Annotated in this window: 33 protein-coding genes and 1 pseudogene (1 of these 34 running past the window's edge); 23 read left to right on the forward strand and 11 right to left on the reverse strand. The window is 71.4% G+C overall.

What is annotated here, in order from left to right:
* A protein-coding gene (locus AC068Z_RS27365) for an nSTAND1 domain-containing NTPase (RefSeq protein WP_478560888.1) crosses the window boundary here: on the forward strand, positions 1–3,021 show its 3' portion. It extends 330 nt beyond the left edge of the window; only the last 3,021 of its 3,351 coding nucleotides appear in the window; its start codon lies beyond the left edge, outside the window; the stop codon is at positions 3,019–3,021.
* 62 nt (positions 3,022–3,083) lie between these two features.
* The gene (locus AC068Z_RS27370) at positions 3,084–3,788 is read left to right on the forward strand and encodes an SDR family oxidoreductase (RefSeq protein WP_478560891.1); all 705 of its coding nucleotides are present in this window, start codon (positions 3,084–3,086) and stop codon (positions 3,786–3,788) included.
* Positions 3,789–3,839: 51 nt separating this feature from the next.
* On the opposite strand, the gene AC068Z_RS27375 is transcribed toward AC068Z_RS27370, so the two are convergent.
* On the reverse strand, positions 3,840–4,676 hold the full coding sequence (locus AC068Z_RS27375; RefSeq protein ID WP_478560894.1) for an aldo/keto reductase: 837 nt from the start codon (positions 4,674–4,676) through the stop codon (positions 3,840–3,842).
* A 208-nt stretch (positions 4,677–4,884) separates the two neighbouring features.
* Between AC068Z_RS27375 and AC068Z_RS27380 the strand changes: the two genes are divergently transcribed.
* Positions 4,885–5,670 carry a Tat pathway signal sequence domain protein gene (locus tag AC068Z_RS27380; RefSeq protein ID WP_478560896.1) on the forward strand — a complete coding sequence of 262 codons (786 nt, stop codon included), beginning with the start codon at positions 4,885–4,887 and terminating at the stop codon, positions 5,668–5,670.
* Positions 5,671–5,672: 2 nt separating this feature from the next.
* On the opposite strand, the gene AC068Z_RS27385 is transcribed toward AC068Z_RS27380, so the two are convergent.
* Together AC068Z_RS27385 and AC068Z_RS27390 are read right to left on the reverse strand one after the other, a co-directional pair.
* Positions 5,673–7,499: an AMP-dependent synthetase/ligase gene (locus tag AC068Z_RS27385; RefSeq protein WP_478560899.1), complete on the reverse strand. Its 1,827-nt coding sequence runs from the start codon at positions 7,497–7,499 to the stop codon at positions 5,673–5,675.
* A 356-nt stretch (positions 7,500–7,855) separates the two neighbouring features.
* Positions 7,856–8,719, reverse strand: coding sequence for a LysR substrate-binding domain-containing protein (locus AC068Z_RS27390; RefSeq protein WP_478561020.1), 864 nt, complete (start codon positions 8,717–8,719; stop codon positions 7,856–7,858).
* Positions 8,720–8,891: 172 nt separating this feature from the next.
* On the opposite strand from AC068Z_RS27390, the gene AC068Z_RS27395 reads away from it, so the two are divergent.
* Positions 8,892–9,905 carry a bile acid:sodium symporter family protein gene (locus AC068Z_RS27395; protein ID WP_478560902.1) on the forward strand — a complete coding sequence of 338 codons (1,014 nt, stop codon included), beginning with the start codon at positions 8,892–8,894 and terminating at the stop codon, positions 9,903–9,905.
* Here the strand turns inward: AC068Z_RS27395 and AC068Z_RS27400 are convergent.
* A complete protein-coding gene (locus AC068Z_RS27400) occupies positions 9,838–11,067 on the reverse strand; it encodes a DUF4185 domain-containing protein (protein WP_478560905.1) in 1,230 nt (409 codons plus the stop codon). The two genes, AC068Z_RS27395 and AC068Z_RS27400, sit on opposite strands and share 68 nt — an antisense overlap.
* A gap of 121 nt (positions 11,068–11,188) precedes the next feature.
* On the opposite strand from AC068Z_RS27400, the gene AC068Z_RS27405 reads away from it, so the two are divergent.
* Entirely contained in the window at positions 11,189–11,713 is a 525-nt protein-coding gene (locus tag AC068Z_RS27405) for an isochorismatase family protein (protein WP_478560908.1), read from the forward strand.
* Between the two features lie 77 nt (positions 11,714–11,790).
* On the opposite strand, the gene fdhD is transcribed toward AC068Z_RS27405, so the two are convergent.
* From fdhD to AC068Z_RS27430, 5 genes are read right to left on the reverse strand one after another with little or no spacing between them, the layout of a single operon-like run.
* The gene (gene fdhD, locus AC068Z_RS27410) at positions 11,791–12,639 is read right to left on the reverse strand and encodes a formate dehydrogenase accessory sulfurtransferase FdhD (RefSeq protein WP_478560911.1); all 849 of its coding nucleotides are present in this window, start codon (positions 12,637–12,639) and stop codon (positions 11,791–11,793) included.
* A 17-nt stretch (positions 12,640–12,656) separates the two neighbouring features.
* Complete coding sequence (locus AC068Z_RS27415; RefSeq protein WP_478560914.1) at positions 12,657–13,517, reverse strand: 2Fe-2S iron-sulfur cluster-binding protein; 861 nt, start codon at positions 13,515–13,517, stop codon at positions 12,657–12,659.
* Positions 13,514–15,340: an NADH-ubiquinone oxidoreductase-F iron-sulfur binding region domain-containing protein gene (locus AC068Z_RS27420; protein WP_478561023.1), complete on the reverse strand. Its 1,827-nt coding sequence runs from the start codon at positions 15,338–15,340 to the stop codon at positions 13,514–13,516. The genes AC068Z_RS27415 and AC068Z_RS27420 overlap by 4 nt, the downstream gene beginning before the upstream one ends.
* 5 nt (positions 15,341–15,345) lie before the next feature.
* Positions 15,346–17,265: a molybdopterin oxidoreductase family protein gene (locus tag AC068Z_RS27425; RefSeq protein WP_478560916.1), complete on the reverse strand. Its 1,920-nt coding sequence runs from the start codon at positions 17,263–17,265 to the stop codon at positions 15,346–15,348.
* A 10-nt stretch (positions 17,266–17,275) separates the two neighbouring features.
* Positions 17,276–18,247, reverse strand: a complete 972-nt coding sequence (locus tag AC068Z_RS27430) for a 2-dehydropantoate 2-reductase (protein ID WP_478560919.1) — start codon at positions 18,245–18,247, stop codon at positions 17,276–17,278.
* 211 nt (positions 18,248–18,458) lie between these two features.
* Here AC068Z_RS27430 and AC068Z_RS27435 point away from each other — a divergent pair, with 211 nt between their 5' ends.
* The 18 genes from AC068Z_RS27435 (at position 18,459) to AC068Z_RS27520 (ending at position 38,116) form a co-directional block, all read left to right on the forward strand.
* Positions 18,459–19,814 carry an OFA family MFS transporter gene (locus tag AC068Z_RS27435; protein ID WP_478560922.1) on the forward strand — a complete coding sequence of 452 codons (1,356 nt, stop codon included), beginning with the start codon at positions 18,459–18,461 and terminating at the stop codon, positions 19,812–19,814.
* A complete protein-coding gene (locus AC068Z_RS27440) occupies positions 19,783–19,917 on the forward strand; it encodes an MFS transporter small subunit (RefSeq protein WP_260859755.1) in 135 nt (44 codons plus the stop codon). Before AC068Z_RS27435 ends, AC068Z_RS27440 begins: the two co-directional genes overlap by 32 nt.
* Positions 19,918–20,066: 149 nt before the next feature.
* On the forward strand, positions 20,067–21,014 hold the full coding sequence (locus AC068Z_RS27445) for a beta-ketoacyl-ACP synthase III (RefSeq protein WP_478560926.1): 948 nt from the start codon (positions 20,067–20,069) through the stop codon (positions 21,012–21,014).
* Positions 21,015–21,135: 121 nt separating this feature from the next.
* Positions 21,136–21,813: a GntR family transcriptional regulator gene (locus tag AC068Z_RS27450; protein ID WP_478560929.1), complete on the forward strand. Its 678-nt coding sequence runs from the start codon at positions 21,136–21,138 to the stop codon at positions 21,811–21,813.
* Positions 21,814–22,000: 187 nt separating this feature from the next.
* Positions 22,001–23,182, forward strand: a complete 1,182-nt coding sequence (locus AC068Z_RS27455) for an ROK family transcriptional regulator (RefSeq protein ID WP_478560932.1) — start codon at positions 22,001–22,003, stop codon at positions 23,180–23,182.
* A 109-nt stretch (positions 23,183–23,291) separates the two neighbouring features.
* Positions 23,292–24,809: a sugar ABC transporter ATP-binding protein gene (locus AC068Z_RS27460; RefSeq protein ID WP_478560935.1), complete on the forward strand. Its 1,518-nt coding sequence runs from the start codon at positions 23,292–23,294 to the stop codon at positions 24,807–24,809.
* Positions 24,806–25,825, forward strand: coding sequence for an ABC transporter permease (locus AC068Z_RS27465; protein WP_478560938.1), 1,020 nt, complete (start codon positions 24,806–24,808; stop codon positions 25,823–25,825). The genes AC068Z_RS27460 and AC068Z_RS27465 overlap by 4 nt, the downstream gene beginning before the upstream one ends.
* Positions 25,826–25,842: 17 nt before the next feature.
* Positions 25,843–26,880 (forward strand): substrate-binding domain-containing protein, encoded by a 1,038-nt coding sequence (locus tag AC068Z_RS27470; RefSeq protein ID WP_451724902.1) that lies wholly within the window; start codon positions 25,843–25,845, stop codon positions 26,878–26,880.
* 88 nt (positions 26,881–26,968) lie between these two features.
* Positions 26,969–28,174, forward strand: coding sequence for a Gfo/Idh/MocA family protein (locus tag AC068Z_RS27475; protein WP_478560941.1), 1,206 nt, complete (start codon positions 26,969–26,971; stop codon positions 28,172–28,174).
* Between the two features lie 14 nt (positions 28,175–28,188).
* Positions 28,189–29,187 carry a sugar phosphate isomerase/epimerase family protein gene (locus AC068Z_RS27480; protein ID WP_478560944.1) on the forward strand — a complete coding sequence of 333 codons (999 nt, stop codon included), beginning with the start codon at positions 28,189–28,191 and terminating at the stop codon, positions 29,185–29,187.
* 53 nt (positions 29,188–29,240) lie between these two features.
* On the forward strand, positions 29,241–30,587 hold the full coding sequence (locus AC068Z_RS27485) for a ThuA domain-containing protein (RefSeq protein WP_478560946.1): 1,347 nt from the start codon (positions 29,241–29,243) through the stop codon (positions 30,585–30,587).
* 102 nt (positions 30,588–30,689) lie between these two features.
* Positions 30,690–31,856 carry an inositol-3-phosphate synthase gene (locus AC068Z_RS27490; protein ID WP_478560949.1) on the forward strand — a complete coding sequence of 389 codons (1,167 nt, stop codon included), beginning with the start codon at positions 30,690–30,692 and terminating at the stop codon, positions 31,854–31,856.
* Positions 31,853–32,851, forward strand: a complete 999-nt coding sequence (locus tag AC068Z_RS27495) for a sugar phosphate isomerase/epimerase family protein (RefSeq protein ID WP_478560952.1) — start codon at positions 31,853–31,855, stop codon at positions 32,849–32,851. The genes AC068Z_RS27490 and AC068Z_RS27495 overlap by 4 nt, the downstream gene beginning before the upstream one ends.
* Before the next feature lie 14 nt (positions 32,852–32,865).
* Positions 32,866–33,579: an EboA domain-containing protein gene (locus tag AC068Z_RS27500; protein WP_478560955.1), complete on the forward strand. Its 714-nt coding sequence runs from the start codon at positions 32,866–32,868 to the stop codon at positions 33,577–33,579.
* Positions 33,579–34,427: a TatD family hydrolase gene (locus AC068Z_RS27505; protein WP_478560958.1), complete on the forward strand. Its 849-nt coding sequence runs from the start codon at positions 33,579–33,581 to the stop codon at positions 34,425–34,427. Before AC068Z_RS27500 ends, AC068Z_RS27505 begins: the two co-directional genes overlap by 1 nt.
* A 3-nt stretch (positions 34,428–34,430) precedes the next feature.
* On the forward strand, positions 34,431–35,588 hold the full coding sequence (eboE, locus tag AC068Z_RS27510) for a metabolite traffic protein EboE (protein WP_478560961.1): 1,158 nt from the start codon (positions 34,431–34,433) through the stop codon (positions 35,586–35,588).
* The gene (locus AC068Z_RS27515; RefSeq protein ID WP_478560964.1) at positions 35,585–36,994 is read left to right on the forward strand and encodes an alkaline phosphatase family protein; all 1,410 of its coding nucleotides are present in this window, start codon (positions 35,585–35,587) and stop codon (positions 36,992–36,994) included. The genes eboE and AC068Z_RS27515 overlap by 4 nt, the downstream gene beginning before the upstream one ends.
* An 81-nt stretch (positions 36,995–37,075) precedes the next feature.
* A complete protein-coding gene (locus AC068Z_RS27520) occupies positions 37,076–38,116 on the forward strand; it encodes a sugar phosphate isomerase/epimerase family protein (protein ID WP_478560967.1) in 1,041 nt (346 codons plus the stop codon).
* A gap of 69 nt (positions 38,117–38,185) precedes the next feature.
* On the opposite strand, the pseudogene AC068Z_RS27525 reads toward AC068Z_RS27520, so the two are convergent.
* Both AC068Z_RS27525 and AC068Z_RS27530 read right to left on the reverse strand, forming a co-directional pair.
* Positions 38,186–39,076: pseudogene (locus AC068Z_RS27525) on the reverse strand (MFS transporter).
* Position 39,077: 1 nt separating this feature from the next.
* Complete coding sequence (locus AC068Z_RS27530; RefSeq protein WP_478560970.1) at positions 39,078–40,466, reverse strand: OFA family MFS transporter; 1,389 nt, start codon at positions 40,464–40,466, stop codon at positions 39,078–39,080.
* Positions 40,467–40,664 lie beyond the last annotated feature (198 nt).

The following is a 40,664-nucleotide window of genomic DNA, read 5'->3' on the forward strand; positions in this document are numbered from 1 at the left end:
GACGGGGACCACTTCCACGGCCGGGACGACCTGATCGGAGAACTGCTCCGGCGTACCGCCCGCGCCCGTTTCACGGCGGTCGTCGGAGCCTCGGGCAGCGGCAAGTCCTCGCTGTTGCGGGCCGGGTTGGTGCCCGCCCTGCGGGCGGCGGACGACCTGAAGCCCGCGGCGATACGGCTGCTCACGCCGGGCCCGCGTCCGGCCCGTACCCACGAGCCGCTGTTCACGCCGTACGACGCGCCCGGTGACACCCTCCTCGTCGTCGACCAGTTCGAGGAGCTGTTCACGCTCTGCGCCGACCCGGCCGAACGGGACCGGTTCCTCGGGCGGTTGCTCACCGCGACCGACCCCGCCTCCCGGCTGCGCGTGGTGATCGCCGTCCGCGCCGACTTCTACGGGCGCTGCGCCGAGCACGGTCCGCTCGCCGAGGCCCTGCGGGACGCGGCGCTGCTGGTCGGCCCGATGTCGCCGGGCGGGCTGCGCGAGGCCGTGGTCCGGCCCGCCGCCGCCCGCCGGCTGGTCGTCGAACGTGCCCTGACGGCCCGGATCGTCGCCGACGTGGCGGGCGAGCCGGGCGGACTGCCCCTGATGGCGCACGCCCTGCGCGAGGTCTGGCGCCGCCGCTCCGGCAAGGCCCTCACCCTCGCCGCCTACGAGGCCATCGGCGGTGTGCACGGCGCCGTCGCACACACCGCCGAGGCGGCCTACGCCACCTGCACCAACGCCGAAGCTGCCGTGGCCCGGGCGCTGTTACTGCGCCTGGTGCAGCCCGGCGACGGCACCGAGGACACCCGGCGGCCCGTCCCCCGCGCCGAGCTGGACGCCGACACGACCACCACCCGGGTGCTCGAACGCCTTGTGCGGGAACGCCTGTTGACCGTCGACGGGGACACGGTCGAGCTCGCCCACGAGGCCCTGATCGGCGCGTGGCCCCGGCTGCGCGGCTGGATCGAGGAGAACCGGCAACGGCTGCGCCTGCACCGCAGGCTCACGGAAGCCGCGCACGCCTGGGCGGAGTTGGACCGGGACGCGGGCGCGCTGTACCGGGGTATACGGCTGACCGAGGCACGGGAGGCCTTTGGGGACGGCGGCGACGGCACCGGACTGAGCCGCCTGGAACGGGACTTCCTCGTCGCGAGCGCCGACGCCCACGACGCCGGCCGGCGCGCCGCGTCCCGGGCGGCCCGCCGGCTGCGGGCCTTGGCCGGAGCCCTCGCGGTGCTGCTCTGTCTCGCGGTGGTCGCGGGGGTGGCGGCCTGGCGGCAGAGCGAGGTCAGTTCGCGGCAGCGCGACGAGGCCGAGGCCCGTCGGGTCGCCGAACTCGTCGACACCTTGCGGGACACCGAGCCACGCACCGCGATGCGGCTGGCCCTCGCCGCCTGGCGTACCGCCGACCTGCCCGAGACCCGCACCGCCCTGCGTTCGGCCGCGGCCCAGAGCGAACAAGACGCCTTCGTCCAGCCCGAGGAGGGCGGCCGCGTCCTCAACGCCCCCGCCTGGCTCAGCGGGGACGGCCGGATCCTGACAACGGTCGTGCGGGACAAGGCCCTTCAGTGGGACGTGCCGAACCACCGGCGGCTGCGGTCGGTGCCGCTCGACGGGCTCTCCGAAGGCGTGCGTGACGTCAGCGACGACGGCCGCCACGTCGCGTACCGCACCCCCGGCGACCGGAACGGCCTGGTGATCGCCGGACTCGCGGACGGCAGTACGCACCGCCTGCCGACCGGCTCCTGGACCGACACCGAAGTCGCCCTCGGCTCCGACGGTGAAACGCTCTTCCTGCGGCGGCTCAACCGCGACGCGGCCGATGGACGGGCCACCCTGGAGCTGTGGGACGTCCGTCGGGAGCGACTGCTCATGCGCTACGACCGGGGCCACGACGACGGCGCCCTGCCGGTGCTCAGCCACGACGACCGGTATCTCGCCTGGTGCGCGCGGGACGGAGCACTGCTGCGCGTACTCGACAGCGCGAAGGGACGGCTGGTCACCGGGGACATACCGGAGACGACCGAACGGGCGCTGTGTCGAGGGGAACCGACCTTCACGCCCGACGGCCGGGCCGTGGCCGCCGCCACCCCCGGAGGGATCGTCAGCTGGGACTTCCGCGCCGGTCGGGAACGCCCCCGGCTGCCGCTCGCGGGCGGCGCCCACGCTGTGGAGTTCGCCGGCCCCTACGCCCTGGCCTGGGGCTCGGGCGCCTTCACTCTGTGGCGTACCGACCTTCCGGACCCGGTGGACGACAGCCCGCGCGTGCCGCTGCTCACCTATCCCGTCGCCGGTCAGACGATCGGGGACATCAGCCTGGACCCCGCCATGGGCGTCCTGCGCTACCGGGAAGGCGGACGGACCAGCACCGTCCGCACCCTCTCGCTGCACGGGCTGATGGACGACACCTGGCGGGGCCGGGCGGCGCAGCGCCCACCGCGCACCGAGGTCGCCGGTGTCGAGGCACTCGCCCGTGACCCCGACGGGCGCACCGCGCTGACCTCCGAGGGAGTGCTGCTGGAGGCGTCAACGGGCAAGCCACGCAAGGGAGTCAAGGGGATTCAAGGGGAGGACTTCCTGCGCGCGGCGGCCTTCAGTCCCGACGGACGCTTCCTCGCCGTCAGTGACTTCCAGGGCCGGGTGACCCTGTGGGACAAGCGGACCTGGCGCCGGACAGGCGTCCTGAGACCGGTGGGCTCCACGGTGAGTGAGGACACTCTGGCGTTCTCCGCGGACGGCTCACTCCTCGCGGCCGGCGCGCCCGATGGATCCGTGCATGTCTGGGAGACGGCGACACCGACCCTCCCACCGGCCGTGCTCCCCGCCGGGGACGGTCCACCGCTCGCCCTGCGCTTCACCTCCCGCGCCGGCACGCTGCGCGTCAGCACCCCGCATCTCGCCGAACGCCTCCTGCCGTTGACCCCGGACCGGGCCGCGGCCACCGTGTGCGAACGGGCCGACGGCGGCCTGACGAAGGCGCAGTGGAACCGCTGGTTCCCCTCGGCCGGGTACCGCTCCACCTGCGCAGGCGCTTGACTTCGAGAGCGCTCCAACTGATGGACTCCCCCGTACACACCGACACACAGGGGGAACGCACCATGACCACCGACTCTCCGGTCGCGCTCATCACCGGCGGCGGCAGCGGCATCGGCGCCGCCGCGGCACGGCAGTTGCTCCAGGCCGGGCACCGGGTGGCCGTCACCGGCCGGGGCGAGGCCCGGCTGCGCGGCTTCGCCGAGGAACTCGGTGATCCCGAGGGGCTGTTGACGATCGTCGGCGATGCGGCGGACTACGCGCAGATCCAGGGCGCCGTGCAGGCCACGCTGAAGGAGTTCGGCCGGATCGACACGGTCGTCGCCAACGCGGGCATCGCGACGCACGACTCGGTCGCCGAGGGCGACCCGGCCGGGTGGACGGAGATGGTCCTCACCAACGTCCTCGGCCCGGCGCTGCTCATCAGGGCCTCGATCGACGCCCTGAAGGAGACCCGGGGCCGGATCGTGCTGGTCGGCAGCGTCGCCGGGTTCGTGCCCACGGCGGGCAACATCTACGGCGCCACCAAGTGGGCGGTGACCGGGCTCGCCGAGAACACCCGGCGCGAGGTCACCGAGTGGGGGGTCGGCGTGACGCTGATCGCGCCGGGGCGGGTGGAGACGCCGTTCTGGGACAGCTACGGCAGCCTGCCGCCCGGCCATCTGCTCACCGCGGAACAGCTCGCCGACTCGATCGTCTGGGCGATCCGCCAGCCGGCGGGAGTCGACGTCAACACGGTCGTCGTACGGCCGATCGGGCAGCCCAACTGACCTGCCGGTGGGCGGCCCGTGACACACGGACCGCCCACCCGCACAACCGGGTCAGACGACGTCGAAGGCCGCCGGGTCCGGGCCGATCCGCCGGTCCTCGTTCAGCGCGCTGATCGCGGCCAGGTCCTCGGTGTCCAGGCTGAAGTCGAACACGTCGATGTTCTCCCGGATCCGGGACGGCGTGACGGACTTCGGGATGACCACATTGCCGAGCTGGAGGTGCCAGCGCAGCACGACCTGGGCCGGGGTGCGGTCGTGCTTCCGGGCGATCGCCACGATCGCCGGGACCTCCAGCAGGCCCTTGCCCTGGCCCAGCGGCGACCAGGCCTCGGTGGCGATGCCCTGCTCCGCGTGGAACTCGCGCGAGGCGTGCTGCTGCAGATGCGGGTGCAGCTCGATCTGGTTGACGGCCGGGACGATTGACGTCTCGCCGATCAGCCGTTCCAGGTGCTCCGGCAGGAAGTTGGAGACGCCAATCGCCTTGATCCGGCCGTCGGCGTGGAGCTTCTCGAAGGCCTTGTAGCTGTCGACGTACTTGTCCTTCGACGGCAGTGGCCAGTGGATGAGGTAGAGGTCGACGTAGTCCAGGCCGAGCTTGGCCAGGGAGGTGTCGAAGGCGCGCAGGGTGGAGTCGTACCCCTGCTCGGCGTTCCAGAGCTTGGTGGTGACGAAGACGTCCTCGCGGGGGAGGCCGGCGGCGGCGATGGCCTTGCCGGTGCCCTTCTCGTTGCCGTAGATCGCCGCTGTGTCGATGCTGCGGTACCCGGCCTCGAGCGCCGTGCCGACCGCCTGCTCCGCCTCGTCGTCCGGCACCTGCCAGACGCCGAAGCCCAGCTGGGGCATCTCGACGCCGTTGTTGAGGATGATCGGGGGGACCTTGCTGCTCACGAGCTCTTGATCCTTACGGTTGTCGTCAGGTGGTACTCCCATCGTCAACGATCACGGGCCGTGGTGCATTCCTGATCGCGGAATCCGTCCGCAGTATTGACCGTGGCCTGTCATGCGGCGACCCTCTTGTCTTGCCGTCGAGCGCGATGGTGAACGTCGTACACGTACATGAACCCCCCACTCGTACGACCGTCTTGAGGGAGCAGCCATGACCCCCACCCGCAGGACCCTGCTCGGCGCGGCTCTCGGCGGCGCCACCGCCGCCGCCGTCGGACTGCCCGCCGGCCCCGCCCACGCGGCCTCCTGGCAGCTGAAGTGGTCGCCCTCGGCGAGCCGCGACGGCCTCGGCGCCTTCGAGACCGTCGAGGACGACCGCGCCGGCTCGCACCCCGCCGGACAGCCGCACATCCGCCCGGAGGGCGACAACTGGCGGTTCACCATGCACATGGTGGACCGGGACACCTCGACGGACCGCCAGCGCCAGGAGGTCACCGGCCTGCGCACGTCGTCGAGCGGCTATCTGCGCTGGCTTCCCGGCCAGACCTGGCGGATCACGTACGGGATGTACCTCCCGAGTTCGCTGAAGGCCACGACCAGCTTCACGCACATCATGCAGATGAAGCAGCCCGGCACCGGAACCCAGCCGATCGTGATGCAGTCCCTGCGCCGGGTCGACGGCGTGCAGACCATCGAACTGCGGCTGCACATCGCCGACCTCCTCATCGGCCGGACCGCGCTCGCCCCACTCCACGACTCCTGGACCGACGTCGACTTCCAGATCAAGGTCGGCGACGGTACGTCGGGTTCGGTGCGCTGGATCCTCAGGAACGGCGGCACCACGGTGATCGACAGGAGCAGGACCGGAGTCGACACCTTCCTGGCCGACCGGGTGCGCCCCAAGTGGGGCATCTACCGTTCCCTGGGCGACACCTCGGGCTCGCTGCAGGACTGCCACCTGCTGCTGCGGAACCTCAAGGGCTACCAGCTGGTCTGAGGTCAGGCCCGGTACAGGGCCTCCACCTCGCCGGAGTAGGCCTTTTCGATCGCCCTGCGCTTCAGCTTCAACGACGGGGTGAGCAGCCCGTGTTCCTCCGTGAACGGCTGGGCCAGGATGCGGAAGGTACGGATCGACTCGGCCTGCGAGACGAGCGTGTTGGCGGCCACCACGGCGCGCCGCACCTCCGTCTCCAGGTCGGCGTCGCGCACCAGCTCGACCGCGCTCAGCGGCGGTTTGCCGCGCATGCCGAGCCAGTGCTCCACGGCCTCCTGGTCGAGGGTGACCAGGGCCGCGATGTACGGCCGGTCGTTGCCGACGACGATGCACTGGGAGATGAGCGGATGGTCGCGGACCCGTTCCTCCAGCAGCCCCGGCGAGACGCTCTTGCCGCCGGAGGTCACCAGGATCTCCTTCTTGCGGCCGGTGATGGTGAGATAGCCGTCCTCGTCCAGCGCGCCGAGGTCGCCGGTGGCCAGCCAGCCGTCGTGCAGGGTCTCGTCGGTGGCCTTCGGGTTGTTGAGGTAGCCCTGGAAGACGTTGGCGCCGTTCAGCCAGATCTCGCCGTCGTCCGCGATGTGCACGGTCATCCCGGGGATGGGCTGCCCGACGGTGCCGTACCGGGTGCGCTCGGGCGGGTTGGCGGTGGCGGCGGCCGTGGACTCGGTCAGGCCGTACCCCTCGTAGATGTGGACCCCCGCGCCCGCGAAGAACAGGCCCAGCCGTCGGTCCATCGCCGAGCCGCCGGACATCGCGTGCCGGATCCGCCCGCCCATCGCGGCGCGCATCTTGCCGTAGACGAGCTTGTCGAAGAGCTGGTGCTGCATGCGCAGGCCCGCCGAGGGTCCGGGGCCGGTCCCCCAGGCCTTGGCCTCCATGGCGTCCGCGTACTTCACCGCGACCTCGACGGCCTTCTCGAAGGCGCCCGCCCGGCCCTCTTTCTCGGCCTTGCGGCGGGCGGCGTTGAAGACCTTCTCGAAGATGTACGGCACGGCGAGGAAGAAGGTCGGCCTGAACGCGGCGAGGTCGGGGAGCAGGGCGGCGGCGTTCATCTGCGGCTGGTGCCCGAACCGCACACCCCCGCGGATCGCGGCGACCTGCACCATCCGGCCGAACACATGGGCCAGCGGCAGGAAGAGCAGGGTCGCCGCCTCGTCGCCCTTCTTCGAGTGGAACACCGGTTCCCAGCGCTCGATGACCGTGTCCGCCTCGTACATGAAGTTGCCGTGCGAGATGACGCAGCCCTTGGGGCGGCCCGTGGTGCCCGAGGTGTAGATGACCGTGGCGACCGAGTCGGGGGTGACCGCCTGGCGGTGCCGGTGGACGACCTCGTCGTCGAGGTGGGCGCCCGCGTCGTACAGCTCCTGGACGCAGCCCGCGTCGAGCTGCCACAGCTCGCGCAGGCGCGGCAGCCGGTCGATGACCGTGGCGATGGTCATCGCGTGGTCCTCGTGCTCGACGATCGCCGCCGTCACTTCCGCGTCGTAGAGCATCCAGAAGCACTGCTCGGCGGAGGAGGTCGGATAGACGGGCACCACCTGGGCGCCGATCGTCCACAGGGCGAAGTCGAACAGCGTCCACTCGTAGCGGGTGGGGGAGACGATCGCGACCCGGTCGCCGAACCGGATGCCCCGGGCGAGCAGCCCCTTGGCGAGGGCGAGCACCTCGTCGCGGAACTCGGCGGCGGTCACGTCCCGCCAGTTGCCCGCCTCGTCCTTGCGGCCGAGTGCCACGTGGCCCGGATCCTCCTGGGCACGCTGGAACACGACGTCGGCCAGTCCGCCCACCGGCGGTGCCAACGCCGACGGAGGGTTGGTGAACTCGCGCAAACCCCGCTCCCGCTCCCTTGTGACGCTCCGCGCAGGCCGTGAAAGCTACCCCACGCTCCGGACGGGCGGGAGGGGGCGGAAAAGTGCCGCGCCCGGGATCGGCACTGGTCAGTCACAGAAAATGCGCTCACATGGGGAAGGGTCGGACAGAAAACCGACGGTTGAGTAAGTTTCGGCGCCGTAATCTCCACGGAATCTGTACGACCTCGCTGAGCGGCCTCTGCGAAGTCCGCTGAGGTTCGCCGACGCCCCCAAGGGGCGCGGGGCGGTGACATGAGCGGCGCCGCCGCGGGGCGCGACCAGCCATCACGGGCCCGGGACGATCGGCGGCCATCGCGGCACTTTCAGCGGAGCGCCTAGCGCCGGTGCAGTCGCTCCCCGCCCGCCAGGATCGACGCCGCCAGGGCCTCCGCCGCCCCGTGCGCCGCCGTCCGCCGCTGGCCGTGGACCAGGACGAAGTCCACGCGTCCGAGCGCCGGCAGGCCGGACCGGTCCGGCATCCGCACCAGCCCCGGCGGGATCAGGCCCCGGGAGTGCGCCATCACCCCGAGACCCGCCCGGGCCGCCGCGATCAGGCCGTTGAGACTCCCGCTCGTGCACACGATCCGCCACTGACGGCCCTGTCGCTCCAGCGCCTCCAGGGCCAGCGCGCGGGTGATGCCGGGCGGCGGATAGACGATCAGCGGCACCGGCCGCTCGGGATCCAGCCGCAGCCGCTCGGCCCCGATCCACACCAGGCGGTCGTGCCACACCGGCTCGCCCCGCGGATCCTCCGGCCGGCGCTTGGCCAGCACCAGATCGAGCTTGCCCGCGGCCAGCTGTTCGTGCAGCGTCCCCGACAGCTCGACCGTCAGCTCCAGATCGACCTCGGGATGCTCGTACCGGAAGCCCTCCAGGATCTCCGGCAGCCGCGTCAGGACGAAGTCCTCCGACGCCCCGAACCGCAGCCGCCCGCGCAGTCGCGTGCCGGTGAAGAAGGCGGCCGCCTGCTCATGGACCTCCAGGATCCGCCGGGCGAAGCCGAGCATCGCCTCGCCGTCCTCGGTCAGCTCCACGGAGTGCGTGTCCCGCGCGAACAGCTGCCGCCCGGTCGCGTCCTCCAGCCGCCGCACGTGCTGGCTCACCGTCGACTGCCGCAGCCCGAGCCGCCGGGCGGCCTGCGTGAAGCTCAGGGTCTGCGCCACGGCCAGAAACGTCCGCAGCTGAGAGGGGTCGTACACCCTGTCGTACACCCCCCAAGGCTATCGCGGAACGTGATGACAGTCAGAGTGGTATGCCGGATTCCCGATCGCGGCCCCTCGGAGGACGATGGAGAGGGCACGAGCGTGCCCGGGAACCGGACGTACAGCGAAGTAGTGGAGCACAGTGAAACGCCTGCGTTGGCCGCGTTGGATGCCGATCGACCCGTACATCGTCCTGCTCCTCGGGACGGTGGGTCTCGCCGCGCTGGTGCCGGCCCGCGGGACCGGCGCCGACGTGGCCTCCGGCGCCTCCACGGCCGCCATCGCCTTCCTCTTCTTCCTCTACGGCGCCCGGCTCTCCACCCGTGAGGCGCTGGACGGACTGCGCCACTGGCGCCTCCACGTCACCGTCCTGGCCTGCACCTTCGTCGTCTTCCCGCTGCTGGGCCTGGCGGCCCGCGGACTCGTGCCGGTGCTGCTGACCGACCCCCTCTACCAGGGCCTGCTCTTCCTCACCCTGGTCCCGTCCACGGTCCAGTCGTCGATCGCCTTCACCTCGATCGCCCGGGGCAACGTGCCCGCGGCGATCTGCGCGGGCTCCTTCTCCTCCCTCATCGGCATCGTCGCCACCCCGCTGCTCGCGGCGAGCCTGCTGGGCGGCAACGGCGGCGGCTTCTCCGCCTACTCCGTCGTGAAGATCGTGCTGCAGCTGCTGGTGCCGTTCGTGGCGGGGCAGCTGCTGCGCCGCTGGATCGGCGGGTTCGTCGCCCGGCACAAGAAGGTCCTGGGCCTGGTCGACCGGGGCTCGATCCTGCTGGTCGTCTACACCGCGTTCAGCGAGGGCATGGTCCAGGGCGTCTGGCACCAGGTCAGCCCCGCCAGGCTGGCCGGACTGCTGGCCGTCGAGGCCGTACTGCTGGCCGTGATGCTCCTGCTCACCTGGTACGGCGCGAAGGCCCTGCGCTTCGGCCGCGAGGACCGCATCGCCATCCAGTTCGCCGGCTCCAAGAAGTCCCTCGCCGCAGGGCTGCCCATGGCGAGCGTCCTGTTCGGCGCCCACGCGTCCCTCGCCGTGCTGCCGCTGATGCTCTTCCACCAGATGCAGCTCATGGTCTGCGCGGTGATCGCCAAGCGCCGCTCGCACGACAGGGAAGCGGTCAATCCTCAGGCGCGGCCAGCCGCAGAGTCAAGAATCGCGGTCGGTACAGGGAGACGTTCCGGCTGAGCTGGGCGGCGGCCCCGGTGGTCTCCAGCCAGTTGACGTCGTAACTGAGCACGAGCCGCCCCTCGTCGCTCAGCTCGGGATGGGTCTGCGGGTTGTACGCGGCCACCTGTCCGTCCGGCAGCGCGGGACTGAAGTCCTTCGCGGGACCGTGCCAGGGCCCGGTGGGGGAGCAGGACCAGTAGGACGTCACGGTGGTCAGCCCGGCCGAGCCGGCTGCCATCGTGAACAGGACATAGGTCCCTTCGTCCCGCACCACCGAGAACGCGCTGCCGACCCCCGTACGCTCCCCGTCCCCGAGCACCGCGCGCGGCCGGACCCCCGCCGCCCACTCCTTCCCGTCCCAGTACTCCCAGGCCGCGGGATCGGCGAGCCCGCCCTCCGGCACCCGGGCCACGTACGCCCGCGAGACGGGGCGGGAGGCGGCCTGCCGGTCGTCGCCGCCGAAGACGTACGTCCAGCCGCCCTCCTCCACGAGCGTCGTCCCGAACAGCACCCGCCGGGCCGGATCGGCGACCGGCTGCTGGTCGAACACCTTCACCACCGACTCCACCCGCAGCTCCGGCAGGGACAACGTGGCGACCTCGGTGGCGGTCGGGACGCCGTAGATCCACGGCGCCTGACCGGTGGTCCGCACCCACAGCACCACCCGCAGCACGCGGTCCGCGGAACCGGGCGACCGGGGCTCCACGCGCGCCCCGACGGGCCAGCGCCACTGTCCGGGTGCCGGGTCACCGAAGAGGGGGGCGGGCAGGGTGCTCTCCAGCCGCCCGTCCCGCATGACGACCCCCGAGTTGCGCACCATCGGGGCCGCCGCGTCCCGCCAGGCGTAGGACTCGCCGACGGGATTGGGCGGCCCGTAGACCTGCCCCAGATAGGTGTCGGAGAAGAGCCACAGCACCCGCCCGTCCGGCAGCCGCACCGAGTGGGTGCCGTCCCCGCCGGTCCAGTCGTCCGTGCGGGAGGCGTCGTCGCCGTACCGGGCGAACTCCGCGGTGAGGCGCTCGTCGGCGGCCCAGGTCCGCACGGTACGGGCCGAACAGGCGTCCCCGCCCCCGCCCTCGTCCTCCGGAAGGGCGGTGAGCAGCACGGCGCCGAGCACCAGGGCCAGCAGCAGGCCGAGCCCGGTTCCCGTCCGCTGTCGTACCGTCGCGTCGTCGGACACGCTCCCGGACGTTAGTGGGCGACGCGCGTGGGGTCCATGGTGCCTCGCGAACGCGCCGCGCTCATGGGCCCGTTGATCGGGTTTCCCGGTACGGACGGCGCACGGGGGCTAACGTTCCGTCATGACCGCACCTCTCGCACTCGATCCCGCGCGCACCGCTCTGGTCCTCGTCGACCTGATGGACCGCATCGTCGCGCTGCCCCTGGAACCCCGGAAGGGCACGGACGTGCTCGCCACCTGTGCCGAGCTGGCGTCGGCCTGCCGGGCGGCGGGCGCCTCGGTGGCGCTGATCCGGGTGGAACGCCCGCACGTGGCCGAGCAGCCGCCCGGCAGCGCGCTGGCCGAGGGCCTGGCCCAGGAGGGTGACCTACAGGTGGTGAAGCGGACGATCGGCGGCTTCCAGGGCACGGGTCTCGACGACCTGTTGCGTCAACGGGGCATCAGGACGCTGGTGTTCGGCGGTATCGCCACCAACCTCGGGGTGGAGTCCACGGCACGCGCGGCGGGCGACCTCGGCTACGAACTGGTCTTCGTGGAGGACGCGATGACGGCGTTCACGGCGCCGGAGCACGAGGCCTCGGTCCGGCTGGACTTCCCCAGACTGGGCACGGTGGTGACGGCGGCGGAGGTGAGATTCGCCCCCTGACACGGCGGGGCCCCTCGGGCGCAGGGGGCGCTCCCCGCCGTTCGGGGCCCCGCCGCCGTGTCGCGGGGCAGGACCGGTCAGCCCTGGGCGGCCGCGGCCCGCAGGGCGATCCGGTCCTCGCCCGCGTACACGTTCATGGAGGCGCCCCGCAGGAAGCCGACGAGGGTCAGCCCGGTCTCGGCCGCCAGGTCCACCGCCAGCGACGACGGCGCCGACACGGCCGCCAGGACCGGGATCCCCGCCATCACCGCCTTCTGGGCGAGCTCGAAGGAGGCCCGTCCGGAGACGAGCAGGATCGCGCGGGACAAGGGCAGGTCACCGCTCTGCAGCGCCCGCCCGACCAGCTTGTCGACCGCGTTGTGCCGCCCCACGTCCTCCCGTATGTCGAGCAGCTCCCCGTCCTCGGAGAACAGGGCCGCCGCGTGGAGCCCCCCGGTCCGGTCGAAGACCCGCTGGGCGGCGCGCAGCCGGTCGGGGAGGCTCGCCAGCAGCTCCGGCTCGACGCGGACCGGGGGAGTGTCGGCGATGGGCCACCGGGCGGTGGTACGCACGGCGTCGAGGCTGGCCTTGCCGCACAGGCCGCAGGACGAGGTCGTGTACACGTTCCGCTCCAGCGTGATGTCGGGAATGACGACACCCGAGGACGTACTCACGTCGACCACGTTGTACGTGTTGGACCCGTCCGCCGTGGCCCCCGCGCAGTACACGATGTTCCGCAGCTCGGAGGCGGCCCCCAGCACCCCCTCGCTCACCAGGAACCCGGCGGCGAGCGCGAAGTCGTCCCCCGGGGTCCGCATCGTGATCGCGAGGGGCTTGCCGTTGAGCCGGATCTCCAGGGGTTCCTCGGCGACGAGCGTGTCCGGCCGGGTGGAGACGGCCCCGTCCCGGATGCGGATCACCTTGCGTCGTTCCGTGACTCGTCCCATGTCCCCATCAGCCCCGATCAGTTCCGGTTCTGGACGTGCTGGTAGCCGAAGCGGCCCTTGATGCACAGATTGCCGTGGGTCACCGGGTTGTCGTGCGGCGAGGTGACCTTCACGATCTCATTGTCCTGCACGTGGAGGGTGAGGTTGCAGCCCACTCCGCAGTACGCGCACACCGTGGTCGTCTCCGTCTGCGCCGACTCGTCCCACGTGCCCGCCTCCCGCATGTCGAATTCCGACTTGAACGACAGCGCCCCGGTCGGGCACACCTCGATGCAGTTCCCGCAGTACACACAGGCCGAATCGGTCAGCGGGGCGTCGTGCTCCACCGCGATCCGCGCGTCGAAGCCCCGCCCGGCCACGGAGATCGCGAAGGTGTTCTGCCACTGGTCGCCACAGGCGTCCACGCACTTGTAGCAGAGTATGCACTTGCCGTAGTCGCGCACGTACAGGTCGTTGTCGACCCTGGGTTCCTCGTTCAGCCGGGCGGCGTCCGGGCCGAACCGCTCGGGCTTGGCCTCGTACTCCTTGATCCACGCGGCGACCTCGGGGGTGGTCGACAGATCGACCGAGGAGGCGAGCAGTTCGAGGACGATCTTCCGGCTGTGCCGGGCCCGTTCGGTCCCCGTCCGCACCTCCATCCCGGCCTCGGCCTTCCGGGAGCAGGCCGGCACCAGCGTCCGGGCCCCCTCCACCTCGACGACACACACGCGGCAGGCGTTCTTGGGCCGCAGCGTGTCCCCCTCGCACAGGGTGGGCACGTCCTTCCCGGCCGCCCGGCAGGCGTCGAGGATCGTCGAGCCCTCCGGCGCCCGCACCGCCTCCCCGTCGAGGGTGAACTCCAGGAGCCGGCGCGGCACACCCAGCGGTATCGCGGTCATTCGTACGCCCCCAGTCGGTCGATGGCGGATTCCACGGCGTTCCACGCGGTCTGTCCCAGACCGCAGATCGAGGCGTCCCGCATCGCCCGGCCGACCTCTCTGAGCAGGGCGATGTCCTCGGCGGCTGCCGCGCCCGTGCGCTCGGCGATCCGGTGCAGCGCCTCCTCCTGGCGCACCGTCCCGACCCGGCACGGCACGCACTGCCCGCACGACTCGTCGCGGAAGAACTCGGCGATGCGCAACAGCAGCCGGGGCAGCGGCACCGAGTCGTCGAAGGCCATGATGACCCCGGACCCCAGCGTCGTCCCGGCTTCCCGCGTGCCTTCGAAGGTGAGCGGGATGTTCCTCTCGTCGGGCCGTACGAAGCCGCCCGCGGCGCCGCCGAGGAGCACCGCGCGCAGCCCCGGGCGCACGCCGGCCAGCTCCAGCAGCTCGCCCAGCGTCGCTCCGAACGGCAGCTCATAGATGCCGGGCCGCGCCACGCTTCCCGACACGCAGAACAACTTCGGGCCGGTGGACTTCGCGGTGCCGATCGCCGCGTACGCCGGTGCGCCCATGGTCAGGATCGGCAGCACGTTCACCAGGGTCTCGACGTTGTTCTCCACCGTCGGCTTGCCGAACAGACCCTTCTCCACCGGGAACGGCGGTTTCGAGCGCGGCTCGCCCCGGTAGCCCTCGATGGAGTTGAACAGGGCCGTCTCCTCGCCGCAGATGTAGGCGCCCGCGCCCCGCCGGATCTCGATGTCGAAGGCGTACCCCTGGCCGAGGATGTCGTCCCCGAGCAGCCCGCGCGCGCGTGCCTGCGCCAGGGCGTGCTTCAGGCGCCGCAGCGCCCTCGGGTACTCCCCGCGCAGGTACAGGTATCCCTGGTGGGCGCCCGTCGCGTACGCGGCGATCGTCATGGCCTCGACCAGCGCGTACGGATCGCCCTCCATGATCACGCGGTCCTTGAAGGTGCCCGGCTCGGACTCGTCGGCGTTGCAGACGAGGTAGTGCGGATGGTCGGGCTGGGACGCCGTCGCCTGCCATTTGCGGCCGGTGGGGAAGGCGGCGCCACCACGCCCGACCAGGCCCGAGTCGGTCACCTCGCGGATCACACCCGCCGGGCCCAGCTCGAAGGCCCGGCGCAGGGCGGTGTAGCCGCCGTGGGCGCGGTAGTCGTCGAGCGAGGCGGGGTCGACCACGCCCACCCGGCTCAGCAGGGTCAGTCCAGGATCCCCGGCCTGCGGCACCGCCAGCGCGGCCGGCGGCTCCTCGGGCGCCGAGTCGGGCGAGGTCGCGGCGAGCACGGCGTCGCGCACGGTCGTGGGCGCCGAGACGGCCGTACGCACCGGATCGCCCGCCCTGACCGCCAGCGCCGCCGGAGCCCGCTCGCACAGGCCGAGGCAGGGGCTGCGTTCCACGTGCACCCCGGGGCCGAGACCCGCCTCGACGCCCGCGCACAGCTCGGCCGCGCCCGCCGCCGCGCAGGCGAGGTCCGTGCAGACGTGCAGGACGGTGGCCGGGCGGGGCTTGACGGAGAACATCGCGTAGAAGGTGGCGACGCCGTACGCCTCCGCCGGCGGGACCGTCAGGCGGCGGCAGAGGTAGTCGAGGGCGCCGTCGCTGATCCAGCCGACGCGGTCGTTGATCGCGTGCAGCCCCGGCAACAGCAGGTCCCTGCGGTCCCTGGCCGCCCGGCCGCCCCTGGCCCACCTCAGGTCGGCGGCCCTCATCTCATCGCGGGCGGCGCCCTCCCAGGAGGACTCGGGCGGGCCCAACAGGGCGTCGACGGCCGCCCGTTCGTCGTCCGTCGGCTTGCTGTCGCCGAAGTGCAGGTCCACTTGCGTCACCTCACGATGGTCGCGACGGGGAGCTTCTCGATCCGGATCGCCGAGGCCTTGAACTCCGCCGTGCCCGCGATCGGGCAGTTCGCCTCGATCGTCAGCTGATTGGTGTCCACCTCGTCGGGGAAGTGCATGGTCATGAACGCGAGCCCGGGCCGCAGGGCGGTGTCGATCCACACCGGCGCGACGACGGATCCCCGGCGCGAGCTGACCCGGACCTCCTCGCCGACCACGACGCCGTAGCGCTCGGCGTCCTCCGGGCACAGCTCGAGGTACTCGCCCCGGCGCAGCGGAGAGGCGTAACCGCCGCTCTGCACGCCGGTGTTGTAGGAGTCCAGCCGTCGTCCGGTGGTGAGCCGGATCGGGTACTCCTCGTCCGTGAGGTCGACCGGCGGATCGTGCTGGACCAGGCCGAAGGGCGCGAGACGGCCCCTCCTGGCGGGGTCGGACTCCCACAACCGGCCGTGCAGATAGCTGGGTTCGATCCCCTCGGTGCTGGGACAGGGCCACTGGATGCCCTGGTGCTCCTCCAGGCGGTCGTACGTCATCCCGAAGTGGTCCGGGGAGACCGACCTCAGCTCGTTCCACACGGCCTCGGCGTCGGCGTACTTCCACTCGTGGCCGAGCCGGTTGGCCAGTTCGCAGAGGATGTCGATGTCCTCGCGGGCCTCGCCGGGCGGGGTGACCGCCGCCCGCACCCGCTGGACGCGCCGCTCGCTGTTGGTGGTGGTGCCGTCGGTCTCCGCCCAGCCGGCGGTGGCGGGGAGCACGACGTCCGCCAGTTCGGCGGTCCTGGTGAGGAAGATGTCCTGGACGACGAGGAAGTCGAGCGCCTTCAGCCGCCGTACCGCCTGCTCGCTGTCGGCCTCCGACTGCGCCGGGTTCTCGCCGATGCAGTAGACCGCCTTGAGCGTGCCCTCCTCCATCGCCTCGAACATCTCCGTCAGGTTCAGCCCGTAGTGCGGCTGGATGACGGTGTCCCAGGCCGCTTCGAACTTCAGCCGGGTGCCGGCGTCGAGGATGTCCTGGAAGCCGGGCAGCCGGTTGGGGATGGCGCCCATGTCGCCGCCGCCCTGCACGTTGTTCTGGCCGCGCAGGGGCTGCAGCCCGCTGCCGTAGCGGCCCACGTGCCCGGTCAGCAGGGACAGGTTGATCAGCGCGCGGACGTTGTCGGTGCCGTTGTGGTGCTCGGTGATGCCGAGGGTCCAGCACAGCTGGGCGCGCTCGGCGCGGGCGTAGGCGTGCGCCAACTCCCTTATGGCGGCGGCCGGTACGCCCGTGACCTTCTCCGCCAGGGAGAGCGTCCAGGGCTCGACGAGCGCCTTGTACTCCTCGAAGCCGGTGGTGGCCCGCTCGATGAACGCCTCGTTGGCCAGGCCCGCGTGGATGATCTCCCGGCCGATCGCGTGGGCCATGGGGATGTCGGTGCCGACGTTCAGCCCCATCCAGCTCTCGGCCCACTCGGCGGTCGACGTCCGGCGCGGGTCGACGGCGTACATGCGGGCGCCGTTCCTGATCCCCCTCAGCACGTGCTGGAAGAAGATCGGGTGCGCGAAGCGGGCGTTGGAGCCCCACATCACGATGACGTCGGTGTGCTCGATCTCCTCGTACGACGACGTCCCGCCGCCGGAGCCGAAGGCGGCCGACAGGCCGGCGACGCTCGGCGCGTGGCACGTCCGGTTGCAGGAGTCGACGTTGTTGGTGCCCATGACGACCCGGGCGAACTTCTGGGCGACGTAGTTCATCTCGTTGGTGGCCCGGGCGCAGGAGAACATGCCGAAGGCCCCGCGGTGGCGCTCGATGCCGCGGGCCGCGCGGTCGAGGGCCTCCTCCCAACTGGCCTGCCGGAACGGCTCGTCGCGGGAGTCGCGGACGAGCGGGTGGGTGAGCCGGGTGTAGGTCTTGGGTTGCCGTTTCCTCATGGGAAGCTCCTCATGCGGCGCTCCTCAGCGCGAGCAGGTCCGAGATGGCGTGCACGGTGCGCAGGGTGGGCACGTCCACGCCGGTGATCTCCGCCAACTCGACGACGGCCGCGAGGAGGACGTCGAGTTCGAGCGGCTTGCCGCGCTCCAGGTCCTGGAGCGTGGAGGTGCGGTGGTCGCCGACCTTCTCGGCGCCGGCCATCCGGCGTTCGATGGAGACGCCGATCTCGCAGCCGAGGGCCTCGGCGACGGCGAGCGTCTCGGCCATCATGGTCTCGATCACCTTGCGGGTGCCGCCGTGCAGGCACATCTGCCGCATGGTGGCGCGGGCCAGCGCGCTGATCGGGTTGAAGGAGATGTTGCCGAGCAGTTTGAGCCAGATGTCGTTGCGCAGATCGGGCTCGACCGGGCACTTCAGGCCACCGGCGATCATGGCCTCGCCGAAGGCGAGACAGCGCTTGGAGACGCTGCGGTCGGGCTCGCCGATGGAGAACCGGGTGCCTTCCAAGTGCCGTACGACCCCTGGGCCTTCGAGCTCGGTCGCCGCGTAGACGACACAGCCGATGGCCCGTTCGGGCGCGAGCACCGCACTGACCGCGCCGTCGGGGTCGACGCTCTCCACGCGATGACCGTCGTGGGGACCGCCGTGCCGGTGGAAGTACCACCAGGGGATGCCGTTCTGGGCGGCGATCACCGCGGTGGAGTCGTGCAGCAGAGGCTCGATCAGCGGCCCGCACGCCGCGTACGAGTTGGCCTTCAGACCCAGGAACACATAGTCGACCGGGCCGACCTCGGCCGGGTCGTCGGTGGCGTGGGCCGAGGCGGTGAAGTCGCCGCGCGGGCTGAGCACCCGCACGCCGTGCTGCCTCATGGCCGCCAGATGCGGTCCACGGGCGACGAGATGAACGTCGGCGCCGGCGCGATGGAGCGCGGCACCGACGTAGGCGCCGATCGCACCGGCGCCGAGGACTGCGACTTTCATACGGGGAAGCTCCGTTCGGTTCGAGGGATACCGCGGAGATGGCGCATCGCCGAATCATGGCGACATCATGTCGACGAAATATTGTCTACAGTATGCTCGTCGAGGCGACAAGGGTTCGGGCCGACCGTTCGTCGCGCGTTGGATACCGCTCATCGCATACGGTCGACGGATCGCTTTTCAACTACCCGCGCGCTTCCTACCGTTCGGGATCATGAGTCCCCCCGTCGCGCCCCCGGGCTGGAGCCGCTGGCTCGTTCCCCCCGCCGCTCTCTCGGTCCACCTCTCCATCGGACAGGCCTATGCGTGGTCCGTGTTCAAGCCGCCCCTGGAATCCGCGCTCGGCCTCAGTGGCACGCAGAGCGCCCTCCCCTTCCAGCTGGGCATCGTCATGCTGGGCCTGTCGGCCGCGTTCGGCGGCACGCTCGTCGAGCGCAACGGCCCGCGCTGGGCGATGACCGTCGCCCTGTGCTGCTTCTCCTCCGGCTTCCTGCTGTCCGCCCTCGGCGCGGCCACCGAGCAGTACTGGCTGATCGTTTTCGGCTACGGCTTCGTCGGCGGGATCGGCCTCGGCATCGGGTACATCTCACCGGTCTCCACCCTGATCAAGTGGTTCCCGGACCGCCCCGGCATGGCCACGGGCATCGCCATCATGGGCTTCGGCGGGGGTGCGCTGATCGCCTCGCCGTGGAGCGCCCGGATGCTGGAGTCCTTCGGCGGCGACTCCTCCGGGATCGCGCTGGCGTTCCTGGTGCACGGTTTGTCGTACGCGGTGTTCATGGCGCTGGGCGTCTTCCTGGTACGGGTACCCGAGGGCTCCCTGGGCGGTGTTGAATCCGCGGCTTCCGCCGCGGGGGCGCGGTCAACCCCCACCGGCCCGCAGGTATCAGCGAACCAGGCCGTCCGCACACCCCAGTTCTGGTGTCTCTGGGTAGTGCTCTGCATGAATGTGACCGCAGGCATCGGCATCCTGGAGAAGGCCGCCCCCATGATCACGGACTTCTTCGCGAACACGTCGACAACGGTGTCAGCCACCGCGGCCGCCGGCTTCGTCGCCCTCCTGTCCGCCGCCAACATGGCCGGACGCATCGGCTGGTCCTCCACCTCCGACCTCATCGGCCGGAAGAACATCTACCGCCTCTACCTGGGCGTCGGCGCGCTGATGTACGCCTCCATCGCCCTGTTCGGCGACTCCTCCAAGCCGCTGTTCATCCTCTGCGCCCTGGTGATCCTCTCCTTCTACGGCGGCGGCTTCGCCACGGTCCCCGCCTACCTCAAGGACCTCTTCGGCACCTACCAGGTCGGCGCCATCCACGGCCGGCTGCTCACCGCCTGGTCCACCGCCGGTGTCCTCGGGCCGCTGATCGTCAACTGGATCGCCGACCGGCAGGAGGAGGCGGGCAAGACCGGCGCGTCCCTGTACGGGCTCTCCTTCGTCATCATGATCGGCCTGCTGGTCGTCGGCTTCGTCGCCAACGAACTGGTCCGGCCCGTCCACTCCCGCCACCACATCCCCGCACCCCGCAAGGAGGCCGTCGATGTCGAACGACAGCAGCCAGAGTCCGCCTGACCGGCGCGGACTGATCGCCTTCGCCTGGCTGTGGGTGGGGGCACCCCTCTGCTACGGCCTCTACGAGCTCGTACAGAAGGCGACGCAGCTGTTCACCGGGTGAGCGTTCGAGAAGTGTTCGGGTGTCCGGGAGTCTGACGGAAGCCGACAACCCGGGCCGCCGTTTCCTGTGGCTTCACCTGCCGCCGTACCGGTGAGTCACTGATCAGACTGGTGCATCCCGCTACCCGAGGTTCAAGGGGATCACCAACCATGAACGGCACCCGCATCGCCGCCGTCGGCCACTATCAGCCCGCCAGGGTCCTCACCAACGAGGAGCTGGCGGGCATGGTCGACACCAGCGACGAGTGGATCACCACCCGGGTCGGCATCCGCACACGCCACATCGCCGGGCCGGACGAGCCCGTCGACGAGCTCGCCGGCCACGCGGCGGCGAAGGCGCTCGCGGCGGCGGGGCTCGCGCCGAGCGACATCGACCTGGTCCTGGTGGCCACCTCCACCGCCGTCGACCGCTCCCCGAACATGGCCGCCCGGGTCGCCGCCCGGCTCGGCATCCCCTCGCCCGCCGCGATGGACATCAACGTCGTGTGCGCCGGCTTCACCCACGCGCTGGCCACCGCCGACCACACCGTCCGCGCGGGCGCCGCGACCCGGGCGCTGGTGATCGGCGCCGACAAGATGTCCGACGTGACGGACTGGACCGACCGGACGACCTGTGTGCTCGTCGGCGACGGGGCGGGGGCCGCCGTGGTCGAGGCCTGCTCACCGGGTGAGCAGCCCGGCATCGGGCCCGTGCTGTGGGGTTCGGTGCCCGAGATGGGGCATGCCGTGCGGATCGAGGGAACGCCCTCGCGGTTCGCGCAGGAGGGCCAGAGCGTCTACCGCTGGGCCACCACCCGGCTCCCGGCGATCGCCCGGCAGGCCTGCGAGCGGTCCGGGCTCGCACCCGCCGACCTCGCCGCGGTCGTCCTCCACCAGGCCAACCTGCGGATCATCGAGCCGCTCGCGGAGAAGATCGGCGCGGTCAACGCCGTCGTCGCCCGCGATGTCACCCACTCCGGCAACACCTCCGCGGCGAGCATCCCGCTGGCCCTCTCCAAGCTCGTGGAGCGCGGGGAGATCTCCTCCGGCGATCCGGTCCTGCTGTTCGGCTTCGGCGGGAACCTTTCGTACGCCGGACAGGTCGTCCGCTGCCCCTGAGCTGGCCGTTCGTCCGGGTGTGACAAGGCCGATTCCCCCTCTCCCTGGCCTTTGTGCGGCGTAGACTGTAGACGAAAGACAATCCATACTTGCTGTCCGACGGCTCTGGAGGGGGACCGCGATGTTGTCGACAGGACTTCCGCAGGGGGCGGTGCCCAAGCTCGAACGGCCCGGGCCGCTGCGGGACCGTGTCTACGAGGCCCTGCTCGAACTCATCACCACCCGCGCGCTGCGCCCCGGCCAGCATCTGGTCGAGAGCGAACTCGCCGGTCATCTCGGTGTGTCACGGCAGCCCGTGCGCGAGGCGCTGCAACGCCTCAACACCGAGGGCTGGGTCGATCTGCGGCCGGCCCAGGGCGCGTTCGTGCACGAGCCCACCGAGGAGGAGGCCGACCAGCTCCTCACCGTGCGCACTCTGCTGGAGGCCGAGGCCGCCCGGCTCGCCGCCGCCAACGCCGGGACGGCCGGGATCGCCGTGCTGGAAGAGCTGTGCGCCGAGGGTGAGCGCGCGGTGGAGGCGGACGACGTGGACGGCGCGGTCGCGATGAACGCCCGCTTCCACGCGAAGGTCATGGAACTCGCGGGCAACGCCGTCCTCGCCGAACTCGCCGCGCAGGTCGACCGGCGGGTGCGCTGGTACTACACGCCGGTGGCCCGGCAGCGCGGGAAGCAGTCCTGGATCGAGCACCGTCGCCTGATCGCGGCGATCTCCGACCGGGACGAGCAGCGAGCCACCGAGCTGATGCGCGAGCACACCGAGCACACGCGGACGTCGTACCACGCGCGCCAGCGGTCGTGACCCAGTAGTGCGAGGGCCGTCCGCGCCGCCCTGCGAGGGCCGTCCGCGCCGCCCTTTGTCCTGTGAGTGGTAGAAGTCGTCAGTAATTCCTGCACAGATTCTTCCCAGCCACGGCAGCCGCTGCTACGTTCCCCTCGAAAGCCCGGCAACGGTGGCCGATTGAGGCGGGGAGGGGCACGTGAGACGGATGACGGCGCGACCCGCGAACGCCCATCAGGCCCGGCTGCTCAAGCTGTTGCGTGACGGGGGTCCCAACTCCCGGGCGCAACTGGGCGATCAGGTCGATCTGTCGCGGTCCAAGCTGGCCGTGGAGGTGGACCGGCTGCTGGAGACGGGCCTGGTCGTGGCCGACGGACTCGCCGCCTCGCGCGGTGGCCGGCGCTCCCACAACATCCGGCTCAACCCGGGGCTCCGCTTCCTCGGCGTCGACATCGGCGCGACCTCGGTCGACGTCGCGGTCACCAACGCCGAGCTGGAGATCCTCGGACACCTCAACCACCCGATGGACGTGCGCGAAGGCCCGGTCGCGGTCTTCGAGCAGGTCCTCGCCATGGCCGCCAAGCTGCGGGCGACCGGACTCGCGGAGGGGTACGACGGCGCCGGGATCGGCGTCCCGGGGCCGGTCCGCTTCCCCGAGGGCGTGCCGGTCGCGCCGCCGATCATGCCGGGCTGGGACGGCTTCCCCGTGCGGGAGGCGCTCAGCCAGGAACTCGGCTGCCCGGTCATGGTCGACAACGACGTGAACCTGATGGCGATGGGGGAACAGCACGCGGGCGTCGCACGCTCCGTGAACGACTTCCTCTGCGTCAAGATCGGCACCGGTATCGGCTGCGGCATCGTCGTCGGCGGTGGTGTCCACCGCGGTACGACGGGCAGCGCCGGCGACATCGGGCACATCCAGGCCGTACCCGACGGCAGGCCCTGTGCCTGCGGCAACCGGGGATGTCTGGAGGCCCACTTCAGCGGCGCCGCCCTCGCCCGGGACGCCCTGGAGGCGGCCCAGCAGGGGCGGTCGGCCGAACTCGCCGCGCGGCTCGAGGCGAACGGCGACCTGAGCGCCGCCGACGTCGCCGCCGCGGCCGCCGCGGGTGACGCCACCGCCCTCGACCTGATCCGCGAGGGCGGCGACCGCACCGGTCAGGTCATCGCCGGACTCGTCAGCTTCTTCAATCCGGGCCTGGTGGTGATCGGCGGCGGTGTGACCGGACTCGGCCACACCCTGCTCGCCGCGATCCGCACCCAGGTCTACCGCCAGTCGCTGCCCCTGGCGACCGGCAATCTGCCCATCGTGCTGGGGGAGTTGGGCCCCACCGCCGGAGTCATCGGCGCGGCCCGGCTCATCAGCGACCACCTGTTCTCACCCGCGTAACCGCACGCCTCCACACCCCGCGCAATCACCTCGTTACACGAGTCACTCCCGTACTGCGCCCTGCTTCGCCCTGCCCTGAACCGGCCCGCACGCCCGCCAAGGGGAGCCCATGGCACCAGAACCATCGCTGCTCAGCATGTCCGGCATCACCAAGTCCTTCCCCGGTGTCCGGGCCCTCGACGGTGTCGACCTCGACGTCCAGGCGGGGGAGGTGCACTGTCTGCTCGGCCAGAACGGCGCCGGGAAGTCCACCCTCATCAAGGTGCTGGCCGGCGCCCACCAGCCCGACGACGGCACCATCAACTGGCGTGGCGCACCGGTGACATTGCGCTCGCCCATCGCCGCCATGCGCCTGGGCATCGCCACCATCTACCAGGAACTCGACCTGGTGGAGCACCTGTCCGTGGCCGAGAACGTCCACCTCGGCCATGAACCGACGGCCGCCGGTTTCGTCGTACGACGCAGGAGCGCGCGTGAGTCGACCGCCGCTCTGCTCAAGCGGCTCGGTCACTCCGAGATCGACCCCGGGCGGCTGGTGGGAGAGTTGTCGGCGGCCCAGCAGCAGATCGTCTCCATGGCGCGGGCGCTCTCCCACGACGTACGGCTGATCGTGATGGACGAGCCGTCCGCGGCGCTCGACCCGGACGAGGTCGACAACCTGTTCCGGATCGTGGGCGACCTGACCGCCGACGGCGTGGCCGTCGTCTACATCTCGCACCGTCTGGAGGAGATCCGGCGCATCGGCGACCGGGTGACCGTGCTCAAGGACGGCCGGGCGGTGGCGGTCGGACTGCCCGCGAAGTCCACGCCCACCCGGGACGTCGTGGCGCTGATGACCGGCCGCAACGTGGAGTACGTCTTCCCCCCTCAGCCGGAGTCGGCGCCCACGGGCGCGCCCGTGCTCCAGGTCCAAGGGCTGTCCCGGGAGGGCGAGTTCGAGCCGCTGGACCTGGAGATCCGGCCCGGCGAGATCGTCGGTCTCGCCGGACTGGTCGGCTCGGGACGCTCGGAGATCCTGGAGACGATCTACGGCGCCCGCAAGCCCTCGACCGGCCAAGTCCTCGTCGACGGGAAGGCGTTGCGTCCGGGGAGCGTCCGCGCCGCCGTCCGCGCCGGACTCGGGCTCGCCCCCGAGGAACGCAAGGCACAGGCGCTGCTGATGCTGGAGTCCGTCACCCGCAATGTCTCGGTCTCCTCCATGGCCCGCTTCTCCCGCGGGGGCTGGATCGACCGCGGCGCCGAACTGGGCGCCGCGCGCGCCGCCACCCGCGAGCTGTCGCTGCGGCCCGACAACCCCGCCGTGCCCGTGCGCACCCTGTCCGGCGGCAACCAGCAGAAGGCCGTCCTCGCCCGCTGGCTGCTGCGCGGCTGCCGGGTGCTGCTCCTCGACGAACCCACCCGGGGCGTCGACGTCGGCGCCCGCGCCGAGCTCTACGCGGTCGTACGGCGCCTCGCCGACGAAGGCCTCGCCGTGCTGCTCGTCTCCAGCGAGGTGCCCGAGGTGCTCGGCCTCGCCGACCGCGTCCTGGTGCTGCGCGAGGGGCGGGTCGTGCACACCGCGCCCGCCCGCGACCTCGACGAACACCGTGTCCTCGACCTCGTCATGGAAGGAAGCCCGGCGTCATGACGCAGCACATGTCTCCCCCCAGGGACAGCGCCGACAAAGTACCGCCCGCGAGCGGATCCGGGGCGTGGCGTGGGATGTGGGCCCGCGCCGACGTCCGCACCCTGTCCCTCCTCGGCGTGCTCGCCGCGCTGATCGTCATCGGCGGCATCACCAAGCCCGACGAGTTCCTCGACACCCGCAACCTCCAACTCGTCCTCACCCAGGCCTCCGTGATCGGCGTCGTCACCGTCGGCATGACCTTCGTCATCGTCTCCGGCGGCATCGACCTGTCGGTCGGCGCGATCGTCGCCCTGGCCTCGGTGTGGGCGACCACGGTCGCGACCCAGGAGTACGGCTTCGCCGGCGTCCTGTTCACCGCGGTGCTCGTCGGCGTCGGCTGCGGACTGGTCAACGGCCTGCTCATCGCGTACGGCGCGATGGTGCCGTTCATCGCGACGCTCGCCATGCTGGCCTCGGCGCGCGGACTGGCCCTGCAGATCACCGACGGCAAGACGCAGATCGTCACCATCCCGAGCATCCTCGACCTCGGCGAGCGCGACGCCTACGTCCTCGGCGTCCCGCCGCTCGTCATGGTCTTCGCCGTCGTCACCGTCATCGGCTGGCTGATCCTCAACCGCACCACCTTCGGCCGCCGCACGGTCGCCGTCGGCGGCAACGCCGAGGCCGCCAGGCTCGCCGGCATCGACGTCCGCCGTCAGCGCCTCTACCTCTACCTGCTGTCCGGGCTGTGCTGCGGAATCGCCGCCTTCCTGCTGATCATCCTGTCCGGCTCGGGCCAGAACACCAACGGCAACCTCTACGAACTCGACGCCATCGCCGCCGCGATCATCGGCGGCACGCTGCTCAGCGGCGGCCGGGGCACCATCGTCGGCTCCGTGCTCGGCGTCCTGATCTTCACCACGATCACCAACATCTTCGCCCTGAACAACCTGCAGAGCGACGTCCAGCAGATCGCCAAGGGCGCGATCATCGTCGCCGCCGTGCTGGTCCAGCGCCGTACCGCGAGCACGACCTGAGGAAAGGGTTCACCGCCATGTCAGAGCTCACGAGCCGCAGAGGGCTGCTCTTCGGGGCCGCCGCCGTCTCCGCCGGCGCCCTGTTGACGGGGTGCACGAGCAACGAGTCCGACGACGAGCCGGCCGCGAACGACCAGCCGGCCGCCGACGACAAGCCCGGCAAGCCCGTCACCATCGGCTTCGCAGGACCCCAGGCCGACCACGGCTGGCTCAACGCCATCAACGACAACGCCAAGTCGCGGGCGAAGAAGTACTCCGACGTCACCCTGGAGATCACCGAGGGCTCCAACGACACCGCCGCCCAGATCGGCCAGATCGAGACGCTGATCAACAAGAAGGTCGACGTGCTGGTGATCCTCCCGGCCGACGGCAAGGCGCTCACCCAGGTCGGCCTGAAGGCGATGCGCGCGGGCATCCCGGTCATCAACCTCGACCGCATCTTCAACTCCCCGCAGGCGTACCGCTGCTGGATCGGCGGTGACAACTACGGCATGGGCCTGAACGCCGGTCACTACATCGGCGAGAAGCTCAAGGACAAGTCCGGCGCCCGGGTCATCGAACTGGCGGGCCTGGACAACCTGGAGCTGACCCAGCAGCGCACCCAAGGCTTCGACGACGCCCTGAAGAACTACCCCAACATCAAGAAGGTGGCCCGCCAGGCCGCCGAGTTCACGGTGGAGTCCGGGCAGGCCAAGATGGCGCAACTGCTGCAGGCTCAGTCCAAGTTCGACGCGCTGTGGAACCACGACGACGACCAGGGCGTGGGCGCGCTGCGCGCCATCGAGCAGGCCGGACGCGACGACTTCCTGATGGTCGGCGGCGCGGGCGCGCTCTCCGCCTTCCAGGCCATCAAGCAGGACGACGGGGTGCTCAAGGCGACGGTCCTGTACCCGCCGACGATGGCCGCCTCAGCGATCGACCTGGCCCGTGCGCTCGGCCAGGGCAAGGGGGTCGGTGGGCTGGCCGAGTTCGAGATCCCGGCCTCGCTGACCCTGTACTCCGCCGTCGTCGACAAGGAGAACGTCGACCAGTACATGCCCACCGGTTTCAAGTGAGCCGTGCCATTCCGAGGGCCCGCGCCGCGTTCCGTGGCGCAGGCCCTAGGTGAGCCACCCCCCGACGAAGCACGAGGAGGACATCCGCATGGCACAGCCGCAAGCGTCAGACGGTGCCGAGGCCGAGAAGCCGCCGCTGCGCGTCGGCATGGTCGGCTACGCCTTCATGGGCGCCGCCCACTCCCAGGGCTGGCGCACCGTGGGGCGCGTCTTCGACCTGCCCCGGCGCCCGGTCCTGGCCGCGATCTGCGGACGGGACGCGGCCGCGGTGCGCGCGGCGGCCGACCGGCACGGCTGGGCGGCGGCCGAGACCGACTGGCGGGCGCTGATCGCCCGGGACGACGTCGACCTCGTCGACATCTGCACGCCCGGTGACAGCCACGCCGAGATCGCGATCGCCGCGCTCGCCGCCGGGAAGCATGTCCTGTGTGAGAAGCCCCTCGCGAACACCGTCGAGGAGGCCGAGGCGATGGTCCGGGCGGCCGAGGAGGGCTACGAGCGCGGCCAGTTGGCGATGGTGGGGTTCAACTACCGCCGGGTGCCCGCGACCGCGCTGGCCCGCCGGATGGTCGCCGAGGGACGGCTCGGCCGGCTGCGGCACGTGCGGGTGACGTACCTTCAGGACTGGCTGGTGGACCCGGAGTTCCCGCTGACCTGGCGGCTGCGCAAGGAGCACGCCGGGTCGGGCTCGCTCGGCGACCTCGGCGCGCACATCGTGGACCTCGCCCAGTACGTGGCCGGCGAGCAGCTGTCCGGCGTCTCCGCGCTCACCGAGACCTTCGTACGACAGCGTCCGCTGGCCGGGGCGGCGCAGGGCCTGTCCGCCGCGGCGACCGGGGGCACCGGCGAGGTCACCGTGGACGACGCGGCCCTGTTCACCGCCCGCTTCCCCTCCGGCGCGCTCGCCTCCTTCGAGGCGACCCGTTACGCCACCGGCCGCAAGAACGCCCTGCGCCTCGAACTCAACGGCGAGCGCGGCTCGCTCGCCTTCGACCTGGAGCGGCTCAACGAACTGTCGTACCACGACGGTACGGAGCCCGGCGCGCACGCCGGTTTCCGCCGCATCCTCGTCACCGAACCCGACCACCCCTACATGGACGCCTGGTGGCCGCCGGGCCACGGCCTCGGCTACGAGCACACCTTCGTCCACCAGGCCCGCGACCTGGTCCACGCCGTCGCCGAGGGCCGCAGCCCCGACCCCTCCTTCGCCGACGGGCTCCAGGTGCAGCGCGTCCTCGCGGCGGTGGAGGAGAGCGCCGAGAAGAACTCCGTCTACACGCCCATAGCGGTCTGAGGAGGCCTCTGATCATGCCGCGCACCTTCACGCTCTTCACCGGTCAGTGGGCCGATCTGCCCCTGGAGGAGGTCTGCCGTCTGGCCCGTGACTTCGGCTACGACGGTCTCGAACTGGCCTGCTGGGGTGATCACTTCGAGGTCGACAAGGCGCTGAGCGACCCCGGCTATGTGAAGTCCAGGCATCAACTGCTCGACAAGTACGGGCTGAAGTGCTGGGCGATCTCCAACCACCTGGTGGGCCAGGCGGTCTGCGACACCATCATCGACGAGCGCCACGAGGCGATCCTGCCCGGCGAGGTGTGGGGCGACGGCGATGCCGAGGGGGTGCGGCAGCGGGCGGCCGAGCGGATGAAGGACACCGCGCGGGCGGCGGCCGCCTTCGGCGTCGACACCGTCATCGGCTTCACCGGCTCCGCGATCTGGCACCTGGTCGCGATGTTCCCGCCCGCGCCCGAGGCGATGATCGAGCGCGGCTACGAGGACTTCGCAGACCGCTGGAACCCGATCCTGGACGTCTTCGACGCCGAGGGCGTGCGCTTCGCCCACGAGGTCCACCCCAGCGAGATCGCCTACGACTACTGGACCACCCAGCGTGCCCTGGAGGCGGTCGGCCGGCGGCCCGCGTTCGGCCTGAACTTCGACCCCTCGCACTTCGTGTGGCAGGACCTGGACCCCGTCGGCTTCCTCTACGACTTCCGGGACCGGATCTATCACGTGGACTGCAAGGAGGCCCGCAAGCGCTTGGACGGCCGCAACGGCCGCCTCGGCTCCCACCTGCCCTGGGGTGACCCCCGGCGCGGCTGGGACTTCGTCTCCGCCGGACACGGGGACGTGCCCTGGGAGGACGTCTTCCGGATGCTGCGCTCCATCGACTACCAGGGGCCGATCTCGGTGGAGTGGGAGGACGCCGGAATGGACCGGCTCCAGGGCGCCCCCGAGGCGCTGACCCGCCTGAAGGCCTACGACTTCGAGCCGCCCACGGCCTCCTTCGACGCCGCCTTCGGCAACTGAGCACCGGCGCACCGCACCCGCCTGTCCAACCGGCCCCACTCCGGAGGCATTTCGTGCACAGGAACATTTCAACCGGCCGACTGGCGACGCTGGTCACGGGTGCGGCGCTGCTCCTCGGCTGCGTCTCGGGACCGGCGTCCTCCTCGGAAGCGTCCGCGGGGGAGCGGGTGCTGGTCTTCTCCAAGACGGCGGGCTTCCGGCACGACTCCATCCCCGCCGGCGTGGCGGCCATCGAGGAACTGGGCGCCACGGCCGGCATCACGGTCGACGCCACCGAGGACGCGGGCGCGTTCACGCACGACAACCTGCGCCGGTACGACGCGGTGGTGTTCCTGTCGACCACCGGCGATGTGCTCGACGGCGCGCAACAGCGCGCGTTCGAACGCTATGTGCGCCACGGCGGCGGCTTCATGGGCGTCCACGCGGCAGCCGACACCGAGTACGACTGGGCGTTCTACGGCGGCCTCGTCGGAGCGTATTTCCGGTCGCATCCGGCGATCCAGCAGGCCACTGTTGACGTCGAGGACCACGCCCACCCGTCGACCTCGCACTTGCCGACGGCCTGGAACCGGACGGACGAGTGGTACGACTACCGCTCCAGCCCCCGGGAACGGGTCCACGTGCTGGCCTCCCTCGACGAGTCGTCGTACACGGGCGCCACCATGAACGGCGACCATCCGATCGCCTGGTGCCACACCTACCAGGGCGGCCGTGCCTTCTACACCGGCGGCGGCCACGCCAAGGAGTCCTACGCGGACCCCGCCTTCCGGCACCATCTGCTGGGCGGGCTGCGCTGGACGACCGGCACGGCGCAGGCCGACTGCCGCCCGGAGAACGGCTACCGGCCGCTCTTCGACGGCACGGCCGCCTCCCTCTCCGGCTGGCGTCAGGCGGGCCCCGGCTCTTTCTCGCTGGGCGCCGACGGCACGCTCTCGACCAGCGGCGGGCTGGGCCTCCTCTGGTACGCAGGCCAGGGCTTCGGCGCCTACTCGCTGAAGCTCGACTGGAAGGTCGACGGAGACGACAATTCCGGTGTATTCGTGGGATTTCCGCCCTCGGACGACCCGTGGTCGGCTGTCAGCAACGGCTATGAGATCCAGATCGACGCCACGGACGTCCCCGAGAGGACCACGGGGTCGGTCTACGGCTTCCGCTCCGCGGACCTGGCCAAGCGTGACCGGGCGCTCAATCCGCCGGGGGAGTGGAACACGTACGAGATCCGCGTGGAGGGCGAGCGCCTCCGCGTCTGGCTCAACGGCGTGAAGATCAACGATTTCACCAACACCGATCCGGCCCGGAGCCTGCGAGACGGGCACGTCGGCATCCAGAACCACGGATCCGACGACCAGATGTCCTTCCGGGACATCCGGATCAAGGAGCTGCCCCTCAAGGGCACGTGAGCGACGGCGGGCGGGGGACGCCGGACCCCCGCCCGCCGTCTTCCACCCCCCACGGGTTCCGCCTTGACGGGGGTTTTCCGTACGACGAGGAGGCTGCTGTCCATGTCCGCGTCCTTTCCCGGAGCACGTGTCGGAGTGTGGCTGATCGGGGCGCGGGGCTCCGTGGCCACGACGGTGATAGCCGGTTGCGCCGCGATCTCGGCGGGCCTGCATCCGCCGACGGGCATGGTCACGCGGACCCCGCCCTTCACCGACGCCGCCCTGCCGCCGCTGCCGTCGTTGGTCTTCGGCGGCCACGACACGGTGGACTGCCCGCTGCCGAAACGGGCGGAGGCCCTGGCGGCGGGAGGCGTCCTGCCCCCGGGCCTGCCGAGGGCGGTGGCCGCCGAACTGGCGCTGGCGGAGCGGGAGATCAGGCCCGGCGGCCCACTCCCCGGCGACACGCGGGACGAAGACGCGCTGATCTCCGCCTTCTCGGCCGACATCGAGGACTTCGTACGACGACTGGGCCTGACCAGAGCGGTCGTGATCAACGTGGCCTCGACGGAACCGGCGTCCACCGGCCCGGCGCTGCCACCGAGCGCCCTGTACGCGGCGGCGGCCCTGCGCGCGGGCTGTCCGTACGTCAACTTCACCCCCTCGACGGGTCTGCACCACCCGGAACTGGCCGCTCTCGCCGCCGACTCCGGCCTGCCCCATGCCGGCCGCGACGGCAAGACCGGCCAGACCCTGCTCCGGGCGGCTTTGGCCCCGATGTTCACCCAACGAGCGCTCGCGGTACGGGCCTGGTCCGGCACGAACCTCCTGGGCGGCGGCGACGGCGCCTCCCTCGCCGACCCGGCGGCGACCGCCGCGAAGAACGCCGGCAAGGAGCGGGTGCTGGCCGACGTGCTCCCGTCGCGCCCCGAGGGCGAGGTCCACATCGACGACGTCCCCGCGCTGGGCGACTGGAAGACCGCCTGGGACCACATCGCCTTCGACGGCTTCCTCGGCACTCGCATGATCCTCCAGACGATCTGGCAGGGCTGCGACTCGGCCCTGGCGGCCCCCCTGATCCTGGACCTGGCCCGCCTGGTCACCCGTGCCCACGAGGCAGGCCTCTCCGGCCCGCTGAGCGAACTGGGCTTCTACTTCAAGGACCCGGTGGGGCAGGGCCCGTCGGCCCTGGCGGAGCAGTACGGCGAACTGGTGCGCTTCGCGGGGCGGTTGGCGGCCGACGGTGCCGGAGGGCCTGCCGACTCGGGTGGCGCTGTGGGGAAGGAGCGGTGAGCGGGGGTATCGAGGGCACGACGGCGGGGGGCACGGCCCCTGAAGGCCGGGCTCTTCCGGGGCAAGGTGCGGGCGGCACCGCCGCACCTGCCGGCGCCGCGGCCCCTCCCTCAGCAGAGCCCACCGCCACCGCCTCCCTCCGATTCGGCTACGGCACCAACGGTCTCGCCGACCTCCGCCTGGACGACGCCCTCTCCCTCCTCGCCGATCTGGGCTACGACGGCGTCGGACTCACCCTCGACCACATGCACCTGGACCCCCTGGCCCCGGACCTCGCCGCCCGTGTCCGCCGCCTCGCCCACCGGCTGGACACCCTCGGCCTGGGCGTGACCGTCGAGACCGGCGCCCGCTATGTGCTCGACCCGCGCCGCAAGCACGGCCCCTCCCTGCTGGACCCCGACCCGGACGCCCGCGCCCGCCGCGTCGACCTGCTGGTGCGCGCCGTGCGGATCGCCACCGACCTGGACGCCCACGCCGTGCACTGCTTCAGCGGCGTCACCCCGGACGGCACCGACCCGGACACCGCCTGGAAACGCCTGGCCGAGTCCCTCGCCCCCGTCCTGGACGCGGCCGCGTCCACCGGAGTCCCTCTGGCCGTCGAACCCGAGCCCGGCCATCTCCTCGCCACCCTCGCCGACTTCCATCACCTCCGCCGTACCCTCGGTGACCCGGAACACCTGGGCCTCACCCTCGACATCGGCCACTGCCAGTGCCTCGAACCGCTCCCTCCGGCCGACTGCGTCCGCGCCGCCGCGCCCTGGCTGCGCCACGTCCAGATCGAGGACATGCGCCGCGGAGTCCATGAGCACCTGCCCTTCGGCGACGGCGAGATCGACTTCCCGCCCGTCCTCGCGGCCCTCGCCGAGACCGGCTACCAGGGCCTGACCGTCGTGGAACTGCCCCGCCACTCCCACGCGGGCCCCCACCACGCCGCACTCTCCCTCCCGTTCCTCCGCAATGCCGCCCCACCTCCGGGCGAGCCCCCCGCCACCTGAGAAGGGAGCACCCGATGACCCGCCCAGGCCCCACCACGGGCACCGAGGCGGCCGGCACCCAGGGCACCACCCTCGCCCTCACCCCGCCCGCCGAACTGCACGCCCGGCTCTCGGCCCGCCTCGCCGGAGCCGCCCGCGCCTGGCTCGACCCGGCCCTCGACGAAGCGGCCGCCCACCCCGGCACCCACGGACCCATCTCCGTCTGGGAGTTGCGCCTGGCCGAGGCCGGCCGCCGCTGCGGCTCCGAGCACGCCGACGCCGCCCGCGTCCTCATCCTGCACGCGGCCCGAGCCGACGCCGACGCGGTCACCCGCGTCTACTCCCAGGGCACCGGCGCCGAACGCCGCGCCGCCCTGCACGCCCTGCCCCACCTCGTGTCCGGCCCGGAAGCACTCCCGCTCGTCGAGGACGCCCTGCGCACCAACGACACCGGCCTCCTCACCGCCGCCGTCGGCCCCTACGCGGCCCGCCACCTCGACCCCCACCAGTGGCGCCACGCCGTCCTGAAGTGCCTGTTCACCGGCGTGCCCGTCAGTGCGGTGGCCGGCCTCGAGCGCCGCGCCCGCGCCGACGCCGAACTCGCCCGCATGCTCGGCGACTACGCCGCCGAACGCACCGCCGCGGGCCGTGCCGTACCCGAGGACCTGTACCGCGTCCTGGCCCTGACCGAACCCGACGCAACACCCCCACCGCACGGTTCGGCCCACCCCCACGGCAAGGAGTCCTGATGCGCATCTTCGACCCCCACATCCACATGACGTCCAGGACCACCGACGACTACGAGGCCATGCGCGCCGCGGGCGTCCGCGCCGTCGTCGAGCCCTCCTTCTGGCTGGGCCAGCCCCGCACCGCACCGGCCACGTTCTTCGACTACTTCGACTCCCTCCTCGGCTGGGAACCCTTCCGCGCCGCCCAGCACGGCATCGCCCACCACTGCACGCTCGCCCTCAACCCCAAGGAGGCGAACGACCCGCGCTGCCTGCCCGTCCTCGACGAGTTGCCCCGCTATCTCGTCAAGGACCAGGTCGTCGCCGTCGGCGAGATCGGCTACGACTCGATGACCCCCGCCGAGGACACCGCCCTCGCCGCCCAGCTCCAGCTCGCCGCCGACCACGGGCTCCCCGCGCTCGTGCACACCCCGCACCGCGACAAGGCGGCGGGACTGCGCCGCACCCTCGACGTCGTCGCCGAGTCCGCGCTGCCCATGGACCGGGTCCTGGTCGACCACCTCAACGAGACCACCGTCAAGGAGGCCAAGGACAGCGGCTGCTGGCTCGGCTTCTCCGTCTATCCCGACACCAAGATGGACGAGGAGCGGATGGTCGCCATCCTCCGCGCCTACGGCCCCGAGCAGGTGCTGGTGAACTCCGCCGCCGACTGGGGCCGCAGCGACCCCCTCAAGACCCGCAAGGTCGGCGACCTGATGCTGGCCGAGGGCTTCACCGAGGACGACGTCGACCGGGTCCTGTGGCGCAACCCCGTGGCCTTCTACGGGCTCAGCGGCCGGCTGAACCTCGACGTCGCGGCCCCCGACGCCACCCACCAGGGCAACTCCATCCTGCGCGGCGGGGCGTGAGCCATGCGCTTCCGGCACCCCGACGGCTCCACCGTCCACCTCGCCTACTGCACCAACGTCCATCCCGCGGAGACCCTCGACGGTGTCCTCGCCCAGCTCCGGGACCACTGCGAACCCGTCCGCCGCCGCCTCGGCCGGGACCGCCTCGGCATCGGACTGTGGCTCGCCAAGGACGCCGCGCACGCCCTGGTCACCGACCCCTCCGCACTGCGCGGCCTGCGGTGCGAACTCGACCGCCGCGGCCTGGAGGTCGTCACCCTCAACGGCTTCCCCTATGAGGGCTTCGGCGCCGAAGAGGTCAAGTACCGCGTCTACCGGCCCGACTGGACCGACCCCGAACGCCTCGAACACACCACCGCCCTCGCCCGCGTCCTCACCGGACTGCTCCCCGACGACGTCGACGAGGGCAGCGTCTCCACCCTCCCGCTCGCCTGGCGCACCCGCCCGACGGACTCCGCCCACACCGCCCTGCGCACCCTCGGCGAACGCCTCGACGCGCTGGAGGAGCTCACCGGCCGCTCCATCCGCGTCGGCCTGGAACCGGAACCCGGCTGTGTCGTCGAGACCACCGGTGATGCCATCGCCCCGCTCACCGCCATCGGCCATCCACGCATCGGCATCTGCGTCGACACCTGCCACCTCGCCACCTCCTTCGAAGATCCGCACACCGCCCTGGACGCGCTCGCCGCGTCCGGCGTCCCCGTCGTCAAATCCCAGCTCTCGGCCGCACTCCACGCCGAGCACCCGCACCTCCCCGAGGTCCGCGAGGCCCTCGCCGCCTTCGACGAACCCCGCTTCCTGCACCAGACCCGCACCAGCACCGCCGCCGGCCTGCGCGGCACCGACGACCTCGGCGAAGCCCTCGGCGGCCGGGCACTCCCCGAGGCATCGCCCTGGCGCGCCCACTTCCACGTCCCGCTGCACGCGGCCCCCGCCGCGCCCCTCACCTCCACACTCCCCGTCCTGAAAACCGCCCTGACCCGGCTCGTGGGCGGCCCGCACCCGCTGGTGCGCCATCTGGAGGTCGAGACCTACACCTGGCAGGCCCTCCCGCCCGAGCTGCGCCCGAGCACCCGCGCCCAGCTCGCCGACGGCATCGCCGCCGAACTCACCCTCGCCCGCGACCTGCTGACCGACCTCGGCCTGAAGGAACTCCCATGAGCACGAGCCCCCCACGGACCGCCCCCGGCGGCGGTCCCACCCCGCTCCTGGTCCTCGATGTCGTCGGCCTCACCCCCCGTCTTCTCGACCACATGCCCCACCTCAAGGCCCTCGGCCGCTCCGGCTCCCGCGCCACCCTCGGCACCGTCCTGCCCGCCGTCACCTGCGCCGCGCAGTCCACCTTCCTCACCGGCACCCACCCGTCGGAGCACGGCATCGTCGGCAACGGCTGGTACTTCCGCGACCTCGGAGACGTCCTGCTGTGGCGCCAGCACAACGGCCTGGTCGCCGGCGACAAACTCTGGGACGCCGCCCGCCGCGCCCACCCCGGCTATACGGTCGCCAACATCTGCTGGTGGTACGCCATGGGCGCCGACACCGACATCACGGTCACCCCCCGTCCGGTCTACTACGCCGACGGCCGCAAGGAACCCGACTGCTACACCCGGCCCCCGGCCCTGCACGACGAACTCACCGCCAAACTCGGCACCTTCCCCCTCTTCCACTTCTGGGGCCCCGGCGCCGACCTCGTCTCCAGCCAGTGGATCATCGACGCCACCCGCCACATCAACCGCACCCGGCACCCCGACCTGACGCTCTGCTACCTCCCTCACCTCGACTACGACCTGCAGCGCTTCGGCCCAGACGACCCCCGCTCCCTGAAAGCCGCCGCCGACCTGGACACCGCGCTGGCCCCGCTCCTGGACGACGCCCGCGCGGAAGGCCGTACCGTCGTCGCGCTGTCCGAGTACGGCATCACCCGCGTCAGCCGCCCCGTGGACATCAACCGCGCCCTGCGCCGGGCAGGCCTGCTGGAGGTGCACACGCAGGACGGCATGGAGTACCTGGACCCGATGGCGTCCCGTGCCTTCGCCGTCGCCGACCACCAGATCGCCCACGTCTACGTGCGCCGCCCGGAGGACCTCGACGCGACCCGGGCCGCGCTCCACGGACTGCCCGGCATCGAGCAACTCCTCGACGACGAGGGCAAGAAGGCCCACCACCTCGACCATCCGCGCTCGGGCGAACTCGTCGCCGTCGCGGAGCCGGACGCCTGGTTCACGTACTACTACTGGCTCGACGACGCCCGCGCACCCGACTTCGCCCAGCTCGTCGAGATCCACCGCAAACCCGGCTACGACCCGGTCGAACTGTTCATGGACCCGCTCGACCCCTATGTCAAGGTCAAGGCCGCGACCGCCCTGGCCCGCAAGAAGCTCGGCATGCGCTACCGCATGGCGGTCGTGCCCCTGGATCCCTCACCTATTCGCGGCAGCCACGGTCGCCTTCCGGCGAGCGACGACGACGGTCCGCTCCTCATCTGCTCCACCCCCCGTGCTGTCGGTGACCACCTCGCGGCCACCGGTGTGAAGTCGCTCCTGCTCCGACTCGCCGGTCTCACCTGAGGGATGAAGCCCTCAGGTCTGACTGGTCCCCAGTGAAGCACTCACCACTGACAACGCCCCGTCCTCACGAGGAGTTCCAGCATGAGCCGCATCACCCAGACCGATTCCGAACTCACCCACCGCCTCAGCAGACGCGGCATGCTCGGCGTGGCCGCGGGCGCCACCGCCGCGGCCCTGCTGGGCGCGGCGGCGACCCCAGCGGCCGCCGCCCCCGGGACCGCCGCCGACACCGCGGGCCGCGGCCGCCCCGTCCTGCCGCCCGGCCGGCTCGGCATCCAGCTCTACAGCCTGCGCGACAAGGTCTCCACCCTCGGCTTCGCCGCCGTCTTCGCCGAACTGGAGAAGTACGGCTACGACGAGGTCGAGTTCGCCGGCTACACCCAGGGCTCGGCCGGCCCGATCACCCTGGCCCAGCTCAGGCGGCTGGCCCGCAACCACGGCCTGAACCCGATCGGCAGCCACGTCGGCTACTACGCGAGCGACCCCAACGCCTACACCTTCGCCCAGAACCTCACCAAGGTCCTCGACGATGCCCAGGCCCTCGGCCTCAAGCACATCGGCACCGCCTCCGGGCCCTTCCGCTACGGCTCGACCGTCGACGCCTGGAAGCGGGCCGCCGAGGAGTTCAACACCTACGGAGCGGCGGCCCGGGCGCGCGGCATGAAGTTCTACCAGCACAACCACTCCGAGGAGTTCTCCTTCGCCACCGACAACCCCAAGGTCCGGCTCTACGACGTGCTGCTCGCCGAGACCGACCCCGACCTCGTCTTCCTGGAGATGGACATCTACTGGGCGTACTCGGGCCAGTTCCGCTTCTCCAAGCGCCCCGACGGCACGCCCGCGCCCTTCGACCCCCTCGACTACGTGCTCAGGCAGCCCCACCGCTACCCGCTCTTCCATGTCAAGGACGGAGTCAGCGACCCGGCGAACACCTACGGCTACCGCATGGTCGACGTCGGCGACGGGGACATCGACTACCAGCGGTTCATCTCCGGTGTGACCCGGCTGCGCGGCGAGCGGTTCGCCCACCACTGGCAGGCCGAGCACGACAATCCGACCGAGTCCTTCACCTTCGCCCGGCGTTCGAGCGAGCACCTGCACTCGCTGCGGGAGAAGTGCTGACGGTTCCGCACACCCACGCGTGAGGAGGCCCTCCCCGCAGCGGGGAGGGCCTCCTCACGATGCGCCGGGTCAGCCCACGGACCGGGGCACCGACGCCCGCCCCGGCTGCCGTAGCAGCAGGGCGATCGCCGCCGCGACCATGGACAGCCCGCCGGCCGGCGCGTAGGCGCCGTTGTAGTTCTCCCCGAAGTAGTCCGGGGTCAGCGCCGCGAACAACGGGTAGAACGCGCCGCCGCCGAAGCCGGCGAGGAAGGCGAAGAACAGGAACAGCCCTTCGCCCTTCAGCTCGCCGGCCCGGATCACCCCGAACTGGGCCAGGCCCAGCACGACGATGACGAACACGAGCGTCGCCTTGCGGCCCCACGTGTCGGACAGCCAGCCGACGACACCGCGGCCGATGCCGTTGACGGCGGCGTCCCTGGCGAAGTCGACCTGGAAGGAGATCCCGCGGGCGGGTTCTTGGCGAGGTTGCCCGTGCCCTTCTCGGCGCCCGCGTGCGTCGGCGGATCGACGTCCGAGGGCCACCAGTTCTTCGGGGGGCCCTGGAAGAAGAACGCGGTCGCGACGACCACGATCATGAAGATGAACGGCAGCGATCCGTACGCGAACCCGCCGTTGACGAACCCGGTCCGCGCTCCCCGCCGCTCGGGAAACCCTTGCCGACCATGTTGATGCAGGTCGCGTAGACCAGGCCGGCCCCGATGCCGCCGATGACACCGAAGCCGAGGATCGCCAGCAGGACGTTGTTCAGGTGAGACAGGGCCAGGAACCCCAGCAGACACATTCCGGAGCCGACGTACATGGCCCGGCGCGCCGTCAGGATGCCCTTCTCCCGCAGCCAGCCCGCCGGGAAGGGCTCCGCGGAGCCGTACGCGCATTCGAAGACGCTGTTCGGTAGGGACGGTGTGCGGCGTCGGGCGGTGCGGAGGAACTGTTCGCCGCGTACGGATCTGCTGTCATCTCAGGCCGTGTCCTCGCCGAGCGGTTGCGGGTTGGGCACGAGGCGCTTCTTGTCGTTGTCGCGTCCCGGTGGGCTGAGGAACAGGGCGACGAAGCCGGCGAAGAACGAGATGGAGCCGGCCAGGATGAAGGCGCCGTTGAGGCCCCAGGCCGCCACCACGACGGCTCCCATGCCGGAGCCGAGGCCGGAGACCAGCTTGGAGCTGTACACCATGCCGTAGTTGGTGGCGTTGTTGTTCTCCCCGAAGTAGTCCGCGGTCATCGCCGCGAACATCGGGAAGATCGCGCCGCCGCCGAAACCGGAGATCGCGGAGAAGATCAGGAACAGGGGCAGGTTCTTCATCTCGGCCGACCAGATGATGCCGAACTGGGCCAGGCCGAGAATCACACAGACGTACAACAGGCACTGCTTACGGCCGTACAGGTCGGAGAGCCAGCCGATGACGCCGCGTCCGGTGCCGTTGACGACCGCCTTGAGGGACATGGCGGTGGCGACGATTCCGGCGGCGAATCCGGCGTGCTCGCCGATTTCCACCTGGAAGGCGATGCCGAAGATGTTCACGCCCGAGGTGCAGGCGAGACAGAACCACATGAGGGCCACGCGGCCGGTCCGCCACGCCTCCACGGGGCTGTACTGGTGGACGGCCGGCGGGTTCCGCTCCAGGGAGCGGCGTGCCCGGGGGTCGTCCGGCGGGTTGAGCGGGTCGATGTGCGGCGGCCACCAGTTCTTCGGCGGGTCCTGAAAGAAGAACCCGGCCGTGGCCACCATCAGGGCGAGGAAGACGCCGACCGAGATGAGGATGACCCTGAAGTTGGAGAGGTCCATCACCGTGCTGAACAGGAAGACGAAGGGCACCGAGCCGTAGGCGAAACCGCCGTTGACGAACCCGGTCTTGCCGCCCTTGCGCTCCGGATACCACTTGCCGACCATGTTGACGCAGGTGGCGTACACCATGCCCGCGCCCATTCCGCTGAACATGCCGAAGCCGATGAAGGCGAGCAGCACGTGCGGCGCGTAGGCCAGGGACACATAGCCCATCAGCGTGCCCGCCGCGCCGAGCATCATCGCCCACCGGGCGGGCAGCTTGCCTGTCTCCCGCAGCCGTCCCGCCGGGAAGGCCACCGCGGCCTGGAAGAACACCCAGACGCTCAGCATCCAGAAGATGCTGCCCTCGGACCAGTGATGCGCTTGGTGGATCGTCTCCTCGGCGGACGCGAACGCGTATTCGGCCGAGGAGATGCCCATCATGCCCACCCAGGGCAGGATCACCATCCACTTGCGTTTGCGGCCCATGATGTCGATGTCGGACTCGCCGACGCGGTACACGCGTCCGTTCTTGTCGGTCACCTCCCGGTAGGCGGCGACCTGTGGAACGTCAGTGGTTGTCACGTTAGTTGCACCCCTTGCGTCGAAAGTTCTGGCCAGCGCCCCCTGTCCAATGCCTTTCGTGTGCGCACGGGTCCTGGGGTCGGCCGACGCGCACCGTCGGCCGACCCCCGCCAGGCCCGTCCACACTTAAACCCCCCCACAATCCCCCCCCGCCCCCCCCCCCGGGAATAAGGGCCCCCTTCAGGCCCCCCGGATTCT

This window comes from Streptomyces sp. NPDC043726 (assembly GCF_056436565.1).

Bases quoted from the DNA above. Each gene is read 5' to 3' on its own strand.
- AC068Z_RS27370 (WP_478560891.1), top strand. From the start codon at position 3,084: ATGACCACCGACTCTCCGGTCGCGCTCATCACCGGCGGCGGCAGCGGC.
- AC068Z_RS27380 (WP_478560896.1), top strand. From the start codon at position 4,885: ATGACCCCCACCCGCAGGACCCTGCTCGGCGCGGCTCTCGGCGGCGCC.
- AC068Z_RS27395 (WP_478560902.1), top strand. From the start codon at position 8,892: ATGCCGATCGACCCGTACATCGTCCTGCTCCTCGGGACGGTGGGTCTC.
- AC068Z_RS27405 (WP_478560908.1), top strand. From the start codon at position 11,189: ATGACCGCACCTCTCGCACTCGATCCCGCGCGCACCGCTCTGGTCCTC.
- fdhD (WP_478560911.1), bottom strand. From the start codon at position 12,639: ATGGGACGAGTCACGGAACGACGCAAGGTGATCCGCATCCGGGACGGG.
- AC068Z_RS27415 (WP_478560914.1), bottom strand. From the start codon at position 13,517: ATGACCGCGATACCGCTGGGTGTGCCGCGCCGGCTCCTGGAGTTCACC.
- AC068Z_RS27425 (WP_478560916.1), bottom strand. From the start codon at position 17,265: ATGAGGAAACGGCAACCCAAGACCTACACCCGGCTCACCCACCCGCTC.
- AC068Z_RS27430 (WP_478560919.1), bottom strand. From the start codon at position 18,247: ATGAAAGTCGCAGTCCTCGGCGCCGGTGCGATCGGCGCCTACGTCGGT.
- AC068Z_RS27435 (WP_478560922.1), top strand. From the start codon at position 18,459: ATGAGTCCCCCCGTCGCGCCCCCGGGCTGGAGCCGCTGGCTCGTTCCC.
- AC068Z_RS27440 (WP_260859755.1), top strand. From the start codon at position 19,783: ATGTCGAACGACAGCAGCCAGAGTCCGCCTGACCGGCGCGGACTGATC.
- AC068Z_RS27445 (WP_478560926.1), top strand. From the start codon at position 20,067: ATGAACGGCACCCGCATCGCCGCCGTCGGCCACTATCAGCCCGCCAGG.
- AC068Z_RS27450 (WP_478560929.1), top strand. From the start codon at position 21,136: ATGTTGTCGACAGGACTTCCGCAGGGGGCGGTGCCCAAGCTCGAACGG.
- AC068Z_RS27455 (WP_478560932.1), top strand. From the start codon at position 22,001: ATGACGGCGCGACCCGCGAACGCCCATCAGGCCCGGCTGCTCAAGCTG.
- AC068Z_RS27460 (WP_478560935.1), top strand. From the start codon at position 23,292: ATGGCACCAGAACCATCGCTGCTCAGCATGTCCGGCATCACCAAGTCC.
- AC068Z_RS27465 (WP_478560938.1), top strand. From the start codon at position 24,806: ATGACGCAGCACATGTCTCCCCCCAGGGACAGCGCCGACAAAGTACCG.
- AC068Z_RS27470 (WP_451724902.1), top strand. From the start codon at position 25,843: ATGTCAGAGCTCACGAGCCGCAGAGGGCTGCTCTTCGGGGCCGCCGCC.
- AC068Z_RS27475 (WP_478560941.1), top strand. From the start codon at position 26,969: ATGGCACAGCCGCAAGCGTCAGACGGTGCCGAGGCCGAGAAGCCGCCG.
- AC068Z_RS27480 (WP_478560944.1), top strand. From the start codon at position 28,189: ATGCCGCGCACCTTCACGCTCTTCACCGGTCAGTGGGCCGATCTGCCC.
- AC068Z_RS27490 (WP_478560949.1), top strand. From the start codon at position 30,690: ATGTCCGCGTCCTTTCCCGGAGCACGTGTCGGAGTGTGGCTGATCGGG.
- AC068Z_RS27500 (WP_478560955.1), top strand. From the start codon at position 32,866: ATGACCCGCCCAGGCCCCACCACGGGCACCGAGGCGGCCGGCACCCAG.
- AC068Z_RS27505 (WP_478560958.1), top strand. From the start codon at position 33,579: ATGCGCATCTTCGACCCCCACATCCACATGACGTCCAGGACCACCGAC.
- eboE (WP_478560961.1), top strand. From the start codon at position 34,431: ATGCGCTTCCGGCACCCCGACGGCTCCACCGTCCACCTCGCCTACTGC.
- AC068Z_RS27515 (WP_478560964.1), top strand. From the start codon at position 35,585: ATGAGCACGAGCCCCCCACGGACCGCCCCCGGCGGCGGTCCCACCCCG.
- AC068Z_RS27520 (WP_478560967.1), top strand. From the start codon at position 37,076: ATGAGCCGCATCACCCAGACCGATTCCGAACTCACCCACCGCCTCAGC.